Consider the following 42,286-nt stretch of genomic DNA (forward strand, 5'->3'; position numbering starts at 1 on the left):
GCGGGTTATCTCCCGTTAAATATGAGGAGGCGTTTTTTCAGGGGCTCGAAAGTGTCTAGTAAAGCCTGGGAAGTCCAAAACACATAAAGTCTCACATCTTGGATATTGAATTCTTTGATGGTGAGCATAGGCTCGTTGATTTCGCACCTTTTATATTTTCCGTTGGTCATCCTGACTATGAACGCTATAAATCGGAGGCGGGCTTTCTTACTTTCAAGATTGAAGATGGGAATTTGAATTGGGATGATTACACAATGATTTTTCCGGTCGAAGATTTATATTCAGGAAAGTTGGTGCGTTAGCGCCAACTTCTACGGTAAACAATTAATCCTCCAACTACCCGCCGCCCCCAGAAGCCATAAGCCGGGGCTAATGCGCGCCCCATTCCCAACGATTCACAAATCCTTCATATTCACCACTCATCATGCTCACCCCGCAGGCAATAGCGCACGCACGTCTGACGATTAAGAATTCTGTCCAGCGCAGGACGGGTACTTCTGTAGCGCGCTCCTGTTTCCCGCATATGTAACTTGAGGAATAACAATGATCAAGCGACCGGTATTTTTTGTACGCAGCGTGGTGAGCGCTGTTATCTGTTTGATGCTGGTATCTGCATCGGCAGAGGAGGCGCGACAGGAACAGATTGCACATCCTCTTAAGATGAACGACATTCAGGTGGTTGGTTCGCATAACAGTTTTAAAGCGCGAATTCCCGATGCCGTCATGAAAAAACTTCGCGCTGCTGATCCCAGGCAGGCCGACAGTCTTGAGTACTATCACGTGACTTTGACGGAACAGCTTGATGCTGGGGTTCGCCAGTTCGAGCTGGATATTTTTGCTGATCCACAAGGCGGTCGCTATGCTGATCCCAAAGGTGAGACCTGGGCGCGTGCGGCGGGCGAGACCACGAACTTTGATCGCGCGGCCATGCTCAAACCTGGATTCAAAGTCCTGCATAATCCCGATGTAGATTATCTCAGCACGTGCCCGACGCTTATTGGTTGCCTTGGCGAAATTGATCGCTGGTCGCGCGCGAATCCTGAACATCTGCCGATTATGATCACGCTCAATGCGGCTGACACGCCTTCTGGCCGTCCGGGTATTACCGATCCCTTGCCGCTCGATAATCCAAGCTTACTCAATGCACTTGATGCCGAAATTCTTTCGGTGCTTCCGGCGGGTCGTCTTATTACGCCCAATGAAGTGCGCAGCAGTGCGCCGACACTGCGCGAGGCCGTGCGCAATCACGGCTGGCCGTTGCTCTCCGCTGCGCGCGGCCGTATGTATATTTTGTTCGATGTACGTCAGGCGGTTTCTGATGCCTACCGCGAGGGTCATCCATCGCTCACCGGTCGGCCAATGTTTGGTTGGTATCCTGATGATCAACCCGAAGGCGTGATTCAAATTGTTCAGGATTCTTTAGTCGATGGCGAAAAAATTAAACAGTGGGTTAAAGCGGGGTTAATTGTACGGACCCGGACAGATGCGGGCACGCAGGAAGCACGGCGCAAAGATTTTTCTAAAGCGAACGCTGCCATTGCCAGCGGTGCGCAGGCTGTGAGTACAGATTACTATCCCGGCGCACCCGATCCTTTACAGCTGGAGTTTGTAATTACGTTTAAAGATGGCGCGCTGGCGCAATGTAATCCGGTGCGGGTGGTTGATTGTGACAGGTACAATTTCTTACATTTTGGGCCGCGCCCTTAATTGTAACTCTTGCGGACGCGTGACAAGATTTGTGCATCATCAACAGGGTTAATAACACATACAAAAGGAACTATTTATGGCCATTAAAAAAGCGTTAATCCACACGCTCACTCCCCTTGTTGCGCTCTCGTTCACTGCCTGTGGTGGATCAGATAAACAGTCGCCCTACAGTGACTTAAACTGCCCCGCCGTTTATCAGCCTTTCTGCGCTAAAAGCACTTTGGATGCTTCGTGCACCGGGAATGATTGCCCAACCCACGAATACACGACATACGGAGACGGATGCTCCGCTGCAATTGCAGGCGCGGCGATTGCATTCGACGGAGAGTGTGAATTACTGGAAAATAAAACGACCTTCGCCGATAAGCCCGCGCAAATAGTTAATGCCGATGCTGTACCCGATAATCCCACGCCTGTGAGCATTATCAACGTGCAATTTATGGACGATATTGTGGTACTGGAGGTGCGTTACGCAGGCGGTTGTAAAGCTCATGACTTCCATCTGTTTCTCAGTCAACCTTTTATGGAAAGCCAACCTCCGCAAGTCCACGCAACCCTGCAGCACCTCACGGAGGATAATTGCGAAGCGGTGATCACTGAGGAAATCAGTTTTGATCTCTTGCCACTGCGTGAATTCTATCGTCGCGCATATGGGTTGGAAGAAGGCAGTATCAATATCGCTGAGCTTGGTATGTATACCTTTCAATAACAGCCTGTCCGTTGGCGGCTAGCCACTATCGCGCCTGCAACTGATCGCACGCAGCCTGCTTAATCGAGCTCACCCGCCAACGCCTCCCTTAAACCGTCATCCTGCCAACCATCCGCCGCACCCAGGGAGCCACAACAGCAACCGTTGGGAAGGCTACAGGCCATGTGGTCGCGCAGCTTTTGAGCCATTGCGTTACAAATCCCGCATGCAGTCCTTGGGAGATCATAAGCACGAAAGCCGATACGATGCAGACCATGATGGCGGAAAGTAATGCACTGAAAAGAATGGGCGCGAAGCGAGCGGGAATACGCATGTTGTTCTCCTGGAATTAATAAACGGTTTAAAAAGCGTGTTAGTTGTCGTCAATCAAAAAAATGTATCGCCTGCCCTGTTACATAGAGCCCGATACCAAACACTGCATGGGTAATAAGGCTTTGAATTCGCGCAGCCCCAGGGCGCGGTGTTTTGGCGGCGGCGATACCGGCACCCATCCCTGGCTGCATCAATAAGAAGGGTGCAGCCACGGTCACAATACCCACCACAAGCGCCGGGCCAAGCGTGGGTTGTTGAATCCAGGCGTTACCCCAGATACCGATAAGCGGAACTGCGAAAGCGATACCTATCAAATAGTGCGCGGTCCATCCGATGATGAGTTCGCCGCGCACCGCCGCAGACGCCGCAATGGCGTCATGATGAAAACGTCCGCGCGCCATATGGGCGATCCAACGCCCGACCAAGGCGTAGTTTGGAGACGCGATGCCGAACAACATCTTGCGGACAATTCCCCACACATCCATAACCGCCGTAGCGCCAATACCGAGAATCGGAATGACTAAATAGCTGTTCATAATGCTCACCTGTTCTTGTCTGGATTTGGACTGGTTGTTATCGTACGACTTCAAGTCGACTTGAGGTCAAGGGGTTTATGATGGATATTGCAGAAGTCGCTAAACGCGCCGGTGTACCGGCCTCGACCTTGCGTTTTTATGAAGAAAAAGGGTTGATCAGTTCGGTTGGCAGGCATGGGTTACGCCGGCTGTTCAACAGCAGCGTTCTGGAGCGGCTGGCATTGATTGCGCTGGGGCGAGCCGCCGGTTTTTCATTGGACGAAATTGCGCGCATGTTAGGCACCAAGGGCAACCCGGACATTAATAGGGAACTACTGGTAAGCAAGGCAGATGAACTGGATAAGACAATCGGAAAACTGACAGCGATGCGCGACGGCCTGCGTCATGCAGCCGTCTGCTCTGCGCCGAGCCATATGGAGTGCCCGAAGTTTCGCCGACTGTTGGGGCTAGCGGCGGCAGGCGCTATCAGTAGCGACAGCAAACGAAACCCGCTACGAAAACGACCGAAATCTACCAGCTGAATAGAAACCTGCGGACCGTTTTTTAAAACATACAACGTCTTAAACCGTCGGCACGGTGCCACCATCGATCCTGTATTCAACCCCCGATATCGAAGCCGCTCGCGGAGACACCAGAAAGGTGATGAGATCTGCCACTTCGCCGGGTTTTGCAGGGCGCCCCAAGGGAATACCACCCAACCCATCCATAATGATTTTCTTACCGCCCTCATAGTCCGTACCGGCCTGGGTTGCCAATCGCTCGGCAAGCGCTACGGCGGCTTCAGTCTCGATCCAGCCGGGTGACACACGCACGACGCGGACGCCTTTTGGCGTGACTTCTCTCGACAGTGCCTTGCTGTAGGTCGACAGCGCGGCCTTGGCGGCAGCGTATGCAATAGTCGCGTCGGGTAATGGCAGGACGTTCTGGATGGATGTAACGTGGATGACCACCCCGGCACGTTGCGCGATCATTGACGGCAATAACGCGCGATCCAGGCGGACGGCGGACATGAGATTCAGGTCAAGCTCTTTCGCCCATTCCGCATCATCGAGCACTGCGAATCCACCCGAGGGGGCGCTGGAACCGCCGACCACATTAACGAGAATGTCGATACCACCCAAATGTTGCTGCACCAGGTTTGCCGTGTGACGGGCACCTTCTGCTGTCGTTAGGTCGGCCGCGATATAGTGCACCTTGTCGACCAAGTGTTTGGGCCGCGAGCGAGCAACCGCGACAACCTGCGCGTTCGCTTCCGCTAATGATTGAACGACCGCCGCACCCACCCCGCGAGCACCACCAGTGACCAGGGCGCGCATGCCCGTCAATTGCAAATCAAAGCTCATAGTGTGATCTCCAGTGATGCTATCTTGCCGCGCTCAAGCATAAAGACATATTTAAGATCTACCGGGCTGCCGGGAAAGTCGCCGGTCACCCGGCCCGTTACGATGCAATGGCGCTCCTGTTTGTCGAACGAGACGGGCTTGGTAACGTAGGAAAATTGTGCGGATGCTGCGGTCTTCCAGGCTTCGATTGCAGCGAGACCTACGTGGATTTGCCCCTCGTCCTTTACCACCCCGTCTTTTGTAAAGCAGCGTGCCACGGCCTGGCCATCGCGTTTATCTGCCTCGAAGTAGGCGGCGATAGGTTCAGGTAAGTTGAGTTCGTTCATTGTGTTGGCCCTCCAGGTTAAAGAGCCCCTAGGATGGCGCTTTCGCATCGGCAAGAGAATCACCTACAATCTAATCAGACTATGTAGAGAAGAGTGCACAATGCGCGGTTCAGAATTTGCCGAGTTAAAAGCCTTCGTGGCAATTGTTGATCGGGGGAGCTTTGCGCGCGCCGCCGATTATCTTGGGCTATCGCGGTCAGCGCTCAGCCAGATCATGCGGCAGCTCGAATCTCGCCTGGGCGTTCGCCTGCTCAATCGAACGACGCGGAGTGTCTCGCCAACGGAGTCGGGGCGGCGGCTTCATGAACGCATTGCGCCCATGCTGCGCGAGATGGACGATGCCGTCGCACAGGCGGTTGGTGCGACGAGTCGAACCGCCGGTACGCTGCGGATAAACACCTTGAGTATGGCGGCGAAAAAGGTCATTGCGCCGCGACTCGGCCGTTTTCACGCAGCCTATCCCGATGTGGTACTCGACATTGTGATTGACGATGGCCTGAGCGATATTGTGAGCGGCGGGTTCGATGCCGGCATCCGCGTGGGTGGGCGACTGCAAAAAGACATGATTGCAGTGCGTCTCACGCCGGATATCAAATTACTCGCCGTTGCCTCGCCTGAGTATCTTGCGAAACATGGCGAACCTAAAACCCCCGCCGATTTACATCACCACGCGTGTATCAACTGGCGCTTTCCAGGCAGCGGCAAAATTGCCGGATGGCATTTCGAAAATAAAAATAGCGCTATCGAAGCCATTGTTGGCGGCCCGGTCATTGCTAATCATCAGGACATTGTCGTGCCAGCGGCATTGCAAGGGCTAGGGATTCTCTATGCGTACAACGATGACGGGATAGCAGAGGCGCTAGAAGATGGCACGCTGAAGCGCATTCTTGTTGATTGGTCACCGACCATGCCGGGGCTGTATCTCTATTATTCAAACCGGCGTCATATCCTGCCGTCGCTTCGCGCTTTTATCGATTGCCTGCTTGATCGTGACATAAGCTGAACATGGGCATGCTGCGGTTGCAGAAAAACCATTTGTTGACATCGCGCTGGATGCGCGTAGACTCGAACCCAGCTTGAAAGTACGTTTAGTATTTATGCCCTCACTTCGAAGTTCCAGTAGTTTTATTTCGTCCTGTTTACATAAGTAATTTCCTGCCTTCCTGCTCAACGCCCGTTCGGGTAAATCTACTTTTGTTTAATAGGTAACACTATGTCTAAATCTACTACTGGCACTGTAAAATGGTTCAACGAAGCTAAAGGTTTCGGTTTTATTGAACAAGAATCCGGTGCAGATGTTTTTGCTCACTTCAGCGCCATTGCCGGCTCAGGCTTTAAAACACTGGTTGAAGGCCAAGCCGTTAGCTTCACCGTGACCCAAGGCCAAAAAGGCCCACAAGCTGAAAATATTCAAGCTATCTAAACATTAAGGTAGCGTATCAGCGCATCAAAGCGCTGATGTGAAAATTAAAAGGCGAGATTTTCGGATCTCGCCTTTTTTGTATGTCACTGTTCTTACATTTATCGGCAATCATCCGGGAAGATGAGTACGGCAGCAATGCCCTCTCAATCACCGCAACCCATGCAAAAAATGCATGTGCTTTTCATACTGATCAATCACATCTGCAATCACCTGGTCTTCGCTCCAACCCATGATGTCGTAATCCTGGCCGCCTTCTTTTAAATACACTTCTGCACGAAAATATTTAAGCGCTTTGCCGCGCTTGGCGCTGGTGTCGCGCATGGCGAAAGACGGTGGTATATACGGCCGGGCGTGAACGGAGTAGAAAAAATCCACTTCGTCGCCGTGGTTGACTTCGATCCAGATGCGATCGTTTTCATCGCGGCTGACGGTGGCTTCGAGGCCGCGTTTGGTGAACTCGTTTTCCACGCGTTTCAGTGCGGGCTCTACCATGTTGTTGAAAAAACGCATCACTTCTTCATAAGTCGGGTGGTGAATGATACGTGCTAAACGCATCTCCCAACTGACCGGGCGAATAGCGACGCGTGGGGCGAGCATGGCACCTTGCAACCGGTCGCGTTTGACAACTTCGAGCCGCAGGGCACGAGCCAGGCCCCAGCACATCAGCAGCATCACAATGGCAAAGGGTAAGGCACTGGCGATGGTGGCGGTTTGCAACGCGGCGAGTCCGCCGGCGAGCAAGAGCGCAGCGGCGATGCAGCCTTCGGAAACGGACCAGAAGATGCGTTGCCACACTGGCGTGTCTTCATTGGTGCCGCCGGAAGTGAGCATGTCAATCACCAGCGAACCGGAGTCGGATGAGGTCACAAAAAACGTAATGACCAATACTGTAGCGATCAAGGATGAAATGGTAGACAGGGGTAAATATTCAAGGAATTGAAACAGCGCGACCGAAGTATCTGCCGCGACCGCATCAGCCATCTGCATGATGTTCTGCTCGATGATCATGTGCAGGGCGTTGTTGCCGAAGAACGTCATCCACATAAAGGTAAAGCCTACCGGTACCAGTAGCACGCCAATCACAAATTCGCGGATGGTGCGCCCGCGCGACACCCGCGCGATAAACATCCCCACAAACGGCGACCAGGCAATCCACCAGCCCCAATAAAACAATGTCCAGCCGCCGATCCAGCCTCTGGGTTCGTAGGCGTAAAGATTAAACGTGGTGGCCACCAGACCGGAGATATACGCACCGATATTTTGTACGTAGGTTTGCAGCAAATACACCGTGGGACCGGCGAAGAGGACGAACACCAACAGCACCACTGCGAGAATTAAATTCAACTCAGAGATACGACGTATGCCGCCGTCCAGCCCCATCACCACCGAGATGGTGGCGAAGCCGGTAATCACCGCGATCAATAAAATTTGCCAACCAACAGAAATCGGCAAGTCGAATAAATAATTGAGCCCGGCATTCACCTGCATCACACCAAAGCCTAAAGACGTTGCCACACCAAACAGCGTGCCCAACACCGCAAAAATATCCACCGCATGACCGATAGGTCCATAAATTTTTTCGCCAATCAGCGGGTAAAACGCGGAGCGAATGGTGAGCGGCAGATTGTGGCGGAAAGCAAAGTACGCCAGCGATAATGCTACGACTGCATAAATCGCCCAAGCGTGCACGCCCCAGTGGAAAAAGGTAATGCGCATGGCTTCACGGGCGGCTTCAACACTGCCCGCTTCTGCCACCGGCGGATTCATGGTGTGCATCACCGGCTCGGCCACGCCGAAGAACATCAGGCCAATCCCCATGCCGGCAGAGAACAGCATGGCGAACCAGGAGACGTAACTGTAATCAGGTTCGCTGTGGTCCGGCCCCAACTTGATCAGACCGTAACGCGAGGTGGCGAGAATCACCACAAACAACAAAAACAGTGCGACCGCGAGAATATAAAACCAGCCAGCCGTATGAATGACCCAACTTTGCATGGCGCCGAACAGTTTGCTGGCAGCGTCCGGCCAGATGACCGCGAAGGCGACAAAGAGCACGCACAACCCGCCAGAGCCGATAAAGACTGGCGGGTTGATCTTGATCCAGGGTTTGCGCTCCGGATCGGTGACGGCGTCATGGGTGGGCTGATCGGACATGCTACCTCCTGATGCGGTTTAAAAATAAAAATCGAGCGAGATGTAGAGCGCGTCGAAGTCGCCTTCGCCGACCTGGCCGTCGCGGTCGACAAAGCCGTCCTGGGTCAGGTATTCAATGTAGACCCAGCCGGGACCGTAGTCGTAGCGTGCACCGGGGGCGAAGGCGGTGACATCATCGGCGTCGTTGCCCTGAGTGTCGGGCTGGGCCATGGATGCATCCAGGTAGAACGCCCAGTCGCCCCGGTTGTAGCCAATTTCCGCGGCGATGCGGGCGTTTTTAATATCCGCTGGCAATCCAGCGGCAAGCTGATACGCATCGGGCAGCGAACGCTGTTGTTGAATGTAGGAGGCCTTGTAGAACCAGTGTTCGCGCTCGCCCTCCAGGTAAATTACGTAAGCCTGGTGGGCGCCGCTGGTGGGTTTGTCGGGCGTGCCGGTTAAATCCTGCAACTGCCCGCTTTGCGCCGATACACCAATGCGATTATTAGGATTGATGCTCCAGGCGAGATTACCCACCAGGGTTTCCACTTTGCGAAAGGTGGTTGAGCTGCCCCAGTGGCCGTTGTCGTCCACGGTATCGGTGCTGGTGCCGCCCCAATCGTCGGAGACGTAATAGGCCAGATCGTAGTGCCAGCGGGGCTGTGTGCCGCTGAGCTTGAAGCCCACATCCATCTGATCACCAAAACCGGCTAACAGGATATCGCCGGGCCAGAAGTTGACGGTCTTCCATCCGAACGGCACCTGGGATTTACCGACGCGCACAATGTGCTGCTCGTTTAGCTGCCAGCCTACCCAGGCTTTATGCAAGGTGAATTGATCGCCGGTGCTGTTGTTGTCGGGATCAGTGAAACTGCCGGGACCGAAGCGCGCCTCAGCGGAATACAGCCACTTGCCGCCCTCCTCCGCTTTGCCATCGGCGTAGATGATCAGCGCCTCGCCGGTGAATTCGCCGTTGGTGCTGGTATTGGCGTTGTCATCCGGCAGGTATTGATACGTGCCCCATACGCCGCCGGATAAACTGCTTTGCGCGAGCGCGATATCTGCGCCGGTGATTAAACAGAAAAAAACCAGACTCGAAAATTGCTTGAAGAATAATGTCATTGTTGTTGTGTTCCTCCTGAACGGTTGCTTCACGACTATCTATTTAACGCGAGACGGAGCCACAACTCCGCAGAGGAATGGGTGCAAACCCAAAGATGCGCCACGGCTTCACCGCACGCGGCAAAACCTGTAGATGATGTTAATTAGTAGTTCAAAATGTGCAGATATGCCAATCGAAACACTCGTCGCGTGACGCGTGCGAGCAGAATAAAGATTACAGCGAAGACAAAATACTGAGCAGTTGCGGAAGGTCCACTGGCTTCACCAAGTGATGATCGAAACCGGCGTGTAAGGATTTTTGCCGGTCGCTGTTCTGGCCGTAACCCGTAATCGCGATCATCAGCGAGGAAGCCGTATTGGGGCGATTGCGAAGCTGCCTGGCAAGGTTGATGCCGTCCATGTCGGGCAAACCAATATCGAGCAGGCACACACTCGGCGCCGTGTCGGCCACCCGTTCCAGTGCCGCCTTGGCACTGTGTTCAATGCTCACATCGTAACCGGAAATTTCCAGAATATTTCCCAGGGTTACAGCGGCGTCGACATTATCGTCCACAATTAAAATACTGTGCGATGCGGATGCGGATTGAACCTCCGGCAACGTATTTTCAACCGCTCGGTGTTGGTCGGCAACACGCGGCAAGGTCAAGGTAAATGTGCTGCCTGTGCCCAAGCCGTCACTGTGCGCGGTGATTTTTCCGCTGTGTAAATGCACAAGGCTTTTGACGATTGCCAAGCCAATACCCAGACCGCCCTGGGTGCGGTCTGAACTGCGCTCGCCCTGCGCAAACATGTTGAACACACGCTCCAGCACCTCGGGCTCCATCCCAATACCATCATCCCTCACGGTGAACACAACGTTCGCATCATCAACGTCGACAGTCAGTGCAATATGGCCACCAACCGGTGTGTATTTGGCGGCATTGTTGAGAATGTTGGCAATAATTTGCACCAACCTTTTCTGATCACCAAAAATAGACGCAGACACTGGTGAATCGCGCACGGTTAATTGGTGTTGTCGCGCATCCATTAACGGCCGCACTTGTTCAACAGCGCTTGCCACAATTTGCCATGCGTCCTGAATGCCCTGATCGAGCCTGACCAAGCCGCGTGACACGCGGGAAACGTCCAGCAAATCGTCGATAAGGCCAGTCATGTGGCGTACCTGACGCGAAATAATGTCGCTGGTGTGCTTGATTTTTTCACGATCCAGGGTGGGAATGCTGAGCAGTCTGGACGCAGCACTGATCGGTGCCAGTGGGTTACGCAATTCGTGGGCAAGCATGGCCAGGAATTCATCTTTGCGGCGATCAATTTCACGCATTTCATATTGCCGTGCCCGCGCGCGCAAAGCAGAGGTAGCGGCACTCACCAGGGTGACGCTTCTGACCGGTCGATCCAATAAGGTGACGTTGCCCAATTTAACATAGCGGCTGCGCATCTCCGGGGTGTCCGGTGCGGTTTGTCGCAGCACTAAAAAGGGAAAGTCAGACCAGCTGGGTTGATTATCGAGTAATCGACGAATGGTTTTCAGAAACTCAATAGAGAGCGCTTCATCGGCCAGGATAACGGCACCGGCGCCCTTCGCCATTTCTTCAAATACGTCATTAGCCTGAGGACAAACATGACAGGCCATCTGTGCACGCTCAAGTACGCCCGCCAGCAGCCGGCCGTCCTTGCCAGTGGGTGCATAAATCAATAAACGCTTCTCCGCACTCATTGTTTACAGCACCCCGAATTTCACAATTACGCAACGCATCTAACTCGTCTTTTCCTGCAGGGGAATATCGTGTAATGAATTGATCGTAGTCGGCACGCCGGTCAATACACCTTGAAAATTATTTAACACCGCGCCGACCTCAATACCGTGCTTGCTAATACTGAAACGCCGCAATGCGGTTTCATGTGCGCTGCCCCGCTTTTTGAACACGGAGATTGCTTTTTCCACCGTGCCACGGGATTCGAAATAGCGCACAATCAGCACATTGTCTGCCATATAACTGACGTCAACACCCGTGGACATATTCCCAACCATCCCCTGCTGAACGCCGACCAAAAAGGTCACCACGCCCCGCTGCCCCAGATAGGTCAGAATTTCGTGTAGATGGGTCGACAAAAAACGCGCATCCGGCATTGCATTCAGGTAGCCATTCAGGCTATCAATCACAATCACTTTTGCGCCGTTATTCGCTGAATGACACACCGCGTGCGCAAACTCCCCCGGCGACATTTCCGCCGGATCAATCTGATGCACTTTCAACAATCCGGACTCAAACGGTTCACACAGATCCAGGCCGATACCTTTGTTGCGATTAAGCAAGGTATTAAGTGATTCTTCAAACAGGAATATCGATGCGCTTTCGCCGCGATCCGTCATGGCTTTTACAAACTGCGTGGCCAGGCTGGATTTACCAGTACCGGGCGGTCCGGAAATCAAGGTACTTGAGCCTTCTTCTATACCCCCACCCAATAAATTATCAAAAGCTTCCAGTCCGCTTTTTATCTGACGGCGTTCCGCCAGTTCGCGCGATTCAGCCGCAACGATTTTGGGATACACCACAATGCCGCCCGTAATAATGTTGTAATCGTGCGGCCCCCGCCGATAAGCGATACCGCGATATTTCAGGATGCGCACTACGCGCCGTTCGGCGCCGTACTCTGACTCAAAATGCTGGAGCGAAATCACACTGTGGGCAATGCTGCGCACCTGCAAATCAGCGTGCTGCGCGGATTTATCATCGAGCAACAACGCCGTACAGGAACGTCTGGCAAAATATTGCTTTAGCCCCAACACGTGACGGCGATAGCGCAACGCATTGCCCGACAACAATTGCAGTTCTGATAAGGAATCCAATACAACGCGCGATGGCCGCAATTTTTCGATCATGTCGATGATGAGATTATTCGTCTCACCCAATTCGACTTCTGAAGGGTGCAGCGCAGTGTATTGCTCAGCGGGATCGAGCAACCCTTCTTCTGGAATAACTTCATGAATGGTGACACCTTCCATTGAAAAACCATGCGATTCGGCAACAGCGCGCAGCTCAACCTCGTTCTCGGCCAGCGTGACATAAAGTACTTTTTCACCACGCCGCGCACCTTCAATTAAAAACTGCAGCGCCATGGTGGTTTTGCCCGCCCCCGGGTCACCTTCGAGCAGATAAAGTCGCTCCTTGGTTAATCCCCCGCCCAACACATGGTCGAGCCCCGGAATGCCGGTGGAGATAAAATCCTTGCTCACGGTATTTTGTGTAGCCATAGATTTTCCTTTAAAAAATCTTCAGATGTTGAATCCTGTCCAGGCCTCAAATTGAACGCGGAATATCCGTATTACCAGCGAATTGCATCATTTGGGCTTGAACTCTTTAGTAACAACCGGTGCGCCTTTGTTCCGGCTTCGCTAGTTTATTATCCGCATCTCCTATGCCATTGTGCGCTCAATAACAAAGCGGCAAAATCCACTTGTGTGAAGACATTGAACGAGAACGCCCGCTCGTACACGTACCCCAGGAACTTGACCAACCATTGAGGCAATAAATAACTTTTTGCTCCCCATCACACCCTCGCAACGATTCATGCGCAAACTGAAAATTATGCGGTCTCCGCCACGTTTCGTTGTGGCGGAGTTGGTATTGTTTACTGCGCCCCACTCGGAAATTGATCGCGTTTTATTAATAAAAAAATAAAGTGTTTTTCCTCAATCAACTATCAACAAAAGCTGCGGGCTTGCCTGCGGCGAGGACTTCCTATGAAAACTATTATGTCTAAACGGCATCGCGCGTTGTATTTGGCCGGTGTGGCGGCCGGTATTTTTATGTTTGCCCCGTCGGTGTTTGCCGCGTGCAGTTATCAGGTTTCAAATGCTTGGGGTGCGGGTTTTACGGCGACCATTCGTATCACCAACGACACATCCTCAACGATTAATGGCTGGCAGGTTAACTGGCGTTATCAGAATAACGCCGTTACCAATGCGTGGAATGCGCAGCTAAGTGGAAATTATTCCGCCAGCAATGTCAGCTGGAATCGTGCTATTGCGCCAGGCCAATCAGTGGAGTTTGGTATTCAGGGCGTTACCAATGGTGGCCCGGTGGAGACGCCGCAAGTTACCGGAACCGCCTGCGGAACAAGCAATACATCCAGTTCCGCCTCTTCGGCAAGCAGTAGCCTTGCGTCATCTATTAGTAGCAGCTCTGTGGCATCGTCCAGCAGCAGCTCGATCATGGCGGGAACCAATATTGCGCTGGCGGCTGTTGCGACCACGTCTTATGTATCGCCGTGGGAAACCTTAAGCGCTGTGAATGACAACAGCAATCCGACAAACTCTAATGACAAATCCAGCGGCGCTTATGGCAACTGGAATAATCCGAATTCCATTCAGTGGGTGCAGTATGAATGGCCGCAAACGCAACGCCTGGAGCGGACGCAAATTTACTGGTTCGATGACAACGGCGGCGTGCTGATACCTACCACGGCGTATGTTGAGTATTGGGATGGCAACAGCTGGATTTACGCAGGCGAAGTGCCCTTAGCAGAAAATGCGTTTAATGATCTTGAGTTTGATGGCCTCGAGACCAATCGCTTGCGCGTTTCCATGCTCAATACGCAACAGTCCACCGGGATTCTTGAATGGCGTGTGTACGGCACCACAACGGGCAGTTCAAGTTCCAGCAGCAGTTCCGGTAACTCTGGTGGCCCGGTGCCCTACCGCGCAATTACCAATGAATTTACGCGCTTTGATGTGAATACCACGAACGCCTTATATATGGATTCTGATCGCTTTCGCGCGTACTACGGCGGCAACGGATTAAACGGCGGCCAGGGTAATCTGGCGAACGTTGCATCGAATCAGATTGCGTTTGGCTTGTCGCACCTGGAAGCGGCTTACGAATGTTTTGTGAATGAGTGGGGCTTCCGTTCTACGAGCTTATCGGCGAACAGCGACAGCGGTCCTTATTACAAGATGAATCTTTATTCGACCACAACCCTGAATGCCGGCGGCGCCATGGGGGCGGATGCGCAGTATCGATTAAGCTTTATCGAGTTTCGGGACAATGCTATCAATCGCCCGGAAACGGCGGTGCATGAATTCGGCCACAGCCTGACCTACACCGACTATACCTGGGTGGACCAGGGTCGCACGGGTGCCTGGTGGGAAACGGTAGCCAATTGGGTGGCGGATACCTACAACACCGATGCCTTGTGCGAAGCCGTGCGCGTGCGTGAAGGGTTGCAACGGGAGCGGGACACCATCATCGACCTGGAAGCCAACATCGCGTTATCGCATCTGCAAATTGTCAGCACCCGCAATTATTACCAGGCCTGGCCATTCCTGACTTACCTGACCAACAACCCGGATCAGTACCCCGGCCTTGGGCGTATGGCGGTGCCGAATTTGTTGAGCAATCACCTGCGCAATAATGAAACGCCTTTGCATGTACTGGCTCGGTTAACCGCGCCGGTTTCTGCGCAGCAGGTTCTCGGCCGTTATTGGGCGCGGATGGCGTATCTGGATATCAACCACCCTAAAGCGCAGGCACGATTTTTTAACACGCGCAATAACAGTGGATTCCGTTCGCGCGCGTATGCCAACCTGACAGCAATGGGTAGTGGTCGTTATCGCGTGAAAGCGGATCGTGCACCTTTATACGGCGGCGCCAACATCACACCGTTAAATGTGAACGGCGGCGCGGTGAATGTGCGCGTGATTAACCTGGGCAACGGTTTGAGCGACAGCAATTTCACCGCAACCCTGAGTATTCGCAACACACAATCCGGCAGCGTGCGTTATGTGGATCTGTTGAATGGCATGGGCAGCACATCGGTAGCCACGAATGAAGAGGTGAGTCTGATCGTCGTTAACACGCCGAATACGTTGTACCTCTACAACGCTTTTGAAAGTACAACAAGCAGCCCTGATGCGATTGGGTTGCAGTATGAAGTTGAACTGGAGGGCGCAACACCACAACTCTAATGGTTCATCTTTTTACAACACCATGATGCGTGATGCGCGTCATGGTGCTGTAAATCTGATAGCAAAAAACTTAATAAGCAACGCGCAAAAAGATAACCAAATTAATTTTTAATTAGTAAAAAATTGCAGTAACTGAGAAATAGTTTTGATTTTTAATTCAGTTTTTAAATGAATAACTACGCCTTCAATTTCCAATCGAAATTTAAAATTTATTTTCTTGCGGCACATTTTTTTGCGCGCACTTTTTAAAACTTAACGCGCGCTTAACAAAATATAAATTCAGGCGACAAAATGTGTGTTTTCTGGCTGATTTACATTAAAAACGTCGAAATACTTGTGGACGGAACGACAATATTTTGTAAAATCCCGACCATGGTATCGCTACCACTACTCAACACCACCTGCGCCCTGTAGGTAACAGTACTGGTAAAAATATAATTATTAGCGACAAAACATAATTAAAAATGTTGTACCGAGCCGTGATAGTCGAAGCGTTCATCGCATGTGGTATCCGTTAAAACGATTGTTTTCCTGTCGTTTTGCAACTTCACCGGCCCATCATAATCATTTTTGTGCTGTTAAAAGCGCAACTGGTTTTTATTGCCCGAAAAACGCGTTGTTTCTTTAACTACCACTGTTTTACTTCTTTAAACAGTGATGTATTAGATAAAAATGTTAGCGCAATCATTTCACACACGTGATAGTGATTGGTTCACAAATAACAAATAAAGCACCGGACTAACCAATGAAAACTTTAATTGTTTACGTTCATTTGATAGCAGCCTGCGTTGCCGTAGGCATTTTGTTAATGCAAGACCTGGTATTAGCCAAAACTGGCGGTAAGCCAATGTCGGTTTACAGCATCAAGGAGCTAAAACGCGCGGCGGGAATTATTTCCATCGCGCTCGCCGTGCTTTGGGTATCGGGATTAACGTTAGTATTGATCGGGTATCTCGATAATCCGGAGTATCTGACGAACCAGAAAATCTGGGCCAAGTTCACCGTGGTCGTTGTCCTGACCATCAACGGTGTCGTGTTGCATCATTTCAGTTTTCCGCGTGTTGCCTCCAGCGGCGGTGTGTTAGGGCTGGGCCGCATCGAAAAAACCCTCGTGGTGTTAACCGGTTGTATTTCTACCGTCTCCTGGTTGTTTGCCTGCTACCTGGGGATCGCACGGGGCTGGAATTACACGCTCGAATACAGCTTCATCATGTTTATTTATCTCGGCTTGATCGGCACGGCCTGCATCTTTGGCTCGACCGTTTTTTCAAGCCGTGGAATCCTCGATTTAAACAACGTTGAAAAACTGCTGGTCGTATTTTGCGGTTCCATCTCCGCATTCGCCTGGCTATTTGCCTGTTATCTCGGTATCGCCCATCCCTGGAATCCGGCGGAAGCATCCCGCACCGTGATGTACATGAACATCGGTTTACTCGCCACCGCCTGTGTGGTGGGTTGCTTCATTATGCGTTCGCTCTTCGCTACAAAAAAACATGACGCGCACGCGGATGACGAACAGCCGATGCTGTCGGAATCCATTTCCCTGGCCAACAGTGTTTCAAAAACATGAGTTAACGATTTTTTTAAACCGCTCGAATCCATGCAGTTTCGAGCCTTTTTTACCCTTCGACTAACCTGCGGCAAGTAGTGGGAATAACGACCGCAGGCTGTTGACGGAACCTTGCCGAGCTTGCTCGGCATTCACTTAAGAGGAAGACACCATGAGTAGAATTACAGCCTCTGCGATCGCCCCGCGCCGAAGGGGAAGGCTGGCCCGGTCTTTGTACCTGCTGGGACTTTCCCTGGCTAGCGTTGCTTTTTCGGCCCAGGTTTACGCCGGTTGTCAGTATGTCGTGACCAACCAGTGGAATAATGGCTTTACTGCCGCTATCAGAATAACCAATACCGGTACGAGCCCCATTAATGGCTGGAATGTCAGTTGGCAATACAGCGGCGACAACCGCTTGACCAGTAACTGGAATGCCAACTACAGCGGCACCAATCCCTATTCCGCATCGAATCTGAATTGGAACGCGAACATCCAACCAAACCAGACGGTTGAGATCGGCTTCCAGGGCAGCAAGGGCAGTGCAGCGGCAGAAGTGCCACAAGTGACTGGCGCTGCCTGTGGTTCTACCACCAGCTCTTCCTCCAGTTCATCGGTCAGTTCGAGCACAGCATCGTCTGTTGTGAGCAGCGTGGCGAGCAGTGCCTCGTCTTCTGTAAACAACCAGGCCGCCTGGGACCTCGACACTGAAGCGTCTTACCTGAACTTCGTAACCACCAAAAATACCCACAACGTTGAAGTGCATAACTTCGGTTCGTTGAGCGGTTTTATCGGCACCAACGGCGTGGCCACTGTGACCATTGAACTTGACAGCGTCAGTACCGGGGTTGCGTTGCGCGATCAGCGTGTACGCGATCTGCTGTTTGAAACGGCCAGTTATCCCACTGCGACAATCACTGTCAACGTACCGGCAACTTTGTTGAGTTCCTTGTCCGCTGGACAAACCACGCAAACGGATGTGAGTGCCAGCGTTAATCTGCATGGCATGAATGTCGCCGTCACCACACGCGTATCGGTCCAGCGTTTATCTAACTCGCGCATCCTGGTGCAAAGCATGGCACCGGTGCTGACGCGCGCGGCAGATTTCGATCTGACCGATGGTGTGGAAGCCTTGCGCTCCATTGTCAATCTGACATCAATCAGCGCGGCTGTACCTGTGGACTTCGCGCTTGTTTTTGATGCGCGCTAATTGGAGGCTAAAGAGAACTATCATGAAAAAATTACTTAACCTCTCGATGCTCTCCCCCCTTGGCCTGGCCCTCGGCCTGGCTGTTTCCGGCACCGCCGTTGCTCAAAGTGTGTGTACTGCGTCCTATACCACGGTGAATAGCTGGGGAAGCGGTGCACAAATTAATGTGGCGGTAACCAATAATGGCCCCGCCGTTGATGGTTGGGAAATTTGCTGGACATTTTCCGGTAGCGAAACCATTGCCAATTTGTGGAACGGTAACGTCACTACTACCGGCAGTAATGTGTGTGTGACCGATGCTGGCTACAACGCGAAGGTAGCCACGAATGCTTCGGCCAGTTTCGGATTCAATGTCAATAATCCGAGCACCCAGACACCCACCGACTTCACACTCAATGGTGCCAGTTGCGGTGGCAACAACAATACCTCCAGCAGTGTGGCGTCAAGCATCAGCAGCAGCGTAGCCTCAAGCACTGCCAGCAGCGTTCCCTCGACCGCCGCACGTTGGTTACTGGATACCACCAAGTCCAGCTTCCACTTTGTGACGGTAAAAAATGTCAGCAATGCAGAGGCGCATACCTTTACGCAAATGCAGGGCACCGTTGCACCCTCCGGCGGCGCGACACTGACAATTCCTCTCGCCAGCGTTTCAACCGGTTTTGATATTCGCAACACGCGCATGCAAAACCTGTTGTTTGAATCCAATTATTTGCCGAATCTGCACTTCACCACGCAATTGAATCTGAGCACGCTGGAATCAATGGCTGTTGGTGATATTGCCACTCAGTCCTTGACCGGTAACTTGACCTTGCATGCGGTGAGCAAAGCCATCACCTTCGATGCAACAATCGTCAAGCACAGCAACACCAGCATCAGCGTGTCACCGCGTAAACCGATTGTGGTTAACAGTGTTGACTTTGAGATGAATGCTGGCGTGGAAGCCTTGCGTGTGATTGCCAACTTGAGTGAGATCGGTGAAAAAACGCCGGTGTATTTCAAGATGTTCCTCACCCGCGACAACCCGACCAATATCGCTGCAATTACGCTACCTAGCGCGCCTGCGGCACCGGTCGGCTTGACTGGCAATATCAGCCAGGGCAGCGGTGATACATCGCTGGTGTGGTCGGACGTCAGCAACAACGAAACAGGCTTCCTGATTCGTCGTAAAGGTGCGGATGGCCGCTGGACCACGCAAAGCAATCTGCCGGCCAACTCATCAATGTTTGAAGAAAATCTGCTGTCTTCTTTCGGCAGCTACGACTACAAAGTCATTAGCTATCGCGACAGTATTCCTTCAACAGCCAGTGCACCGGTCACTGTGGTTTATTCCAATACCAACGGTTCATCCAGCTCGATCGCGTCCAGTGTCAGTAGTTCTACCAGCTCTGTTGCCAGCTCCGTTACCAGTTCTGTCGGCAGCAGCTCCGGTAACTCCAGCAGCACCGGTGGACAAGGTGATGTCACCCGCGGTCAAGCCTTGTGGGCGTCACAAAGCTGTATCGCCTGTCACGGTGTTGATGGCGAGAAGAACGCCGATGGTTCACCCGCATACTCGCCTTTGAACCCGAACCGTTCTGTCTACCGTCACAGTCAGGATAACCAGGATCGCACACTCGGCGAATTTATCGAGATGTGGATGCCGCAAGGTAATCCGGGCGCCTGTACCGGCCAATGTGCGGCTGATCTGGAAGCTTATATCCTCACCTGGCGCAGACCATCTGATGGTATCCCGGATAATCCGGTGTCCAATTTCACCTGTCCAAATACCGGACCGGCGTATGGCCAACGTACCCTGCGCTTACTGACCAAGAAAGAATACCAACGCTCTGTGCGTGACCTGGTCGGTTACACCCAGGATGTAATTTCCCGTCTGCCCGACGACTTTATCGCCGGTTCTTTCGAGAACAACAACACCCTGATTGTGGATAAAACGCGCTACACCAGTTACATCTCTACCGCTGAGCGTATTGCAGAAAATGTAGCGACTCGCTGGAATAACGTGCTGTCCTGTTCTCCGAGCAACAGCTGTGCAACCACCCTGGTTGATACATTGGGCCCACGCATCTTCCGTCGTCCGTTGACCAACGATGAGCGCACTACGTATCTGGCTGTGGCCCAGGGCACGGCTGATGGACGTACGCCTGCAGAAGGTATGCAAATCGCTCTGGCGGCCATGCTCTCTTCACCGCAGTTCCTGTATCGCTCCGAAGTGGGTGATAGCAATGGTGGGGTGTACAAGCTGAACGGTTACGAGATGGCAACCTACATCAGTTATACCTTCACCGGCACCACACCCAGTCAATCGCTGATGGCCGCTGCAGGTCGTGGCGAGCTGGATACAGCGGCGGGTGTACGTCAACACACGGCAAGCTTGCTGAACTCTACTGATACCAATGCTCTGCTCGGTGACTTCGTCAACCGCTGGCTGGGTACCAACCAGTTGGAGATCAAAGAGAAAGCCGGCGTGGCTGACTTTGCCACCGTGGCCAACGACATGAAGAAAGAGCTGGGCAAAAACTTTGCCTATGCAATGTTAAATGGCAGCTCAACCTTCGAGTCGGTTTACAACCCGAGTTACACCCACGTTAACCAGCGTCTGGCTAACCTTTACGGCATGTCTTACTCCGGTAGCGGTGCGGATGCTGACGGCTTCGTCAGAGCGAGCACCGGCGAGCGTGGCGGTATCCTGATCTCAGGTGCCTTCCTCTCCCGTTATGCCACCGATCAGGACGCCAACCTGGTAACCCGTGCCGTGGCCTTGCGTCGCCGTATGATGTGTCAGGACATCCCTGAGCCACCCTCAGGTGTGAGCCTGGACCGCGAAGCCCTGGCCCAGCGTGACAAAGAGTTCTTTGAAAACCCGCACACCACGCAACGTATGATCTTCGACCGTATTACCTCCGGTACCAGTTGTTCCAACTGTCACGGCGAAATCATCAACCCGCTGGGCGGTTCCATGGAGAACTACGATGCGCTCGGTCGCGTTCGCGCTACCGACCTGAAAGGCAACGAGATCAATGCGGTGGGCACGTTCTTCTCGCCCTTCCCGCAGTTGCAGTTCCTCAACGATCCGGATCGTGTGCTTCATGAACCTGCCATTACCTTCGATGGCGGTAAAGATCTCGCACGTACCATTGTTGAAGACCCGATGGTTGCCGGCCTGGCGAAAAGCTGTCTGGCAACGCAATTCGTAAGCTACAGCTCAGGTATCCATTCGATCTTCCTGATTGATTCAACAAGGGATGTCGGTTATCCACGCATCAGCAAAGCGGAAGAAAACGCTTACCGTTGCGATATCAATAACCTGACCAACGTACTGACCACCAATGGTCCACGCGCCATGCTCGAACAACTTCCGGCGCTGGATTCTGTGATGTACCGGCAGGAGTGGGCGCGCTAATGCGCGCCCCTTCCCCACATCACCTTGTTAACGACTTGGAGTGAATACCATGAGATATAAAGATTGCTTCGACAAAGAACGCAGAGATTTCCTCAGGGTTGTCTCGCATGCCGGGATCTCGGCAGGACTGATCAGGGCCTCCAGCGTGTTGGCTGGTGTGATGCTGGCGCGCACTGCTGAAGCGCAATCCGGCACACCCACCAAGCACTGCCTGGTGTTCAACGGCGGTGGCTGCCATCCAAACCGGTGGTTCCCATCCGGTGGCACCCTGCCGGCCCAATCTGCCCCTTTGCAAACGCATTACAGCCGGATTGCCATGCTGCGCAATGCTTCCTTGAGCGGTGCCGGTCACGGCGTGATGTTCCACCGTTTCAACAACGGCAGCTGGGGCGAGGACAGTTTTGATGTAAACCTTGGCCGTACCATCGGTGCAAACTATCCCGTGAAATACCTCAACGTAGGTACCACAGCGGAATCAGCACTGAGCCGGGAAGGCTATACCGGCAAACCGATCATCACCAGCCCACAAGCTGCACTCGATGTGCTCTTTTCTGGCGGTGGCGGCGGTGGTGGCGGTGGCGGAAAAGCCCCACGCCAGTCTGTGGTGGACCTGCATTACGCAGCCGTTAACAGCTTGCGCACCAAACTCGGACAGCATGAAAAAGAAAAACTCGATAGCCACTTCACCGCAATTCGCGAAATTGAAGACGCCATCGATACCGGCGGTGAAAACCCCGGCGGCTCGTGCCCACAACCGGGCAACACCTCGGTTACCGGTTTTGATGCGACCGCCAAGTTGCATGCTGACATCGTGACCCTGGCGTTGAGCTGTAACTTATCTGCGTCTGTGTCCATTGCCTTCGGTACCGACGCACACACCCACTTCCTGGATGTACTGGGTCGCGAGTCGCACCAATCGCACCACAACCAGGGCAACATGCCTAACGCCTACACGGAAGACATTGTTTACATGCAGGGCTTGACCAAATACCTGCTGGATAAAATGGCGGAAAGAGGCTTGTTCAGCTCAACTATCGTCACCCAGGTATCCGACATGGGCGACGCAGACTCACACGGTAATAGCAACGTGCCGATGTTAGTCGCGGGGGCTGGCATCAGCGGTGGCCGTGTTATCGACATCGGCGGCAAAACCCAGTCCGAGCTGTATCAAACCCTCGGCTTGAAGCTGCGTGCAGACCAGAGTCCGAACGGCGGTTCCTTCCGCAACTGGGCCAGCTCAACCATCGCTGGACTGTAAGAAAAGCGGTTGAGTCAGCAAGGAAGCTGAACAACCGTTGCAACAGACACAAAAAAAGCCCCTTCAGAAATGAAGGGGCTTTTTTTGTTTTATTGATATACCCGGATGTAATCCACGTACATGCGCTGGGTGGTGAAGTTGGCGTGATTCGGGTCCCCGGGCCAGTTGCCACCGACAGCGACGTTGAGCAGGAACCAGAAGGGTTGATCGTAAACCCATTGGCCGTATTGCTGCACCTGGGCGCGGGTCACACTGTAAAAGTTAACGCCATCGGCGTACCAGCGAATGCCGTTTGCATCCCACTCAACCGCATAGATCTTATAAACGGAATCAATACTGGTGCCGTGGTTCAAGTGCCCGGTGATGGGGGTATTGCCTGAATAGCCAGGGCCATGCAAAGCACCGGAGGTGGTGTTGTTGGTGCCGACGTGCTCCATGATGTCCAGTTCGCCGTTATCCGGCCAACGAACACCATTATTGAAGCTATCACCCATCATCCAGAACGCCGGCCAGATACCCTGGGCGCGCGGTAATTTCATACGGGCTTCCATCCGTCCATATTGGAAAGATTTCTTGTAGCGAGTAATCATACGTGTGGAGGTGTAGCCACAATTACCGCCCCACCAGCAGGGGCCACCGGTTTCCTTGCGCGCTTCAATGACCAGCACATTGCTGTTGGCTTGCGGGTCAAACTGGATATAGGCATTGCCGCCATCGGTGTAGTACTGCAGCTCGTTGTTGCCCCAACCGCCACCACCGGTTTCAAAGCTCCAGATATCCTCATTGATGGTATTGAACTCATCACTCCAGGTTACGGTGGGATTGGGATCAACCGGACCGCTGCCCCCGGGGGTAACTTTTACCCAGTTAAGATTCCAGCCGCCCGTCGTGGCGTACACACCAAAGCTGTGGTTGCCCGCAGGAATGTTCACATCCAGCGAGATGGTTTGCCAGGTTTGCCAGCCACCCGTCGCCGGAACAACCAGTTGACCCAGCGCAACGCTGCCGCCATTCAGGTCGAAAGAGACAACGCCGCCGGTACCACCGCTCGCTACACGCGCCTCAATTTTATAGTTACCGGCTGTGGCGATATTCATGTTGTTGAACGACAGCCACTCGCCGGAATCAATCCAGCCTACGTTAAAACCACCGCCGGTATCGGTCGTGGCTTCAATGTCTACATCGCCGGTGCGGTGTTGGCCACCGGTATTGCCCGGGGTGTTATCACTCGCGTTAGCGTAGTCTTCAGCTTCAAAGTGGTGCCCGGTGACGGGCGGCTGCGCAGGGGTGACTTCAATCCAGTTGAAGTTCCAGCCACCGGTGGTCGCATACACCCCCAGGCTGTGAGTTCCCGCCGGAAGTTGAACTTGCTTTTGCACGGTTTGCCAGGTTTGCCAGCCACCGGTTGCCGGGATATTGATAGTCCCCAGGGGAATGGCACCGCCATTCAGGTCCACCGAGAGCGTGCCGCCCGAAGCACTGGCTACACGGACGCGGATGTTGTACGTGCCTGCCGTCGGTACCGATAAATTCGCGTAACTGAGCCATTCGGTGGCGACAATCCAGCCAACATTATGGCCACCGTTCGTGTCCGTCGTCGGCTCAATATCGACGTTGCCTGTGCGATAGGCACCACCGGTATTACCAGCGGTGGTATCAAAGGCATTGGTGTAATCTTCGGCCTGGAATACAACCGCCGAAGCGCCACTGGTTATACACAGCAAGCTGCCGCATGCCGCTGCGCATAACGCTTTTCGGACTTGGGATAATGTTATTTTCATTAGTTTCTCCAGAAGTTAACAGTAAACACAGAAGTGCATCCGGGAGACTAATGAAATTGTTAACTGTACGTCTGCTCATTTTCCGCGAAAACGTGACATGGCACGTTCGATTAACAGACAACGCACATTCCCACTTTAGGTCGTGAGTTGTACAAACGCGCTGATTCACCCTATTTCTCTACAAAGGTATAAAACTTCGTACAAACTGTTTTTTCTACCTGCCTGTCACATTTCATGGCGCTGATTCGTCATGGATGTTGAAACAAACAAAAAACCCCAGGGGCTCTATACAAGATGGCAAAACAGGACGGATTAACACAGCGCTTTGAAAGTGCTCGACACCATTTACACAGCGTGGCTTATCGTATGCTGGGCTCAAACAGTGAAGCCGAAGATGCCGTGCAGGAAGCCTGGCTTCGGCTGAACCGCATCGGGTCGGACGGCATCGACAACCTCGGCGGCTGGCTCACCACCGTTGTTGCCCGCGTGTGCCTGGACATGCTCCGTGCGCGTAAAGCGAGCACTGCGGAATCCCTGGAGGATATGCTGTATGACGCGGCGGATGACGGCAGCGGCGATCCCGAAAGTCATTTTTTGATCGCCGATACACTCGGCCCCGCCCTGTTGTTGGTGCTCGACACCTTAACGCCCACCGAGCGCATCGCATTTGTATTGCATGATTTATTCGACCTGCCCTTTGATGAGATCGCGCCCATTATTGATCGCACCGAAGCCGCTGCGCGTCAACTCGCCAGCCGCGCGCGCCGGCGTGTTCGGGGTGGCACCACACCGCAAGCAAACAGCCCGCGGCAACACGCGGTAGTGGTCGCTTTTTTAGCAGCCTCCCGTGAAGGGAATTTTGATGCGCTGATCAACCTGCTGCATCCGGACATTATTCTCCGTGCCGATGACACCGCGATTAAAATCAGCAGCGCGAATAAGGCCAAAGGCGCACCGGCATTTAAACCCGAAATCACCGGTGCAAAAAATGTGGCCGATACCTTCAAAGGTCGCGCAGCGGGTGCGCAGCTTACGCTGGTTAACGGCGCTGCCGGCGCAACCTGGGGCATGAATGGAAAAACTGTGGTGGCCTTCTGCTTCACGGTAAAAGACGAAAAAATTACCGCTATTGATGTCGTGATGGACAGAAAAACCCTGGACACCTTCAGTATCAAAGCGATTGTTACCCCAGCCATCCCCAACAACAACGGAGTTTAAACATGAATATCTTTCTATGGGTTCTTCAAGTCCTGCTCGCCTTGCACACCATCATGGGCGCGGTATGGAAATTTTCTCACTCCGCCGAACAAACCATGCCCTCACTGAAGGCCATTCCCACAAGCCTGTGGCAAACACTGGGTGGCCTGGAACTGGTGATCGCGCTGTGTTTGATCCTGCCTGCGTTTTATAAACCCCTGGTCGTGCTGGTGCCTATTGCGGCGATCTGTATTGCGATAGAAATGCTGCTCTTTTGCGGACTGCACATCGCATCGGGCGATAACAGCTACCACGCCATCGTGTATTGGCTTGTTGTTGCCGCCATTTGTGCGTTTATTGCCTATGGCAGGTTGGTTTTACGGCCGCTATAAAGCAAAACTGAACGCGTATAATGTAATCGTTGATTGATTACAAAAAGCTCACGTTTCTTTGCACGTGTTTACATCAAGCATCCGTAGTGAATCTGGCAGACAAACCTTGATAACTACCTGGCATTGAACGCGTTCTTGAGCTTTAATTAATCCTACCCGGATTACCAATAAATAAACGGACCACCGACAAACAGAGGATTACCGCGTGAAAAATTATTTTTTAAAGACAACCCTGTTGCTGGGCCTATGCGGTCTATTGAGTTGTGCAGAAGAACAGAAAGTCGCAGACAAAAACGAAGAGGCTGTTAAGAACCCGGCAACCAGCTCCATAGAAAAATTCAAAGCCTATACCCAAAAATTTTCTGAAGCCGCCGTCATTACGCAAAATCATGCAACCGGCCATATCGGTGATTTTTTCTTTACACATTGGAAAGACGGGGGTTCTGCATCCTTATCCTTGAACACCGACGGCGCCTTCAGCGTGAGTTGGGAAGGCGGTGGCTATAACTACGTGGGCGGCCCGGGGTGGCATTTCGGTGATAAAGACAGAGTCATTGGCTATCGCTTCAACGAAGACAGCGGCGCAAGCTATATCACGTTATACGGGTGGGGTTACGACAAAAATATGTCTGCCGCTGATCCCGCACATTTGGTCGAATACTACATCTTGCAACGCTGGACCTACGACCCGAGCAAAGATGGCACCTATGGAAAAACGTTTATCAGTGACGGTGTAGAGTATTCCACTTACCGCTCAATACGCGAAGAGAAGCCATCCATAAACGGCCCGTCCACTTTCTATCAATACTGGAGCAAACCCTCCGAGCAACGGCCACTGGGTGAAGATCATAAGATTATCTTTGCTGACCACGTGAAAGCCTGGGCCGATACTGGCTGGATTATTCCCGACATGAACAACTTTAATGCGAGTGATGACCCTACATACCAGGTTATGGCCGTTGAAGTTTTCAATCCGGCAAACGACGGTACTGCTTCTGGCCGGGTCTGGGATGCAGCGCCTCGCTGAGGCCTGCGATTTTCGCCATAATCATCTCGCTCATATGCGCCAGTCATCGGGCTCAATGCCATGACTGGCCGATATGAGCCCAAGGATACAGAAGCGGTAGAAGCTCGCGAATCCTGTGAAACTATTTCCTGGCCCATCATCCAAACCTTATGCCTCGCGTCGTAAGGAACCCAGGAAAATGCCTTCAGCTTATATCAACAGCATCGCCACCGCCGTGCCGGATTTTGATGTACATGACAAGTTCATTGATTATTGCCCGCGGCTGTTACCGGATGAACGCTCGCTCAAGATTTTTCAGCGGATGGCGGAAAGATCGCAAATCGAACACCGGTATTCATTTCTTGCACCTCACACCGACAAAGACAAGCTGGACGTGGAAGGTTTTTATCAACAAGACGCATTTCCCTGCACACAAGCGCGTATGGCATTTTACGAACACCATGCGTTTATTCTCGCGAAGCGTGCACTGGATCAACTTGATCTCACTGATACCACGCATCTGATCACCACCACCTGCACAGGATTTTATGCACCGGGGCTGGATCACCAGCTGATTCGCCATTACGGATTGCGCGATGGCATTGAACGCACCACAGTGGGGTTTATGGGTTGTTATGCTGCGATCAACGCACTCAAGCTGGCGCGACACATTGTCCGGTCCGAGTCCCGGGCAAAAGTGGTGGTATTAAATCTTGAACTTTGCACACTGCACCTAAAACCCGGCGGCACGCTTGAAGAAATTTTATCCTTCGCAATTTTTTCTGATGGTTGTGCCGCAAGTATTGTGTCGGCGCAACCGACGGGAATTGAAGTACAGGGTTTTGAGGCCGTGGTACTTCCGCACACGGAAGACTTGATTACCTGGCGAATTGGCGACAACGGTTTCGATATGTACTTGTCAGGGCAAGTACCTGGTGCCATCGCCAGCCATCTCCCTGCGGTAATGAACACGCTGTTACATACATGCACACGCGATGACATCGAATACTGGGCTATTCATCCCGGCGGTCGCACGGTGCTGGATGCGGTAAAAACCGGTGCAAAACTTGAGGAACAGCAGCTGAGAGACTCCCGCGAAGTGTTGAGAAAATTCGGCAATATGTCCTCGGCAACCATAATGTTTGTACTGCAGGCTATGCTGGAAAAATCAACGAGAGCCGGGCAAGGGCTGGCTATGGCATTCGGCCCCGGACTCACGGTAGAAAGCATGCGTTTTGCGCTACAGGAATAACACTGGGTCATGCGCGATTTCAGTCAACGCAGCGATGAAACCGAATTGATGGACGAAGAAAACATTTCGTTCGAGGAATTTCATGATTGTCTTATTGGACTGGAACGGATCAACCAGTTAACCCTGGCCTACCGCCCCACGCTGCAATGGCTTAGCCCCTGGTTTAAGCGCAACGAACCCTTGTATATTCTCGATGCCGCCACTGGCGGTGGAGACATGTTGCGCCAGATCGCCCGGCGATGGCCTGCTCGTGTTATTGGGGAAAAACACAACCAGTTAGTTGGTGTGGACCTGAATCCCTGGGCAAAAAAATCTGCCGCTTCCTGGCCCACGGTTTCCGCAATTAGTTATGAGACTGCCAACATTTTTTCGTTTGAGCCGGAGCGGCCTGTCGATCTTATTATTTCTTCGCTCTTCACCCATCACCTGACTAACATGCAGATCGTCGAGTTTCTACGCTGGATGGATCGCCGTGCACGTAAGGGTTGGTTTATCAACGACCTGCACCGCCATCCACTTCCTTATTATTTCATCAAGACAGCTACGGCATTATTCAGCCGTAACCGATTAATTCGCAACGATGCTGCCGTGTCAGTCGCCCGTGCGTTTACCCGCACTGACTGGCAACATCTGATACACGAAGCGGGAATTGCAGGGCAAGTGCGCATTCAATGGTATTTTCCGTTCCGACTGTGCGTGTCCTGTGATAAAACAATCCGGAAAACAACGGCGGCAACATGATGCGCGACGAAACCATCATTATCGGCGGTGGGCCAGCGGGCGCAGCAGCAGCCATTCATTTGGCCCGCCGCGGCATGCCAGTGCGCCTTCTGGAACGGCAAGCAGGTCCGCATCATAAAGTGTGCGGTGAATTTATCAGTTACGAAGCAGCGCATCACCTCAAAAATCTGGGTCTGGATTTACCGGCACTGGGCGCACAACCGATCCGCCGCGCGCGGTTTTATAACGGCGAACAAGATTTACATTTTGCTTTGCCATTCACTGCATGGAGCCTGTCACGCCGCACCCTGGATTCCGCGTTGCTTGACCAGGCGAAGGTTGCGGGCGCCAGCGTGGAACTCGGTACTGCTGTTCGAAAATTGTCGCGCGCAGGCAACGGATGGGAATTAACAACGCAAAAAAAATTGGCTCCGGTGACTCAGCGAGCCGTGCGGTCAGCAAAGACCATCTTCCTTGCTAATGGCAAACACGAATTGCGCGATTGGCAGCGGCCACTGCAAAAAGAAACGGAAGAAAATGCGCGGTTTACCGGGAATCTTTTTATTGGCTTCAAGATGCATCTTTTCCCCGGCAACCTGCATGACTGGCAGGAGGCTGTTGAGATTCATCTGTTCGATGGCGGTTACGCAGGCCTTGAGCCGATTGAAAATGGGGTCGTGAACCTGTGCTTTCTGATCCGGCAGGAGATTTATAAAACCTGTGGTGGTAGCTGGCCTGAAGTACTCCGTTGGCTCGCCGACACCTCATCGCACCTGCGCTTACGTCTCGCCGGGTTAACGCCGCTGTGGCACGAGCCTCTGGCAGTCGCCGGCATCCCTTATGGCTTTATCGCTTCACCTGCTGATGCGGTGCCGGACTTATTTCGGCTGGGTGATCAGGCCGCCGTCATTCCATCGTTTGCTGGCGACGGCATCGCTATCGCTCTGCATACCGCAACACTCGCCGCGCAGATTCATGGCATAAATGGCGATTCATCGGCCTATCACCGGCGAGCACACGAAGATCTTGCTCAGCCCCTGCGAGCTGCGCGACTACTTGCCAACTTGCTGGCCCATCCGCAGGGACGAAACATAGCCTTCACCGTCGCAAGGTTGTTGCCCGCCCTGATGCGGGAAAAAATACTAAGCGAATTAATCATGCGAACGCGGGTAAGCTTGCCCGACGAGTTGGTCGCAGGAGCCTGAGATATCCTCGTCTTCGCTTTGTTGTCAGATATTTTTTCCAACGCATCTAGTTACCTGCTTTACTTAAGGGCGAAGTGGCCGGGCCATGTAACACATCACCGCTGGTGCTAAAACGGGAGCCGTGGCAAGGGCAATCCCACGAGCGTTCGGCCGCATTAAAATGGACGACGCAACCCATATGCGTGCATTTAGCGGAAAGCGAGTGAAGGCTTCCCTGTTCATCGCGATACACCGCCAGTTTATGAATACCTTCACGCACGATAGCACCTTCGCCGTGCCGGATGTCCTCAACAGATTTCACTTCGCCGGCGCTTAACCATTCACTGTATTTCATCGCCACGTCGGCCTGTTCACTGAAAAACTCGGCGAGACCGTGGGTAATTTTGCGCTTCGGACTGTAAAGCGCTTCCCATTTGTTTTCGCGCCCGCAAATCAGATCCGAGATGATCATCGCACCGATGGTGCAATGGGTCATACCGTTTCCGGAATCGCCAGTGATGATGTAAGTATTTTTGTCGCCCAGCGGATTGCGACCGAGATAGGCCAAGCCGTCTGCAGGCTCCATGACTTGTCCGGACCAGCGATACTCCACTGAGAGCGCCATGGGAAAACGCTCGCGCACCCATTGTTCGAGTTGGTCATAACGATGTTGCGGGTGTTTATCATGGCCGGTCTTATGATCCGCTCCACCAACGACAAGAATATCGTAATCCGGTTGTTGGTCATCTTCAGCAAGACGGACATAATAATAAGGATCCCCGGTATCCCAGAGCAGCACACGCGGCACACTGCCCTTCGGCACACGTACACCAACCACATAAGTCTGGTAGGGTGCCTGTTTGGTGTGCGTGAGCATGGTTTCTTTGTTGAAGGGTGTATTGGTTGCCACCACAACAGCGGCAGATGAAATATTGCCGCCCTGAGTGTTAACCACATGGCCGTCGTCGTTGTGAGTTATTGCTGACGCGCGCGTACCACAAAAAATTTTTCCGCCACGTTTGACGATAGCTTTAGCGAGCCCGTTCAGATATTTCATCGGATGAAATTGGGCGAGGCGCTGAAATTCAATGCAGACCCCTGAATCAAAACTCAACCCGGGAACGCGCTCCAGTTTTGTTGACTCAGCGCCGGCACGCTGCGCTGCCTGAAATTCATTTTCGATTTCCTCATGCCCTTCCTTAGCCAGCGAAAACAGATAACCAGGGAGCCGCTCAAAGTGGCAATCAATCGCTTCACTCGCGATGATCGACTCCACCAGATCAGTGGCTGCCTTGTAGCTACTGGAGATTTGCGCCGCCTGCTCGGTCCCAAATGAATCCTCAAGGCTGGCATACCATTCGTCGGGCGGGAAAAAGTGCGCCGTGGTGCGACCTGTTTCGCCTGCGCCAATTCCGATTGCATCGATCACGACAACGCTTTTTCCGGCGCACGCCAAAAGGTAAGCCGTAGTAAGTCCGCCGATGCCAGCGCCGATAACACAAACATCAGTCGTCGCATCGCTTGTCAGCGCAGGAAATGGCGGCGCCGTTTCGGTCGCCAACCAGAGGGAACGGGACATGCCATTGGAATCCGGCTGCATAGCTTTCTCCTGTCATTGCGCGATCAACGTTGTGTCGCAACAATGTAACGAGAGGCAATGTCCCTTATCGGTCTGCTGCCGAACATTAAGCGTTCGACAGCAGTGTTTCTTTAGGACTTGAGAAAACCATTGACGTCGAGCCAATGCATAAACGCATCAAACCATTTATTGCTGGTGCGATCAGGATTGCCCAAACCAAATCCATGCCCGCCGTTTTGATACAGGTGAAACTCCACCGGAATCTTGGCGTCGTACCAGGATTTTATAAGGCCAAATTCACCGTGAAACAGGAAATCATCAACCGCAATAGCCGCAAACATTGGCGGCGCATCTTTAGGAACCTCAACCGCATTCATACCACCGTAAATCGGCGCGATAAATGCCAGGTCGACTTTTTTGGATTGCAGCGTGGTTGCCATGGTTAAACCTGCACCCGCCGAGAACCCCATCATGCCGATTTTTTTCATATCGACATTCCATTCATCCGCGCGACTTTTTATCAACGCATAAGCAGCTTCTACATCCGCGAGCTGATTGCTCAGGTCGCCGTGCATTCTTCTGCGTGGTTGATCCGTTTTACTATCGCTCGAATTTTTTTCGGCTTCTGCAAAACGCTGATTCATTTGCTTTTCAAAATCTTCCAGCGTTGCAGCGGTCGGCTGAAGTCGATATTTCAGTACGAATGCATTGATGCCGCGCGCAGCGAGCGCCTCTGCAACTTCCCAGCCTTCGTTACCCATGGAGAGCCACATGAATCCACCACCCGGCGCAACGATAACGCTGGTGCCGTTGGCTTTTTTCGGGTCAGCGAGAAATGGCGTGAGTGTGGCTTTGGTAATATTTCTCGCCATGGGATCGCCCCACTGACGGAACCAGGATTCTTCTGCCGGCTGCCCGTCTACCCCACCGGTATTCAGCGGGATCGCCCCGGGCTCTTTGGGCGCATCGATGGGATACATTTTTCCATCCTGGGCAAAAGCGGCCAGGCTACCCAGCAACATGAAACTCAGGGTCAGGAATTTTAAAGCGCTGATCAATTGCCGTTGCATACATTTTTCTCCTAAAAATTATTAATTTTGTTATCAACATCGTTCCATTTATCGATGGATATAAACTGCGGGAAAAATTAATTCGCAGAAATAAGCCACGCAAAAATAATCACGACATGCGCAAGCCAAGCGGTGAGGAAACATTCGTCAGCTTTTTATTTACTTTTAAAAATAAAAAACATTCTATTGATGAAATGCATCATCTTGCTGAGGCGGTGCCAGCGAAAATGTATATTATATGACAACTGTAAAGCAAGGCGATCGGGTTGCACGCGGTGTAAAGAAAGATAAACAGCTTTTTGTATGCTGTGCGAAACGATGCAATTCGCCTGCACCATGCCGTTGATGCAGGCGAAAATTTTTTATCCGGCGTGTGGCACGCGTGCAATCACTTTGAGTTCAACATCAAAGCCCGCCAGCCAGTTAACACCAATGGCGGTCCAGTTCGGATAGGGTGCTGCGCCGATATTTTTTTCTCTCACCGCCATAAAGGTTTCAAATTGCGTTGCGGGATCGGTATGGAAACTGGTGACATCCACAACATCCGCAAATGTGCAGCCTGCCGCTTTCAATACATTTTCCAGATTGTCGAAAGCCAGTTGCACCTGACGTTCATATTCCGGCTCGGGTGTGCCATCCGCCCGGCTTCCGACCTGGCCGGAAACAAAAAGCAGGTCGCCGGATTGTATAGCGGCGGAGTATTTGTGTTGTTCATAGAGCGCATGGCGCTCGGCGGGAAAAATTGCCTGGCGTTGGTTCATCATTAAATTCCTCTGGAGTGAGACTGACTTGCCAGTCGTAAGGGTACGCAATAGTTGAGATGTTCAGCCGGCCGGACTAACATACGCAGCGTATGTAAAAATATTAAACACATACGCGCCGTATGTAAATCAAAAAATGCATTTATTTCCGAGAAGTTTTTATGAAACGATCCGAAAAGGTTGAGGAGACTCGCCGCAAGCTTATCCAGGCTGCACGTAAAGCCTTTGCAGAAAAGGGGTACGCCGCGGCGTCGATGGATGACATCACCGCATCGGTGGGTCTCACGCGCGGGGCGCTCTACCACACCTTCGGCGATAAAAAAGGGCTGTTGATGGCGGTGGTGGATCAGATCGACACCGAAATGGCGTCCCACGCTCATCACCTGGCGGGCGAGGCAGGCAGCTTGTGGGATGGGCTGGTAGCGGAGGGTGTAGCCTATATTGAGATGGCGCTGAACCCCGAAGTGCAACGCATCGTATTGCTGGATGGCCCGGCGGTGCTGGGCGATCCTTCGCAATGGCCGAGCCAGAATAATTGCCTGCAGATGACCATTCACACCATCGAAAAGCTGATTGAAGAAGGCACCATCAAGCCCGTAAACGCCGAGGCGGCCGCGCGGCTGCTCAACGGCGCGGCCTTGAACGCCGCCTTATGGATCGCCGCCAGTGATGATCCCGAGCGCGTTGTCGACAACGCAATTGAAGCGTTCAAGTGGATGTTGGATGGATTGCGCATCTCTCGCTAATCATCACACAACTCGTCTAAACGTGACCGGCCTTAATCACCTGGCAGCCCTCGTTAAAGCTCGTTTTTCAAACTCTCGAAAGCATCCAGAAGAACCTTGGCCATCGGCTTTCGCAGGCCGGGTTGGCTGTGCCATGTCTGGGTCGTTAGCCTCGCAGCACCAATGGCCACAATGGCCACCATCCGCAATGCCGTGCGCCGTTCCGGCTGCCGCCAGACTTCACACAAGGTTTTAAAAAGCGCCTGTTCCTGTTCCATGTAGTAGGTGTGTTTGCGTGCTAACAGTGATTCGCTTGAGCGCATCAGATTGTCGATGGCGGTCATCTGCTCAGTTGGATAGCGCGCGATATGCTCCACCATCACATTGCATACGGCATCCAGCGGCGGAATATCCGGCGATACCTTCAGGATGTCGGCATATAGGCTCGCCCAACTGGCATCCTGCCAGAAGAGGATGATGTCGTCCTTCGATTTGAAATACGAGAAAAAGGCACGACGAGAGATGCCGGCTTCTGCGGCAATAACATCCAGCGTCGTGCTTTCGTAACCGTTGGCGAGGAATAAACGCCAGCCGGTTTCGGCGATGCGCTGGCGGGTTTCGCGACGCTTGCGTTCGCGTAAGCCTTCTGCGGGCATAGCGCCCGCAGGGGGTAGAGTTCCCGACATTTCAGATAAACCTGCAGATAACCTGTTGCATTTATGCACTCAGTGCAACAATATATGCACTGGGTGCTATTTTTTGTGCACCTAGGTTACCCCTCTCTCCTTGTATCAGGCAACAATCATGAATTGGACAATTTCCGATATACCCCCTCAATTCGGTCGAACAGTGGTCGTGACGGGCACGGGCGGCCTCGGATTTCAGGATGCACTGGCGCTGGCACGAGCCGGTGCGGATGTCATCATTGCCGGTCGAGATGCATCCAAAGGTGCGGCAGCGGTCGATCAGATTCGTCATCTGGTTCCTTTCGCGCGCGTCACATTTGAAGTTCTGGATCTTGCTGCTCTCGACTCTATCAGCGCTTTTAGCCACAGATTGCGTAATTCCCGACACAGCCTCGATCTACTGATTAACAACGCGGCCGTCATGACGCCACCGAAACGTCGCGTGACGCAGGACGGATTTGAATTGCAGTTTGGTACCAATTATCTGGGCCATTTTGCGTTGACCGCGCAGCTATTGCCGCTGCTGCGTCAGGGCAACGACCCGCGTATTGTCACCCTGTCAAGCGTTGCCGCCCGAGGTGGTGCTATTCATTTCGATGACTTGCAGTCAGAGCACCGCTACCAGCCTATGGTCGCTTACAGCCAATCGAAACTAGCTTGCCTGATGTTTGCCTTTGAATTGCAGCGCCTTAGCACTGCTGCGGGGTGGGGTATTCAGAGCATGGCAGCACACCCGGGAATTTCACGCACGGATTTGTTACCCAACGGCGCGGGTGCGCGCAGTGCCGCCGCCATGGCTCGTCGCTACTTGTGGTTTCTGTTTCAACCGGCAGACCAGGGTGCTTTGCCAACCCTCTATGCCGCCACCTCGCCCCAGGCGCAAGGCGGCCACTATTACGGCCCCGACAAGCTCAGCGAAACCCGAGGTTACCCCACCCCGGCCAGAATTCCTCCTCAAGCACTGGAGGCGGATGCGGCAAAGCTATGGCGGGTGTCCGAAGCGCTTACCGGAGTGACTTATGGACACTAATCGCCCTTTAGTACAGGCTTCCAGACGCGCCAGGGAAGTGCCAGTAAGCCGCCGACAAATGAATGCCATGCTACTGGCCGGGTTGGCAACATTGGCCATGCCGACTGTTGCGGGAACTGCTCAACACCCAGCACCGCCGTATCTGATCACCGATTTCGACTGGGTTGATCGGACCCGCTCGCGCCCGGTACCCACACGCCTGTATTGGCCAGCCACTGGGGTAGCCGAACAGTCGGTGCCCCTGGTGGTGTTTTCACACGGGATCGGGGGCTCACGGGAAGGCTACAGCTACCTCGGTAAATATTGGTCCGCCCGTGGCGTGGCGAGTCTGCATATCCAACATAGTGGCAGTGACAGAGCCCTGTGGCGAGGCAATCCATTCGCTGTCGTCAGCCGATTACAGGCAGCGGCGCAGGAACAAGAGGCTATCGCACGCGCCGCTGATATGCGTTTTGCACTGGATAACATTCTGTCAGATGCGTCCGGTTATCAGGCTGCTGCGATAAACCCTCAACGTCTGGTCGCGGCAGGTCACTCCTACGGTGCCAATACCACGCTGCTTACTGTTGGCGCGCAAGTCGTAAGAAACGGTCAGACGATAGACTGCCTGGACGCACGATTTGCCGCTGCGGTTGTTATCTCCGCGCCGCCGTTCTACGGCGAGTCCGACTTGGCTGCGATTTTAAAAAATATCACGGTTCCAAGTATTCACATCACTGCCACAGACGACGTGATTCAAATTCCCGGTTATCGCTCGGGCGCCGAAGATCGGCTGGCCATATTCGAGGCCATCACCAATCCACACAAGTTGCTTGCTGTGTTCAGGGGCGGTTCTCACAGTATGTTCACAGATCGTTCCTTCACCGGCGGTTTTTCACTCAACCCTAAAGTCAAACTTGCTACTGCGGATCTCGCTTTGGCGTTTCTGGCGTCGACGTTTGACGGCGACGATAGTGCTCTTGATCGGTGGCAGACACAGTGGCAACCCATCCTCGCAAAGACACAAGTGAACGATTGGCTGGGATGACGCCTAGCCGTTTTCTTACATCGCCCAATCAGATCAACATGAGAACTCACCATGCATAAATATTTTATTTACGCGGCCTATGGCTGGCTCGCACTTACCGGCGTGTTGCATTTCAGCGTCGATGTGGTTTCCCAATATGTGCGCGGCATGCGTGCACCCGGCCTGGAGACCACGCTTTACTATGGGCTTAACTCTGCCTTTTCCTTGGGAAAGGTGGCGTTTGGTTTGTTGGGACTTTATCTGGCGTGGCGTGCAATGGACCTCGTCAGCGAAGCACCTGTGTTACTACTGTCTATTGCCGCCGCATTTGGATGGCTCGCGATTACGTTTCTGTTTATCGAATATTGGCAACCCAAGCTCAACGCCGGCATCTTTTGCGCGCTTATTTTGGCTGCCTTTATGACGCGTGGATCGCAATAGAGAATTTGATCGCGGTGCCCGTGTCGGGTTACGCCGCGGTGCGGCTAACGCGACCTACATGTGCGTTGATGTTTTGGCGAACTAAATTTTTTTTGGGGTTTCTTTAGTCAACCTGTGTTGATTAAGGAGATCCCCGATGCTCGCTTGTTTCCTCTGGTTAGCCCTCGCTACGCTGTGCGTTCAAGTCCCCAATTTACTCGGTATTCACGAACAACATCAGGATGGCCTCGTGTCGCTGGTGGATGCGTTGAAGATTGCGGGGATGTCCTTGCCGTTGATTTTTATTGCGACGACGGGCTTTGCGATTTATTACGGGCGCGGTGATAAATTTTTCAGTTACCCGGCGATGGTGATTTATGCGCATATTTTTGCCCTGATTGTTGGGGTGGTCATCCAAGTGTTTATTTTGAAAGCCAAGGAGACGAATGTCGTAGAACTGGTGGGAATTGGTGTGTGTATAACAGGATTGGTGATCTCGATTTATAGCAAGGAAATTATGGCGTTATTAAAATAAAAAAAGGGCAAACACCTTGCGGTGCTGCCCAAGCAAACGAGGCCGTGATTTCTTTTGGTGGTGGGTGTCGGATTACGGCTGCGCCTAATCCGACCTACGGGTGGGAGTAACAGTAGGTCGGATTAGCCGATAGGCGTAATCCGACAATCCGCTCAATTACCCATCAACTCCACCAATTAATTCCCAAACACCCGCACTTCAAAGATCGAATAACCCCAGGTGTTCCCCGCACTGCGCTGGGTCGCGTTGATGCGTACATAGCGATAACTGCCGGACAGGTTTTTACTGTCCGTGCGCGCACCAAAAGTACCGCCGGTGTGGGTGGCGAGGTTGGTCCAGCTGGTGCCATTGTTGGAACCTTCTACGGTGTAATTAGCCGCATTCGCTGCTTCCCAATCAATCTCGACCTTGCTCAGGTTGCGCGCGGTGCCCAGGTCAACCCGCAACCAGCTGGGGCTAACACCGTGGTCGGATTCCCAACGGGTGCCGCCGTTGTTGTCGATGGCCAGGGCGGCTGGCTGGAAATTGCTGCTGGCCGTCGCGGCGGCAGGCGTTAACACAGCGACGCTGCTGGCACTGCTGGACGATGCGCTGTCGCTGCTGGCGAATACACGCAATTCCCAGATCGAATAACCCCAGCTGTTGCCCGCACTGCGCTGGGTGCCGTTGATGCGCACATAGCGATAGCTGCCGCTGACGGTTTCCACGTCGGTACGGCCACCAAAGGTGCCGCCCGTGACGGTCTTCAATGTGGTCCAGTTGCTGTTGTCGTTGGAGCCCTGGATGTCGTATACCGCTGCGTTAGCCGTTTCCCAGTCAATCTCCACCCGCGCCAGGTTGCGCGCAGAGCCCAGGTCGACCCTCATCCACGAGGGATCAACACCGTGCGCCGATTCCCACCGGGTGCCGGCATCGCCGTCCACGGCGTTACTGGCCGGTGTCAGCGCCGTGCTGGAGAAAGTCGGGCGACCATTGGATACCAGCACCACACTGCCATTGCTGGACGAACTGCTCGACACCGAGGAACTGCTGGAGCTGGGCACGCTACTGGATGATGAGCTGGATTGGCCACTGCCGGTAAAGGCGACGGCGAGTGTGTGGCTTGCGGAGATCCCGTTGAAGGTATAGCTGTTCAATGGCCCTTGCGACACGCCATCCACAATCACATTGGCCACGGCGCGCCCGGCGGGCGGCGTAAAGGTGTAGGTCGCCGAATCAGTGCCGTTGCGGTTGTAGCGCACTGTGCCCGCAGGACTGATGGAGCCACCCCCATCCAGCGCGATGGTGTAGATACGGTGCGGCATATGGTCGATAGCCATAAACTGCACGTCGGACACCTCAACCAGTTGCCCGGCCGGCGGACGGAAGTGCAGCGTAAAGTCGCGCTGGCTCACCGGCGGCTGGCTGGCAAAGTTGGTGAAGCTCTCGTAGACGCCGTCGGTGGTGCTGGGCGTCCAGCTCATCAGGGTGTTGCTGCCGTAGGTCACGCGGAATTGATCCAGGCTGCGCGGTGCGGAGTTATCACCCGCGACCAGCACTTCCTTGATTTCATAGTGCGGGTCGATGCGAATGTTGACCGACTGGTCCTGCCCTTCAAACCCTTCGCGGCTGCTTGCCTTGTTGCCGGTCGCGCCGTCTACCGCACGTTGTGCTGCGCCCCACCACTCGGTTTCCCAGCCACTGCTGGCGCTGACAAAGTTGGTCGACGCAATGGCCGGCACCAGCGGATCACCGCTGCCGATATAGGTAATTTCGCGGATCACCACATCGTCGATATACACCGTTGCCGTGCCCATACTACCCATCAAAAATGCCAGGCGGCCGGGGTTATCGGCGGCAGTGAAATCGAGGTTGTAGGTGTAGGTATTCATTCCTGTACCCAGTGCAATAGTTTGCGTCAGGTAAGTGCCGGAGCCCGAAGGATTGAGCGCATTTTCCGCCAGACGCAGCTGGATATCGCGCGCGGCCGAGGCGCGGGCGCGGAAAGAAATCTGGTAACGGTAGTTGCGCTTCAAGCCGAAGCTGGAGGTGTGCATCTGGATTGAACCGCTGTTGGCGCCCTGATTCCCGGTGGTGATGCGCGCTTCGCCGCCCACAACGCTGTAGCTGGGTGTTGCACCGTCAAACGACTCGGTGCCCCAGCCTTCCAGACCGGCGGTGAAGTTGCCGTTGGAGAGCATGTTCACTGTGCGATCCACCTGCGCGGTACCGGCGGGTTTCGAGTACACATTGGCCACATCTTCAAAGGCTTTGAATTCCAGCAGCCAGATGGAATCGGATTTGTCGATGCGACCTTTGGTCACCAGCTTGATGTAACGGTAGGTCTTGTTCACATCAAAGGTGTGGGTGGCCCAGCCGGTGGCGTCCTGATCCGAAGTCAGGATGTGCTCCCAGGCACCGGACGAGGTCTTGCCGTAGATGTCGTAAGACTTGGGCAGGTTCCAGGCCCACTCGATCCAGAAGTACTTGATGTTCCTGTCGCTGCCGTAGTCGATCTCCACCCAGTGGAGGTTGTCGTCCTTCGGCGTCGCCCACTTGGAACCCACGTAACCGTCGGCGGCGTTGTCCGGCGCGTTATCGCGGAAGTCAGTCGGCGTACCGGGCTTGTCGTAGTCATCGCCGGTCACCGCCACCGGCGCGAGCCAGCCTTTCAGGGGGTAGAAGCCGTCGGTGTTGTTGCTCTCGCGGAAGAAGCTGTACTTGCTCTCGTCGATGTAAGGGTAGCTGGCATCCGTGGGCGGCAGCGGCCAGTGGGCCACATAATCCACCAGGAAGTCAGTCCCGGCGCGGCCGATGTTCTGGTTCATCGCGGCGGTGTCGAGGTATTCATACTCGGTTACCCCATTGACCACCCGCGTATAGCCGGTCTTGTTGGCCACATTGGGGTTGGTGGAGAAGGCGTTGTAGTTGCCCACGTCCGGCCATTCGACGTGCGTAATCGCGTGGTTGAGGATCATGCGCATGGGCGTGACATAGGGGAAGGGTTGCTCCTCGCCCATATTTTCGCGGGACCAGGTGTAGGTCTTCACGCCGTTCACATAGTACTCAACATACTCCGGTGTTTTGATCACGCCGTAGGTCACGTACTGGTTGCTCGGGTTGATGCCGAACTGGCTGTAAGTTACCGGATTAGGGTTGCCGCCGTAGATGGCGTAAGGCGCGGACCAGTGAGTCTGGGGAATGGTGTTCACGTTGTTGCCGGTGAACTCGACGATGTCCAGCTCCTGGCAGGCAGTCCAGCCCACGTCGGGGAAATTACCCAGCAGCCACCAGGCCGGGAATTCAGCATTGCGCGCCGGTGGCATCTTGATGCGCGCTTCGAATTTACCGAACACGAAGGTCGTGTCGTCAGTAATTTGTGACTCAATACGGCCCGCGCGGATAAAGATCGGTTTGCCCTCCCCCGCGACACCGCCATAGTAATCCTGGATTTCGCCGTCCATGTAACGGGCTTTCAAATTCAGCACCTTGCCATCCAGAGCCGCAGGGTCGTCTTGCCCTACGCGGAAAGTCCAATCCGGTGCGGGATACTCCACGTCCTGATAATCAATGTCTTCGCCGTTGACGAAGATGTTTTGTTCCACCAGCCATTTACTGCGGTCGATGGACGAGCCGTTGAAGTGATCCACAAAGCTGGAATTGACATTCGGGTTGGTCCACCAGGGATCGTTGTACTCCGTTGCCAGGGCGGCACTGGAGCACAAGCCCAGAGCAACCAGCAGCAGGTTTTTGGTTTGTTGGTTATTCATAGTGTCTCCACATTATTTTTTTAAGGCGAACGAAGTCCTTGCGCGTTAAATAGCGCAAAAAAAATCGGCAAGCCGTTGCGGAATGGTTCGTACAGCGAAGCAAAAGTTATTGTTATTGCTCGAGTAGATACCATCTCTCCGATACCACCACAAGCAACCCATCAGGCCGCTTGTGGTGAGTATGCTGTTTGATGCTTGAG

At 53.3% G+C, this 42,286-nt stretch carries 36 protein-coding genes; 22 read left to right on the forward strand and 14 right to left on the reverse strand.

Annotated elements, in window-relative coordinates:
- Positions 1 to 98 precede the first annotated feature (98 nt).
- The 3 genes from ACSV5M_RS20430 to ACSV5M_RS20440 all read left to right on the forward strand — a co-directional run bounded on the left by ACSV5M_RS20430 (position 99) and on the right by ACSV5M_RS20440 (position 2,416).
- Positions 99 to 302, forward strand: coding sequence for a DUF2442 domain-containing protein (locus ACSV5M_RS20430; RefSeq protein WP_439178587.1), 204 nt, complete (start codon positions 99 to 101; stop codon positions 300 to 302).
- A gap of 241 nt (positions 303 to 543) precedes the next feature.
- On the forward strand, positions 544 to 1,707 hold the full coding sequence (locus tag ACSV5M_RS20435; protein ID WP_439178589.1) for a Ca2+-dependent phosphoinositide-specific phospholipase C: 1,164 nt from the start codon (positions 544 to 546) through the stop codon (positions 1,705 to 1,707).
- 76 nt (positions 1,708 to 1,783) lie between these two features.
- Entirely contained in the window at positions 1,784 to 2,416 is a 633-nt protein-coding gene (locus tag ACSV5M_RS20440; RefSeq protein WP_439178590.1) for a hypothetical protein, read from the forward strand.
- An 88-nt stretch (positions 2,417 to 2,504) separates the two neighbouring features.
- Here ACSV5M_RS20440 and ACSV5M_RS20445 read toward each other — a convergent pair whose 3' ends face one another.
- Together ACSV5M_RS20445 and ACSV5M_RS20450 are read right to left on the reverse strand one after the other, a co-directional pair.
- Positions 2,505 to 2,729: a DUF2798 domain-containing protein gene (locus ACSV5M_RS20445; protein WP_439178592.1), complete on the reverse strand. Its 225-nt coding sequence runs from the start codon at positions 2,727 to 2,729 to the stop codon at positions 2,505 to 2,507.
- A 49-nt stretch (positions 2,730 to 2,778) separates the two neighbouring features.
- Positions 2,779 to 3,264: a DUF2938 domain-containing protein gene (locus ACSV5M_RS20450; RefSeq protein ID WP_439178594.1), complete on the reverse strand. Its 486-nt coding sequence runs from the start codon at positions 3,262 to 3,264 to the stop codon at positions 2,779 to 2,781.
- A 77-nt stretch (positions 3,265 to 3,341) separates the two neighbouring features.
- Between ACSV5M_RS20450 and ACSV5M_RS20455 the strand changes: the two genes are divergently transcribed.
- Positions 3,342 to 3,785 carry a helix-turn-helix domain-containing protein gene (locus ACSV5M_RS20455; protein ID WP_439178597.1) on the forward strand — a complete coding sequence of 148 codons (444 nt, stop codon included), beginning with the start codon at positions 3,342 to 3,344 and terminating at the stop codon, positions 3,783 to 3,785.
- 39 nt (positions 3,786 to 3,824) lie between these two features.
- On the opposite strand, the gene ACSV5M_RS20460 is transcribed toward ACSV5M_RS20455, so the two are convergent.
- Positions 3,825 to 4,607 (reverse strand): SDR family oxidoreductase, encoded by a 783-nt coding sequence (locus ACSV5M_RS20460; protein WP_439178599.1) that lies wholly within the window; start codon positions 4,605 to 4,607, stop codon positions 3,825 to 3,827.
- Positions 4,604 to 4,933 (reverse strand): nuclear transport factor 2 family protein, encoded by a 330-nt coding sequence (locus ACSV5M_RS20465; RefSeq protein ID WP_439178600.1) that lies wholly within the window; start codon positions 4,931 to 4,933, stop codon positions 4,604 to 4,606. The genes ACSV5M_RS20460 and ACSV5M_RS20465 overlap by 4 nt, the downstream gene beginning before the upstream one ends.
- A 100-nt stretch (positions 4,934 to 5,033) precedes the next feature.
- Between ACSV5M_RS20465 and ACSV5M_RS20470 the strand changes: the two genes are divergently transcribed.
- Both ACSV5M_RS20470 and ACSV5M_RS20475 read left to right on the forward strand, forming a co-directional pair.
- A complete protein-coding gene (locus tag ACSV5M_RS20470; protein WP_439178602.1) occupies positions 5,034 to 5,936 on the forward strand; it encodes a LysR family transcriptional regulator in 903 nt (300 codons plus the stop codon).
- 210 nt (positions 5,937 to 6,146) lie between these two features.
- On the forward strand, positions 6,147 to 6,356 hold the full coding sequence (locus tag ACSV5M_RS20475) for a cold-shock protein (RefSeq protein ID WP_439178604.1): 210 nt from the start codon (positions 6,147 to 6,149) through the stop codon (positions 6,354 to 6,356).
- 147 nt (positions 6,357 to 6,503) lie between these two features.
- On the opposite strand, the gene ACSV5M_RS20480 is transcribed toward ACSV5M_RS20475, so the two are convergent.
- The 4 genes from ACSV5M_RS20480 to ACSV5M_RS20495 form a co-directional block, all read right to left on the reverse strand.
- Positions 6,504 to 8,510, reverse strand: coding sequence for a BCCT family transporter (locus tag ACSV5M_RS20480; protein ID WP_439178605.1), 2,007 nt, complete (start codon positions 8,508 to 8,510; stop codon positions 6,504 to 6,506).
- A gap of 18 nt (positions 8,511 to 8,528) precedes the next feature.
- A complete protein-coding gene (locus tag ACSV5M_RS20485; protein ID WP_439178606.1) occupies positions 8,529 to 9,611 on the reverse strand; it encodes a porin in 1,083 nt (360 codons plus the stop codon).
- 214 nt (positions 9,612 to 9,825) lie between these two features.
- Positions 9,826 to 11,328, reverse strand: coding sequence for a hybrid sensor histidine kinase/response regulator (locus tag ACSV5M_RS20490; protein ID WP_439178608.1), 1,503 nt, complete (start codon positions 11,326 to 11,328; stop codon positions 9,826 to 9,828).
- Positions 11,329 to 11,367: 39 nt separating this feature from the next.
- Positions 11,368 to 12,867: an ATPase domain-containing protein gene (locus ACSV5M_RS20495; protein ID WP_439178610.1), complete on the reverse strand. Its 1,500-nt coding sequence runs from the start codon at positions 12,865 to 12,867 to the stop codon at positions 11,368 to 11,370.
- A gap of 489 nt (positions 12,868 to 13,356) precedes the next feature.
- Between ACSV5M_RS20495 and ACSV5M_RS20500 the strand changes: the two genes are divergently transcribed.
- The 5 genes from ACSV5M_RS20500 (at position 13,357) to ACSV5M_RS20520 (ending at position 22,993) form a co-directional block, all read left to right on the forward strand.
- Positions 13,357 to 15,579: a cellulose binding domain-containing protein gene (locus tag ACSV5M_RS20500; RefSeq protein ID WP_439178613.1), complete on the forward strand. Its 2,223-nt coding sequence runs from the start codon at positions 13,357 to 13,359 to the stop codon at positions 15,577 to 15,579.
- 745 nt (positions 15,580 to 16,324) lie between these two features.
- Complete coding sequence (locus tag ACSV5M_RS20505) at positions 16,325 to 17,149, forward strand: DUF2214 domain-containing protein (protein ID WP_439178615.1); 825 nt, start codon at positions 16,325 to 16,327, stop codon at positions 17,147 to 17,149.
- A 151-nt stretch (positions 17,150 to 17,300) separates the two neighbouring features.
- On the forward strand, positions 17,301 to 18,335 hold the full coding sequence (locus ACSV5M_RS20510; protein ID WP_439178618.1) for a cellulose binding domain-containing protein: 1,035 nt from the start codon (positions 17,301 to 17,303) through the stop codon (positions 18,333 to 18,335).
- A gap of 22 nt (positions 18,336 to 18,357) precedes the next feature.
- Positions 18,358 to 21,735: a DUF1592 domain-containing protein gene (locus ACSV5M_RS20515; protein WP_439178621.1), complete on the forward strand. Its 3,378-nt coding sequence runs from the start codon at positions 18,358 to 18,360 to the stop codon at positions 21,733 to 21,735.
- A 49-nt stretch (positions 21,736 to 21,784) separates the two neighbouring features.
- Complete coding sequence (locus ACSV5M_RS20520; protein WP_439178623.1) at positions 21,785 to 22,993, forward strand: DUF1552 domain-containing protein; 1,209 nt, start codon at positions 21,785 to 21,787, stop codon at positions 22,991 to 22,993.
- Between the two features lie 89 nt (positions 22,994 to 23,082).
- Here ACSV5M_RS20520 and ACSV5M_RS20525 read toward each other — a convergent pair whose 3' ends face one another.
- Positions 23,083 to 24,774, reverse strand: coding sequence for a carbohydrate-binding protein (locus tag ACSV5M_RS20525; RefSeq protein ID WP_439178625.1), 1,692 nt, complete (start codon positions 24,772 to 24,774; stop codon positions 23,083 to 23,085).
- A 294-nt stretch (positions 24,775 to 25,068) separates the two neighbouring features.
- Here ACSV5M_RS20525 and ACSV5M_RS20530 point away from each other — a divergent pair, with 294 nt between their 5' ends.
- The 6 genes from ACSV5M_RS20530 (at position 25,069) to ACSV5M_RS20555 (ending at position 30,546) form a co-directional block, all read left to right on the forward strand.
- Entirely contained in the window at positions 25,069 to 25,992 is a 924-nt protein-coding gene (locus tag ACSV5M_RS20530; RefSeq protein WP_439178627.1) for a sigma-70 family RNA polymerase sigma factor, read from the forward strand.
- Positions 25,993 to 25,994: 2 nt separating this feature from the next.
- Entirely contained in the window at positions 25,995 to 26,363 is a 369-nt protein-coding gene (locus ACSV5M_RS20535) for a DoxX family protein (RefSeq protein WP_439178628.1), read from the forward strand.
- A gap of 205 nt (positions 26,364 to 26,568) precedes the next feature.
- A complete protein-coding gene (locus ACSV5M_RS20540; protein WP_439178629.1) occupies positions 26,569 to 27,390 on the forward strand; it encodes a glycoside hydrolase family 11 protein in 822 nt (273 codons plus the stop codon).
- Positions 27,391 to 27,568: 178 nt separating this feature from the next.
- Entirely contained in the window at positions 27,569 to 28,621 is a 1,053-nt protein-coding gene (locus ACSV5M_RS20545) for a type III polyketide synthase (RefSeq protein WP_439178631.1), read from the forward strand.
- 9 nt (positions 28,622 to 28,630) lie between these two features.
- Complete coding sequence (locus tag ACSV5M_RS20550) at positions 28,631 to 29,362, forward strand: methyltransferase domain-containing protein (RefSeq protein ID WP_439178633.1); 732 nt, start codon at positions 28,631 to 28,633, stop codon at positions 29,360 to 29,362.
- On the forward strand, positions 29,359 to 30,546 hold the full coding sequence (locus ACSV5M_RS20555) for an NAD(P)/FAD-dependent oxidoreductase (protein ID WP_439178635.1): 1,188 nt from the start codon (positions 29,359 to 29,361) through the stop codon (positions 30,544 to 30,546). Before ACSV5M_RS20550 ends, ACSV5M_RS20555 begins: the two co-directional genes overlap by 4 nt.
- 46 nt (positions 30,547 to 30,592) lie before the next feature.
- Here ACSV5M_RS20555 and ACSV5M_RS20560 read toward each other — a convergent pair whose 3' ends face one another.
- The 3 genes from ACSV5M_RS20560 to ACSV5M_RS20570 all read right to left on the reverse strand — a co-directional run bounded on the left by ACSV5M_RS20560 (position 30,593) and on the right by ACSV5M_RS20570 (position 33,938).
- Entirely contained in the window at positions 30,593 to 32,125 is a 1,533-nt protein-coding gene (locus tag ACSV5M_RS20560; protein WP_439178636.1) for an FAD-dependent oxidoreductase, read from the reverse strand.
- Positions 32,126 to 32,235: 110 nt separating this feature from the next.
- Positions 32,236 to 33,174, reverse strand: coding sequence for an alpha/beta hydrolase (locus ACSV5M_RS20565; RefSeq protein WP_439178637.1), 939 nt, complete (start codon positions 33,172 to 33,174; stop codon positions 32,236 to 32,238).
- 362 nt (positions 33,175 to 33,536) lie between these two features.
- Positions 33,537 to 33,938, reverse strand: a complete 402-nt coding sequence (locus ACSV5M_RS20570) for a RidA family protein (protein WP_439178638.1) — start codon at positions 33,936 to 33,938, stop codon at positions 33,537 to 33,539.
- Between the two features lie 158 nt (positions 33,939 to 34,096).
- Between ACSV5M_RS20570 and ACSV5M_RS20575 the strand changes: the two genes are divergently transcribed.
- Positions 34,097 to 34,681 carry a TetR/AcrR family transcriptional regulator gene (locus ACSV5M_RS20575; protein ID WP_439178639.1) on the forward strand — a complete coding sequence of 195 codons (585 nt, stop codon included), beginning with the start codon at positions 34,097 to 34,099 and terminating at the stop codon, positions 34,679 to 34,681.
- A gap of 53 nt (positions 34,682 to 34,734) precedes the next feature.
- On the opposite strand, the gene ACSV5M_RS20580 is transcribed toward ACSV5M_RS20575, so the two are convergent.
- Positions 34,735 to 35,346, reverse strand: a complete 612-nt coding sequence (locus ACSV5M_RS20580; RefSeq protein WP_439178640.1) for a TetR/AcrR family transcriptional regulator — start codon at positions 35,344 to 35,346, stop codon at positions 34,735 to 34,737.
- A 118-nt stretch (positions 35,347 to 35,464) separates the two neighbouring features.
- On the opposite strand from ACSV5M_RS20580, the gene ACSV5M_RS20585 reads away from it, so the two are divergent.
- From ACSV5M_RS20585 to ACSV5M_RS20600, 4 genes are all read left to right on the forward strand, one after another.
- Positions 35,465 to 36,376, forward strand: a complete 912-nt coding sequence (locus ACSV5M_RS20585; protein ID WP_439178641.1) for an SDR family oxidoreductase — start codon at positions 35,465 to 35,467, stop codon at positions 36,374 to 36,376.
- Complete coding sequence (locus tag ACSV5M_RS20590; RefSeq protein ID WP_439178643.1) at positions 36,366 to 37,403, forward strand: alpha/beta hydrolase family protein; 1,038 nt, start codon at positions 36,366 to 36,368, stop codon at positions 37,401 to 37,403. Before ACSV5M_RS20585 ends, ACSV5M_RS20590 begins: the two co-directional genes overlap by 11 nt.
- Positions 37,404 to 37,454: 51 nt before the next feature.
- Positions 37,455 to 37,823 (forward strand): hypothetical protein, encoded by a 369-nt coding sequence (locus ACSV5M_RS20595; protein ID WP_439178644.1) that lies wholly within the window; start codon positions 37,455 to 37,457, stop codon positions 37,821 to 37,823.
- Between the two features lie 136 nt (positions 37,824 to 37,959).
- Positions 37,960 to 38,337, forward strand: a complete 378-nt coding sequence (locus ACSV5M_RS20600) for a hypothetical protein (RefSeq protein WP_439178645.1) — start codon at positions 37,960 to 37,962, stop codon at positions 38,335 to 38,337.
- A gap of 176 nt (positions 38,338 to 38,513) precedes the next feature.
- On the opposite strand, the gene ACSV5M_RS20605 is transcribed toward ACSV5M_RS20600, so the two are convergent.
- Positions 38,514 to 42,086: a discoidin domain-containing protein gene (locus ACSV5M_RS20605; RefSeq protein ID WP_439178648.1), complete on the reverse strand. Its 3,573-nt coding sequence runs from the start codon at positions 42,084 to 42,086 to the stop codon at positions 38,514 to 38,516.
- Positions 42,087 to 42,286 lie beyond the last annotated feature (200 nt).

Source organism: Cellvibrio sp. ARAG 10.3 (genome assembly GCF_051846955.1).
Classification (GTDB): domain Bacteria; phylum Pseudomonadota; class Gammaproteobacteria; order Pseudomonadales; family Cellvibrionaceae; genus Cellvibrio.

What these genes read in the sequence shown, in the direction of transcription:
- ACSV5M_RS20475 (WP_439178604.1), top strand. Translation starts at nt 6,147, where the DNA reads ATGTCTAAATCTACTACTGGCACTGTAAAATGGTTCAACGAAGCTAAA.
- ACSV5M_RS20555 (WP_439178635.1), top strand. Translation starts at nt 29,359, where the DNA reads ATGATGCGCGACGAAACCATCATTATCGGCGGTGGGCCAGCGGGCGCA.
- ACSV5M_RS20575 (WP_439178639.1), top strand. Translation starts at nt 34,097, where the DNA reads ATGAAACGATCCGAAAAGGTTGAGGAGACTCGCCGCAAGCTTATCCAG.
- ACSV5M_RS20465 (WP_439178600.1), bottom strand. Translation starts at nt 4,933, where the DNA reads ATGAACGAACTCAACTTACCTGAACCTATCGCCGCCTACTTCGAGGCA.
- ACSV5M_RS20445 (WP_439178592.1), bottom strand. Translation starts at nt 2,729, where the DNA reads ATGCGTATTCCCGCTCGCTTCGCGCCCATTCTTTTCAGTGCATTACTT.
- ACSV5M_RS20440 (WP_439178590.1), top strand. Translation starts at nt 1,784, where the DNA reads ATGGCCATTAAAAAAGCGTTAATCCACACGCTCACTCCCCTTGTTGCG.
- ACSV5M_RS20510 (WP_439178618.1), top strand. Translation starts at nt 17,301, where the DNA reads ATGAGTAGAATTACAGCCTCTGCGATCGCCCCGCGCCGAAGGGGAAGG.
- ACSV5M_RS20580 (WP_439178640.1), bottom strand. Translation starts at nt 35,346, where the DNA reads ATGTCGGGAACTCTACCCCCTGCGGGCGCTATGCCCGCAGAAGGCTTA.
- ACSV5M_RS20535 (WP_439178628.1), top strand. Translation starts at nt 25,995, where the DNA reads ATGAATATCTTTCTATGGGTTCTTCAAGTCCTGCTCGCCTTGCACACC.
- ACSV5M_RS20515 (WP_439178621.1), top strand. Translation starts at nt 18,358, where the DNA reads ATGAAAAAATTACTTAACCTCTCGATGCTCTCCCCCCTTGGCCTGGCC.
- ACSV5M_RS20470 (WP_439178602.1), top strand. Translation starts at nt 5,034, where the DNA reads ATGCGCGGTTCAGAATTTGCCGAGTTAAAAGCCTTCGTGGCAATTGTT.
- ACSV5M_RS20570 (WP_439178638.1), bottom strand. Translation starts at nt 33,938, where the DNA reads ATGATGAACCAACGCCAGGCAATTTTTCCCGCCGAGCGCCATGCGCTC.
- ACSV5M_RS20500 (WP_439178613.1), top strand. Translation starts at nt 13,357, where the DNA reads ATGAAAACTATTATGTCTAAACGGCATCGCGCGTTGTATTTGGCCGGT.
- ACSV5M_RS20495 (WP_439178610.1), bottom strand. Translation starts at nt 12,867, where the DNA reads ATGGCTACACAAAATACCGTGAGCAAGGATTTTATCTCCACCGGCATT.
- ACSV5M_RS20605 (WP_439178648.1), bottom strand. Translation starts at nt 42,086, where the DNA reads ATGAATAACCAACAAACCAAAAACCTGCTGCTGGTTGCTCTGGGCTTG.
- ACSV5M_RS20505 (WP_439178615.1), top strand. Translation starts at nt 16,325, where the DNA reads ATGAAAACTTTAATTGTTTACGTTCATTTGATAGCAGCCTGCGTTGCC.
- ACSV5M_RS20595 (WP_439178644.1), top strand. Translation starts at nt 37,455, where the DNA reads ATGCATAAATATTTTATTTACGCGGCCTATGGCTGGCTCGCACTTACC.
- ACSV5M_RS20520 (WP_439178623.1), top strand. Translation starts at nt 21,785, where the DNA reads ATGAGATATAAAGATTGCTTCGACAAAGAACGCAGAGATTTCCTCAGG.
- ACSV5M_RS20485 (WP_439178606.1), bottom strand. Translation starts at nt 9,611, where the DNA reads ATGACATTATTCTTCAAGCAATTTTCGAGTCTGGTTTTTTTCTGTTTA.
- ACSV5M_RS20560 (WP_439178636.1), bottom strand. Translation starts at nt 32,125, where the DNA reads ATGCAGCCGGATTCCAATGGCATGTCCCGTTCCCTCTGGTTGGCGACC.
- ACSV5M_RS20550 (WP_439178633.1), top strand. Translation starts at nt 28,631, where the DNA reads ATGCGCGATTTCAGTCAACGCAGCGATGAAACCGAATTGATGGACGAA.
- ACSV5M_RS20600 (WP_439178645.1), top strand. Translation starts at nt 37,960, where the DNA reads ATGCTCGCTTGTTTCCTCTGGTTAGCCCTCGCTACGCTGTGCGTTCAA.
- ACSV5M_RS20480 (WP_439178605.1), bottom strand. Translation starts at nt 8,510, where the DNA reads ATGTCCGATCAGCCCACCCATGACGCCGTCACCGATCCGGAGCGCAAA.
- ACSV5M_RS20460 (WP_439178599.1), bottom strand. Translation starts at nt 4,607, where the DNA reads ATGAGCTTTGATTTGCAATTGACGGGCATGCGCGCCCTGGTCACTGGT.
- ACSV5M_RS20435 (WP_439178589.1), top strand. Translation starts at nt 544, where the DNA reads ATGATCAAGCGACCGGTATTTTTTGTACGCAGCGTGGTGAGCGCTGTT.
- ACSV5M_RS20590 (WP_439178643.1), top strand. Translation starts at nt 36,366, where the DNA reads ATGGACACTAATCGCCCTTTAGTACAGGCTTCCAGACGCGCCAGGGAA.
- ACSV5M_RS20525 (WP_439178625.1), bottom strand. Translation starts at nt 24,774, where the DNA reads ATGAAAATAACATTATCCCAAGTCCGAAAAGCGTTATGCGCAGCGGCA.
- ACSV5M_RS20490 (WP_439178608.1), bottom strand. Translation starts at nt 11,328, where the DNA reads ATGAGTGCGGAGAAGCGTTTATTGATTTATGCACCCACTGGCAAGGAC.
- ACSV5M_RS20450 (WP_439178594.1), bottom strand. Translation starts at nt 3,264, where the DNA reads ATGAACAGCTATTTAGTCATTCCGATTCTCGGTATTGGCGCTACGGCG.
- ACSV5M_RS20530 (WP_439178627.1), top strand. Translation starts at nt 25,069, where the DNA reads ATGGCAAAACAGGACGGATTAACACAGCGCTTTGAAAGTGCTCGACAC.
- ACSV5M_RS20455 (WP_439178597.1), top strand. Translation starts at nt 3,342, where the DNA reads ATGATGGATATTGCAGAAGTCGCTAAACGCGCCGGTGTACCGGCCTCG.
- ACSV5M_RS20585 (WP_439178641.1), top strand. Translation starts at nt 35,465, where the DNA reads ATGAATTGGACAATTTCCGATATACCCCCTCAATTCGGTCGAACAGTG.
- ACSV5M_RS20565 (WP_439178637.1), bottom strand. Translation starts at nt 33,174, where the DNA reads ATGCAACGGCAATTGATCAGCGCTTTAAAATTCCTGACCCTGAGTTTC.
- ACSV5M_RS20545 (WP_439178631.1), top strand. Translation starts at nt 27,569, where the DNA reads ATGCCTTCAGCTTATATCAACAGCATCGCCACCGCCGTGCCGGATTTT.